This is a genomic window from Flagellimonas algicola, assembly GCF_005937185.1.
Classification (GTDB): domain Bacteria; phylum Bacteroidota; class Bacteroidia; order Flavobacteriales; family Flavobacteriaceae; genus Flagellimonas; species Flagellimonas algicola.
In genome coordinates, this window is the sequence record NZ_VCNI01000003.1 from 230,685 (window position 1) to 288,355 (window position 57,671).

At 42.0% G+C, this 57,671-nt stretch carries 43 protein-coding genes and 2 tRNA genes (2 of these 45 cut by a window edge); 23 read left to right on the forward strand and 22 right to left on the reverse strand.

Annotation, left to right across the window (positions count from 1 at the left end):
- From FGG15_RS17565 to clpX, 7 genes are all read left to right on the forward strand, one after another.
- On the forward strand, positions 1-445 hold the 3' portion of the coding sequence (locus tag FGG15_RS17565; RefSeq protein ID WP_138838758.1) for a pyridoxine 5'-phosphate synthase. It extends 272 nt beyond the left edge of the window; the window shows 445 of its 717 coding nt (coding positions 273-717); its start codon lies beyond the left edge, outside the window; it ends in the stop codon at positions 443-445.
- Entirely contained in the window at positions 445-1,215 is a 771-nt protein-coding gene (locus tag FGG15_RS17570) for an alpha/beta fold hydrolase (RefSeq protein WP_138838760.1), read from the forward strand. Before FGG15_RS17565 ends, FGG15_RS17570 begins: the two co-directional genes overlap by 1 nt.
- A 131-nt stretch (positions 1,216-1,346) precedes the next feature.
- Positions 1,347-2,849 carry an SGNH/GDSL hydrolase family protein gene (locus tag FGG15_RS17575; protein WP_138838762.1) on the forward strand — a complete coding sequence of 501 codons (1,503 nt, stop codon included), beginning with the start codon at positions 1,347-1,349 and terminating at the stop codon, positions 2,847-2,849.
- A gap of 77 nt (positions 2,850-2,926) precedes the next feature.
- Entirely contained in the window at positions 2,927-3,271 is a 345-nt protein-coding gene (locus FGG15_RS17580) for a phage holin family protein (RefSeq protein WP_138838764.1), read from the forward strand.
- Between the two features lie 100 nt (positions 3,272-3,371).
- Positions 3,372-4,694 carry a trigger factor gene (gene tig, locus FGG15_RS17585; protein WP_138838766.1) on the forward strand — a complete coding sequence of 441 codons (1,323 nt, stop codon included), beginning with the start codon at positions 3,372-3,374 and terminating at the stop codon, positions 4,692-4,694.
- Positions 4,695-4,784: 90 nt separating this feature from the next.
- A complete protein-coding gene (clpP, locus tag FGG15_RS17590) occupies positions 4,785-5,465 on the forward strand; it encodes an ATP-dependent Clp endopeptidase proteolytic subunit ClpP (protein ID WP_138838768.1) in 681 nt (226 codons plus the stop codon).
- Between the two features lie 92 nt (positions 5,466-5,557).
- Entirely contained in the window at positions 5,558-6,793 is a 1,236-nt protein-coding gene (gene clpX, locus FGG15_RS17595) for an ATP-dependent Clp protease ATP-binding subunit ClpX (RefSeq protein WP_138838770.1), read from the forward strand.
- Here clpX and FGG15_RS17600 read toward each other — a convergent pair.
- Together FGG15_RS17600 and FGG15_RS17605 are read right to left on the reverse strand one after the other, a co-directional pair.
- Complete coding sequence (locus FGG15_RS17600; RefSeq protein WP_138838772.1) at positions 6,790-7,329, reverse strand: hypothetical protein; 540 nt, start codon at positions 7,327-7,329, stop codon at positions 6,790-6,792. The genes clpX and FGG15_RS17600 overlap by 4 nt on opposite strands.
- Before the next feature lie 165 nt (positions 7,330-7,494).
- Entirely contained in the window at positions 7,495-9,015 is a 1,521-nt protein-coding gene (locus FGG15_RS17605; protein WP_138838775.1) for a GH3 auxin-responsive promoter family protein, read from the reverse strand.
- Positions 9,016-9,113: 98 nt separating this feature from the next.
- Between FGG15_RS17605 and FGG15_RS17610 the strand changes: the two genes are divergently transcribed.
- From FGG15_RS17610 to FGG15_RS17620, 3 genes are all read left to right on the forward strand, one after another.
- Positions 9,114-9,908, forward strand: a complete 795-nt coding sequence (locus FGG15_RS17610; protein ID WP_138838776.1) for a DUF2797 domain-containing protein — start codon at positions 9,114-9,116, stop codon at positions 9,906-9,908.
- Positions 9,909-9,978: 70 nt separating this feature from the next.
- Positions 9,979-10,206 carry a hypothetical protein gene (locus tag FGG15_RS17615; protein WP_138838778.1) on the forward strand — a complete coding sequence of 76 codons (228 nt, stop codon included), beginning with the start codon at positions 9,979-9,981 and terminating at the stop codon, positions 10,204-10,206.
- 38 nt (positions 10,207-10,244) lie between these two features.
- On the forward strand, positions 10,245-11,069 hold the full coding sequence (locus FGG15_RS17620; RefSeq protein WP_138838780.1) for an endonuclease/exonuclease/phosphatase family protein: 825 nt from the start codon (positions 10,245-10,247) through the stop codon (positions 11,067-11,069).
- Here FGG15_RS17620 and FGG15_RS17625 read toward each other — a convergent pair.
- Genes FGG15_RS17625 through sppA form a run of 3 tightly spaced genes read right to left on the reverse strand, consistent with a single transcriptional unit; the run spans position 11,066 to position 16,254 of the window.
- On the reverse strand, positions 11,066-13,744 hold the full coding sequence (locus tag FGG15_RS17625) for an AsmA-like C-terminal region-containing protein (protein ID WP_138838782.1): 2,679 nt from the start codon (positions 13,742-13,744) through the stop codon (positions 11,066-11,068). The two genes, FGG15_RS17620 and FGG15_RS17625, sit on opposite strands and share 4 nt — an antisense overlap.
- 39 nt (positions 13,745-13,783) lie before the next feature.
- Positions 13,784-14,491 (reverse strand): queuosine precursor transporter, encoded by a 708-nt coding sequence (locus FGG15_RS17630; protein ID WP_138838784.1) that lies wholly within the window; start codon positions 14,489-14,491, stop codon positions 13,784-13,786.
- A 2-nt stretch (positions 14,492-14,493) separates the two neighbouring features.
- On the reverse strand, positions 14,494-16,254 hold the full coding sequence (gene sppA / locus FGG15_RS17635) for a signal peptide peptidase SppA (protein WP_138838786.1): 1,761 nt from the start codon (positions 16,252-16,254) through the stop codon (positions 14,494-14,496).
- A gap of 67 nt (positions 16,255-16,321) precedes the next feature.
- Between sppA and folK the strand changes: the two genes are divergently transcribed.
- Positions 16,322-17,467, forward strand: coding sequence for a 2-amino-4-hydroxy-6-hydroxymethyldihydropteridine diphosphokinase (gene folK / locus FGG15_RS17640; protein WP_138838873.1), 1,146 nt, complete (start codon positions 16,322-16,324; stop codon positions 17,465-17,467).
- Between the two features lie 104 nt (positions 17,468-17,571).
- On the opposite strand, the gene FGG15_RS17645 is transcribed toward folK, so the two are convergent.
- On the reverse strand, positions 17,572-18,123 hold the full coding sequence (locus FGG15_RS17645; protein ID WP_138838788.1) for an RNA methyltransferase: 552 nt from the start codon (positions 18,121-18,123) through the stop codon (positions 17,572-17,574).
- Positions 18,124-18,266: 143 nt separating this feature from the next.
- Here FGG15_RS17645 and mutS point away from each other — a divergent pair, with 143 nt between their 5' ends.
- From mutS to FGG15_RS17660, 3 genes are all read left to right on the forward strand, one after another.
- A complete protein-coding gene (mutS, locus tag FGG15_RS17650) occupies positions 18,267-20,849 on the forward strand; it encodes a DNA mismatch repair protein MutS (protein WP_138838875.1) in 2,583 nt (860 codons plus the stop codon).
- A 114-nt stretch (positions 20,850-20,963) separates the two neighbouring features.
- Positions 20,964-21,036 (forward strand) — tRNA-Gly (locus tag FGG15_RS17655).
- A 72-nt stretch (positions 21,037-21,108) separates the two neighbouring features.
- A tRNA-Leu gene (locus tag FGG15_RS17660) sits at positions 21,109-21,193 on the forward strand.
- 197 nt (positions 21,194-21,390) lie between these two features.
- On the opposite strand, the gene FGG15_RS17665 is transcribed toward FGG15_RS17660, so the two are convergent.
- The 5 genes from FGG15_RS17665 to FGG15_RS17685 all read right to left on the reverse strand — a co-directional run bounded on the left by FGG15_RS17665 (position 21,391) and on the right by FGG15_RS17685 (position 29,486).
- Positions 21,391-21,729: an SdrD B-like domain-containing protein gene (locus FGG15_RS17665; RefSeq protein WP_138838790.1), complete on the reverse strand. Its 339-nt coding sequence runs from the start codon at positions 21,727-21,729 to the stop codon at positions 21,391-21,393.
- A 107-nt stretch (positions 21,730-21,836) separates the two neighbouring features.
- Entirely contained in the window at positions 21,837-23,834 is a 1,998-nt protein-coding gene (locus FGG15_RS17670; RefSeq protein ID WP_138838792.1) for a SusD/RagB family nutrient-binding outer membrane lipoprotein, read from the reverse strand.
- A gap of 11 nt (positions 23,835-23,845) precedes the next feature.
- Positions 23,846-27,424, reverse strand: coding sequence for a SusC/RagA family TonB-linked outer membrane protein (locus FGG15_RS17675; protein ID WP_161991987.1), 3,579 nt, complete (start codon positions 27,422-27,424; stop codon positions 23,846-23,848).
- Positions 27,425-27,610: 186 nt separating this feature from the next.
- Positions 27,611-28,756, reverse strand: a complete 1,146-nt coding sequence (locus tag FGG15_RS17680; protein ID WP_138838796.1) for a FecR family protein — start codon at positions 28,754-28,756, stop codon at positions 27,611-27,613.
- Between the two features lie 139 nt (positions 28,757-28,895).
- Positions 28,896-29,486 carry an RNA polymerase sigma-70 factor gene (locus tag FGG15_RS17685; protein ID WP_138838798.1) on the reverse strand — a complete coding sequence of 197 codons (591 nt, stop codon included), beginning with the start codon at positions 29,484-29,486 and terminating at the stop codon, positions 28,896-28,898.
- 425 nt (positions 29,487-29,911) lie between these two features.
- Between FGG15_RS17685 and iolG the strand changes: the two genes are divergently transcribed.
- Complete coding sequence (gene iolG / locus FGG15_RS17690) at positions 29,912-30,913, forward strand: inositol 2-dehydrogenase (protein WP_138838800.1); 1,002 nt, start codon at positions 29,912-29,914, stop codon at positions 30,911-30,913.
- Positions 30,914-30,928: 15 nt separating this feature from the next.
- Here iolG and FGG15_RS17695 read toward each other — a convergent pair whose 3' ends face one another.
- Genes FGG15_RS17695 through FGG15_RS17715 form a run of 5 tightly spaced genes read right to left on the reverse strand, consistent with a single transcriptional unit; the run spans position 30,929 to position 38,777 of the window.
- Positions 30,929-32,320, reverse strand: coding sequence for a c-type cytochrome domain-containing protein (locus tag FGG15_RS17695; protein WP_138838802.1), 1,392 nt, complete (start codon positions 32,318-32,320; stop codon positions 30,929-30,931).
- 9 nt (positions 32,321-32,329) lie between these two features.
- Positions 32,330-33,253, reverse strand: a complete 924-nt coding sequence (locus FGG15_RS17700; RefSeq protein WP_138838804.1) for a beta-propeller domain-containing protein — start codon at positions 33,251-33,253, stop codon at positions 32,330-32,332.
- Between the two features lie 11 nt (positions 33,254-33,264).
- Positions 33,265-34,716 (reverse strand): DUF1501 domain-containing protein, encoded by a 1,452-nt coding sequence (locus FGG15_RS17705; protein WP_237561864.1) that lies wholly within the window; start codon positions 34,714-34,716, stop codon positions 33,265-33,267.
- On the reverse strand, positions 34,716-37,718 hold the full coding sequence (locus tag FGG15_RS17710) for a PSD1 and planctomycete cytochrome C domain-containing protein (RefSeq protein WP_237561865.1): 3,003 nt from the start codon (positions 37,716-37,718) through the stop codon (positions 34,716-34,718). The genes FGG15_RS17705 and FGG15_RS17710 overlap by 1 nt, the downstream gene beginning before the upstream one ends.
- Positions 37,719-37,772: 54 nt before the next feature.
- A complete protein-coding gene (locus FGG15_RS17715) occupies positions 37,773-38,777 on the reverse strand; it encodes a LacI family DNA-binding transcriptional regulator (protein ID WP_138838806.1) in 1,005 nt (334 codons plus the stop codon).
- A gap of 408 nt (positions 38,778-39,185) precedes the next feature.
- On the opposite strand from FGG15_RS17715, the gene FGG15_RS17720 reads away from it, so the two are divergent.
- The 8 genes from FGG15_RS17720 to FGG15_RS17755 all read left to right on the forward strand — a co-directional run bounded on the left by FGG15_RS17720 (position 39,186) and on the right by FGG15_RS17755 (position 48,021).
- Entirely contained in the window at positions 39,186-40,052 is an 867-nt protein-coding gene (locus tag FGG15_RS17720) for an AraC family transcriptional regulator (protein WP_138838808.1), read from the forward strand.
- A gap of 93 nt (positions 40,053-40,145) precedes the next feature.
- A complete protein-coding gene (locus FGG15_RS17725) occupies positions 40,146-41,477 on the forward strand; it encodes an L-fuconate dehydratase (protein ID WP_138838810.1) in 1,332 nt (443 codons plus the stop codon).
- 113 nt (positions 41,478-41,590) lie between these two features.
- Entirely contained in the window at positions 41,591-42,445 is an 855-nt protein-coding gene (locus FGG15_RS17730; RefSeq protein ID WP_138838812.1) for a fumarylacetoacetate hydrolase family protein, read from the forward strand.
- A 35-nt stretch (positions 42,446-42,480) separates the two neighbouring features.
- A complete protein-coding gene (locus FGG15_RS17735; RefSeq protein WP_138838814.1) occupies positions 42,481-43,644 on the forward strand; it encodes an alpha-hydroxy acid oxidase in 1,164 nt (387 codons plus the stop codon).
- A gap of 21 nt (positions 43,645-43,665) precedes the next feature.
- Positions 43,666-45,900, forward strand: a complete 2,235-nt coding sequence (locus FGG15_RS17740) for an alpha-L-fucosidase (RefSeq protein ID WP_138838816.1) — start codon at positions 43,666-43,668, stop codon at positions 45,898-45,900.
- Positions 45,901-46,009: 109 nt separating this feature from the next.
- The gene (locus FGG15_RS17745) at positions 46,010-46,885 is read left to right on the forward strand and encodes a DMT family transporter (RefSeq protein WP_138838818.1); all 876 of its coding nucleotides are present in this window, start codon (positions 46,010-46,012) and stop codon (positions 46,883-46,885) included.
- Between the two features lie 80 nt (positions 46,886-46,965).
- A complete protein-coding gene (locus FGG15_RS17750) occupies positions 46,966-47,517 on the forward strand; it encodes a Crp/Fnr family transcriptional regulator (RefSeq protein WP_138838820.1) in 552 nt (183 codons plus the stop codon).
- A 66-nt stretch (positions 47,518-47,583) separates the two neighbouring features.
- Positions 47,584-48,021 carry a DoxX family membrane protein gene (locus tag FGG15_RS17755; protein ID WP_138838822.1) on the forward strand — a complete coding sequence of 146 codons (438 nt, stop codon included), beginning with the start codon at positions 47,584-47,586 and terminating at the stop codon, positions 48,019-48,021.
- A gap of 104 nt (positions 48,022-48,125) precedes the next feature.
- On the opposite strand, the gene FGG15_RS17760 is transcribed toward FGG15_RS17755, so the two are convergent.
- The 6 genes from FGG15_RS17760 to FGG15_RS17785 form a co-directional block, all read right to left on the reverse strand.
- Positions 48,126-49,334: a hypothetical protein gene (locus tag FGG15_RS17760; RefSeq protein WP_138838824.1), complete on the reverse strand. Its 1,209-nt coding sequence runs from the start codon at positions 49,332-49,334 to the stop codon at positions 48,126-48,128.
- A 139-nt stretch (positions 49,335-49,473) separates the two neighbouring features.
- The gene (locus FGG15_RS17765; protein WP_138838826.1) at positions 49,474-50,256 is read right to left on the reverse strand and encodes an outer membrane lipoprotein-sorting protein; all 783 of its coding nucleotides are present in this window, start codon (positions 50,254-50,256) and stop codon (positions 49,474-49,476) included.
- 28 nt (positions 50,257-50,284) lie between these two features.
- Complete coding sequence (locus FGG15_RS17770; protein ID WP_138838828.1) at positions 50,285-52,669, reverse strand: efflux RND transporter permease subunit; 2,385 nt, start codon at positions 52,667-52,669, stop codon at positions 50,285-50,287.
- 194 nt (positions 52,670-52,863) lie between these two features.
- Complete coding sequence (locus FGG15_RS17775; RefSeq protein WP_138838830.1) at positions 52,864-53,463, reverse strand: TetR/AcrR family transcriptional regulator; 600 nt, start codon at positions 53,461-53,463, stop codon at positions 52,864-52,866.
- A gap of 63 nt (positions 53,464-53,526) precedes the next feature.
- Entirely contained in the window at positions 53,527-54,579 is a 1,053-nt protein-coding gene (locus tag FGG15_RS17780) for an alpha/beta hydrolase (RefSeq protein WP_138838832.1), read from the reverse strand.
- Between the two features lie 58 nt (positions 54,580-54,637).
- On the reverse strand, positions 54,638-57,671 hold the 3' portion of the coding sequence (locus FGG15_RS17785; RefSeq protein WP_237561866.1) for a VCBS repeat-containing protein. It continues 179 nt past the right edge of the window; the window shows 3,034 of its 3,213 coding nt (coding positions 180-3,213); its start codon lies beyond the right edge, outside the window — the gene reads right to left on this strand; it ends in the stop codon at positions 54,638-54,640.

Genomic DNA, 57,671 nt, shown 5'->3' on the forward strand with positions numbered 1-57,671 from the left:
GGTTCCTGATGCTGTTGATGCATTAACTTCCAATGCCGGCTGGGATACCATCAAACACAAGGACTTCCTTGTGGATGTGATCAAAACCTTTAAAGACCACGGAATTCGTACTTCAATCTTTGTTGATCCAAATGAGGAGATGGTAAAAGGTGCGGCGGAAACAGGTACGGATAGAATAGAATTGTACACGGAAAGTTTTGCGCAGACATTTTCACAAGGTAAAAAAGATGAAAGCATTGCGAAATTTGTTCAAACTGCACTTGTTGCCAACGACTTGGGCCTAGGAATAAATGCAGGCCACGATTTAAGTTTGGACAATATCCAATTTTTCCAGGAAAATATTCCCAACCTTTTGGAGGTGTCCATTGGCCATGCGCTGATTTGTGAATCCATCTACCTTGGACTTGAAAACGTGGTCAATATGTATTTACACCGATTGAAATAATGGAAATACTTCATTCAAAAATTATTGGAGAAGGAAAACCACTGGTCATTTTGCATGGTTTTTTGGGCATGTCAGACAACTGGAAAACATTGGGAAACCAGTATGCCCAGAATGGATTTCAAGTGCATTTGGTAGATCAACGCAACCATGGCCGGAGTTTTCATTCAGATGAGTTTGACTACGAGGTGATGAGTCAGGATGTATTTCGCTACTTGGACCAATACCAAATTGAAAAAACCAGCATCATCGGTCACTCCATGGGAGGTAAAACCGCTATGCAAGTGGCTACTGAGCATCCCCAGCAAATTGAAAAATTGCTGGTAGCCGATATTTCCCCAAAATATTACCCCCCGCATCATCAAGCCATCGTGGATGCCTTGGTACAGTTGGATTTTGATTATATCAAATCTAGAAAAGAAGCGGATGAATCATTGGCCCAACACCTGGACGATGTAGGAATTCGTCTGTTTTTGCTAAAAAATCTACACTGGGTAGAACCCGACAAACTTGGTCTCCGGTTCAATCTGGACATCCTTAAGGATAAAATGGACGAAATAGGAGAAAACTTAGCGTCTTCCGCTGTTTTTAACGGGCCCACATTATTCCTCAGGGGTGACCGTTCGGAGTACATCCTTCCCAATGACTTTCCGGGCATTCATAGGCATTTTCCCAATGCCAACATACAAACTGTTGAAAAAGCCGGACATTGGCTCCATGCCGAGAATCCCAAACAGTTTTTTGAAAAGTCACTACATTTTTTGAATTCATAAAATTTACCGCATTTTATTATGCATGCATAATTTTTTTGCCCATTTTATTGTCTGGATAACAATTTTGATCTAGATTTGGTACTATTGGATTAACCCCTTGTTAACATAAACTAACTCTAACAGATAATAAGATGAAAAAGTTTTATGCCCTAATGCTCCCTCTTCTAGGGTTAATGATTGCATGTGAAGATGATGAGGCACCAGTTGCCATGGATCCAGACCCAACACCGATAGAATACACATCCGGTTCTGCAGATTTTAGCAACTATGTGGCCGTGGGTAATTCCCTTACTGCTGGTTTTTCAGATAATGCGCTCTTTGAATCAGGGCAGGCAGCCTCTTTCCCCAATATGTTGGCCACCCAATTTGCTCTGGCCGGAGGAGGTAACTTCAATATTCCATTTATGGCAGATGATTTAGGCGGAGCTACTTTAGGCGGAAATCCTATACTTGGCAACCGATTAATTCTTTTGTTTACTCCAGATGGTCCTGCTCCAACTGAAAAGAGTGGAACGGGAACTACAGAAATTTCCACCAAACTTTCAGGTTCATTCAACAATATGGGTGTGCCCGGTTCCAAGAGTTATGAACTGTTGGCCCCAGGATATGGAAGTGTAACCGGTGTGGCCTTAGGAACAGCCAATCCCTATTTCGCACGTTTTTCCTCTGCAGAAGATGCCACGGTGATTGGAGATGCTGCGGCCCAAGCTGCTACTTTTTTCTCAGTATGGACAGGAGCCAATGATATTCTATTGTATGCCACCAATGGCGGGTCAGGAACTGACCAAACCGGTAATTTCGACCCAACTAGTTATGAAAGAAATGATATCACTGACCCCAATGTATTTGCAAATGCATTAAATGGTATTTTAACTACCATGACGGCTGGTGGAGCGGATGGGGTTATTGCCAATATTCCAGATGTCAGGGATTTGCCTTACTTCACCACAGTTCCACATAATCCAGTACCCTTGGATGAAGCCACAGCGGCACTCTTAAATGGAGCTTACGCAGCATATAATGGTGGGCTATTGCTCGCACAAAGTTTTAACTTGATTACCGCCGATGAAGTTGCTAAAAGAACAATCTCCTTTGCAGCGGGAGATACGAATGCAGTTGTTCTAATTGACGAAGACCTAACTGATTTAACTATGACGGTGGATCCTGCCTTAATCAACATGAGGCAAGCAACCGCTGAGGATTTGCTGATTTTACCCTCAAGTTCTTTTATTGGGACTTTGGCAAACGAAGTGGATCCAACCTCCATCAATGGGGTTGCCATCCCTTTGGCGGACAATTGGGTACTAACCCCTGAAGAACAAGCCGCTGTTGAAACCGCACTGGCTGCCTATAACGCCACTATTGCCGCTTTGGCCACCCAGTATGACTTGGGACTTGTAGATATGAACGCCAAATTGACTGAATTAAGAGAAACCGGTTTTCCACAATCGGATGGTAGCGTGGTGACCAATGTTTTTGCCACGGGCGGTGGTTTCTCTCTAGATGGAGTGCATCCGGCTCCTAGAGGTTACGCCATTGTTGCCAACGCCTTTTTGGAAGTCATCAATGCCAAATTTGGTTCAGACCTTCCACCTGTGGAGCCTCTAAATTTTACAGGACTCTATATTGACTAATTGAACAACACTTAATTTCATTATATTAAGGGCACCGTTTTATACGGTGCTTTTTTTATGTTCAAAATCCAATCTTCATGAAACTGATTATAAGACTTCTTTTGAACGCCTTGGCAGTAATAATTCTTAGTTATGTGCTACCAGGGGTGGACGTGGATACCTATCAAACTGCCATAATTGTGGCCCTCGTGATTAGTGTTCTCAATATATTGGTCAAACCCATTTTAATCATTCTCACCCTACCAATAACCATTTTGACATTAGGTCTCTTTCTGCTGGTCATCAATGCCATCATCATTTTGACGGCCGCACATTTTATTTCAGGTTTTCAAGTTTCAGGTGTTTTATGGGCCATTATTTTCAGCCTTTTGCTTTCCTTTTTGCAGTCCATTCTACATTCCGTATTAAAGGAAGACAAATAGAAAAGATTTCGTTTGAAATTCAACACTTTAAAAAGTTGTTCCACTGATTAAAATGCCTTACTTTTGCCACCCATTTTTGAATAGCAAATTAAGGTAGGAGATGAATATCACAAAAGAGCAGATCGATGAGCTAAACGCGGTGGTCAAAGTTGCTATCAGCAAGGATGATTACCAACCAAAGGTTGATGAAATCCTCAAGGACTACAGAAAACAAGCTAATATCCCTGGTTTTCGAAAAGGGCAGGTTCCCATGGGCCTTATCAAAAAACAATACGGTAAAGCGGTCTTAGTTGATGAGGTGAATAAATTGCTTCAGGACAACCTCAATAAATATCTCACAGAAGAAAAATTAGATGTGTTGGGGAATCCCCTACCCAAGCAACAAGATGATTTTGATTGGGACAATGAAAATCTTGACTTTGAATTTGAATTGGGTCTTGCCCCAAGTTTCGAAGTAAAGGTGAAAACCAAAAAAGCCATAACTCAATACAAAATTGTCGCTGACAAGAAAATGATCGATGAACAAGTAGATCGTATTCAAAAGCAATATGGAAAATTGGTTTCCAAAACAGAAGTTGGTAAAAAGGATGAGATCATTGGTACTTTTGTAAACGAAGCCGAGGAAATTGAACACAAGACTACCATTGAGCTTGATAAAATAAAAAGTAAAAAGGCTGTTGATGCCCTTGTTGGACAGAAGGTTGGCGAAAGCACTGCGCTTAAGACCAAAGGATTGTTCAAGGAAGACTACTTGCTATCAAGTGCCTTGGGAATTGACCGTGAAAAGGCCGAAAAACTGAACATCGAGGTTACGTTCACTATTGAGGAAATCAATGAACGTGAGCCTGCTGTGCTGGACCAAGAGTTGTTTGATAAATTGTTCGGCAAGGACAATGTAAAATCTGAAAAAGAACTTCGTGAGCGTATCAAAGAAGATTCTGAAAAGCAATTTGAGCAGCAGTCCGATCAAAAATTATTGAACGACGTCACAGAAAAGCTGATTGAGGACACCAAATTTGAACTTCCTTCAGAATTCCTTAAAAAGTGGATTCAGGTAAGTGGCGAAAACCCATTGACAGATGATGAAGCCAGTGAGGAATTTGAAAAGTCTGAAAAAGGTCTTCGTTATCAATTGATCGAAGGAAAGATCATTAAGGAAAATGATCTTCAAGTACAGTTTGATGAGTTGAAGGAGTTTGCCAAAGGATTCATCAAATCCCAAATGGCTCAATACGGTCATTTGGATCCACAAGAAGAGGAATTGGAAAATGTGGCCAACAGGGTTATGAGCAATCAGGATGAGGTAAAAAGGCTCTCCGAACAGTTGATGAGCCAAAAACTTTTGAATCTCTTTAAGGAAAAAGCTAACCTTAAGGTTAAAGAAGTTACCTATGAGGACTTTGTCAAGGAAGCCTATAGCTAGGATTCGGCTAAAAGAAAAATAAGTATCTTTACGGTGCCGGAAAGTTAATTTTTCGGCACCTTTTTTTTAAGCAAAATCGAAAGAAATCCTATGGATTACGGAAAAGAATTCAAAAAATACGCCACCCAACACCACGGGATAAACAGCATGTACTATGACAAGATCATGAGCAGCATGTATCCAGTGAACATGACCCCCAATATCATCGAAGAAAGACAATTGAATGCCATTGCAATGGACGTTTTCTCTCGTTTGATGATGGATCGCATTATCTTTTTGGGTACAGGAATCAATGATCAGGTGGCCAATATAGTCCAAGCGCAGTTGCTCTTTTTGGAAAGCGCAGATGCCGTCAAGGACATTCAAATTTATATCAACTCGCCTGGCGGTAGTGTTTATGCCGGTTTGGGCATCTACGATACCATGCAGTTCATCAAACCCGATGTGGCCACTATTTGCACCGGGATTGCCGCTTCCATGGCCGCTGTATTGCTATGTGCTGGACACGAAGGCAAGCGTAGCGGATTGACCCACTCTCGCGTTATGATCCACCAACCCATGGGTGGAGCCCAAGGACAGGCCAGCGATATTGAAATTACTGCAAGGGAAATATTAAAGCTAAAAGAAGAGCTATATCATGTCATTGCCAAACACTCCGGCCAAAAATTTGATAAAGTAAGCGAAGACAGTGATCGAGATTACTGGATGAAGGCAGAGGAGGCCAAAAAATATGGTATGATTGATGAAATTTTAGTAAGGGATAAGTCCTAAAACCGAACAAAACGGTTAAAAACAGGCGTTTGGCACAAACCAAATCGAGTTTTTTTCCGTTATTGTGGTTGAACTTTATGAGTTAGTCTTATATGGCAAAGGAAAATTTGGAATGTTCATTTTGTGGGAGAAAGAAGCCGGAGACCAATCTTTTGATCGCCGGGCTGGATGCACATATATGTGATAGATGTATTGAACAGGCCCATAGTATTGTAGCGGAAGAGTCCAAACAATCCAAGAATCAAGACCTATCTTCAGAATTGGTTTTGAAAAAACCTATGGAAATCCGTGATTTTCTAGACACTTTTGTGATAGGGCAAGAACGCACCAAAAAAGTGATGTCCGTTGCCGTTTACAACCATTATAAAAGATTGCTGCAGCCCAAGGGCAAAGAAGAAGATGTAGAGATCCAAAAGAGTAATATCGTTATGGTAGGGCAAACCGGAACTGGTAAAACCCTGATTGCCAAAACCATTGCAAGAATGCTCAATGTTCCATTGGCCATTGTTGATGCTACCGTCCTTACCGAAGCAGGGTATGTTGGAGAAGATGTGGAGAGTATACTCACCCGTTTGCTTCAAGCCGCCGATTATAATTTGGAGAAAGCTGAGAGAGGGATCGTCTTCATTGATGAAATTGACAAAATAGCACGTAAAAGCGACAATCCATCCATAACCCGTGATGTTTCCGGAGAAGGCGTGCAACAAGGACTTTTGAAATTATTGGAAGGTACCGTAGTCAACGTTCCACCAAAGGGTGGGCGTAAGCACCCGGACCAAAAGTTCATTGAAGTAAATACTGAAAACATCCTTTTTGTGGCCGGTGGGGCCTTTGACGGCATTGAAAGAATCATTACCAAACGTTTGAACATGCAGGCCGTTGGGTATAGTGCTTCCAAAGCAGAAGATCGATTGGATAACGAAAACATATTGCAATACATCATTCCAAAGGACTTAAAGGAATTTGGTTTGATTCCAGAAATCATTGGTAGACTCCCTGTATTGACTCATATGAATCCGTTGGATTCCAAAACATTGCGAGCAATTCTTACCGAACCCAAGAATGCAATCATAAAACAATATGAGAAGCTTTTTTCCATGGATGGAATCACATTCAGCATCACCGAACAAGCACTTTCTTATATAGTAGAAAAGGCAGTGGAATACAAATTGGGTGCGCGTGGACTTCGTTCCTTATGTGAGGCCGTGTTTACCGATGCCATGTTTGAAATGCCAAGTACCGAAGAAAAGGAATTCAAGGTCACCAAGGCTTATGCCGAGGAAAAATTGTCCCACGAAACCATCAAAAAGTTAAAGGCAGTTTCTTAGATTGCTTTTTTGGTCACTTTTTCCAAAAGATCCAAACAAACTTCAGAAATTATTTTTTCGTCAGAATAAAGTTGATGCCCAAAACTTGGGACTACGTTCAAATCAACCTTAACTTGTTTGGCCCATTTCATGCCCGGTTTGAATTTGTCACATTCCCCAAAAATAAGGTTCATAGGCACATTAGGGCTTTGCTCTTCGTATCGGATACGGGTTGGCGAAATGGCCGTCAAAGATTTCATGGGAAGTCCTTTAAGGGCAGCTTTCCATGCAACGGTTCCCCCCGTGCTAAACGCTAAGTAATGACAAGGTTCCGATTCCTTTCTTAATAAATGGGCAACAGCGGCATCAATACCGCCTTCAACAAAAGCTTTATGGATGTTTTCCTCGGTAGATACGGGAACGTCTATATCTGCCAATTGCTGACAGTCATAAAATTTAATATTGTAGTATTGCTGCAGGTACCCAAAGTACGAAGTTATCCAGAGTCCTTTTTTTACCCCCCACATATCGGAGATAACAACTAGTTTTTCAGCCATGCCAGTTATAATTTAGTTTAGTATTAAGATGAGGGAACTTTGTTTGTTCTTCCAAACTTCAAGCTTAAACGCTAAAAAACCACATTTATTTGTCCAAAAGGAAGGATTGTTCGACGAATGGGGAAGTTTTACGAAAACGTTTTCGTAAATCCATTTTTCTCAAATTTACTTGCGCTCTAAGTTCATTTCCAACAATTCATCCACATAACAACGCTCATTGGATAATCTGGGAATCTTATGTTGCCCGCCCAATTTGTTCTTGGATTTCAGCCAATCATGGAAGAGGTTTTGGCGGGCCATATGTACCTTGGGCATTTTGAGGGTAGTATTGTTATAACGCTTGGCTTCGTAGTCCGAATTCAGTGATTTTAGGGCATTGTCTAAAAATTCGGTGAAGTAATCCACGTCTTTTGGTGGCTTTCGAAACTCAATGATCCATTCATGTCCCCCCTTCTCCTGCCCGTTCATGAAAATAGGTGCAGCGGTGTAATCCATGATTTCCGCATCGGTCTTTTGACAGATCTGCTTCAAGGCTTCCTCTGCATTTTCAATGATCAACTCTTCCCCAAAGGCATTGATATGGTGCTTTGTTCTGCCAGTTATGCGTATTCGATACGGATCTATGGAAGTAAAACGTACCGTATCCCCAATTTTGTAGCGCCACAATCCGGCATTGGTGGTGATAACCATGGCATAGTTCACTCCTATTTTCACATCCCAGAGCGGAACTGCCTTTTCCTCCTTTTCATAAGTGTCCATGGGGATAAACTCGTAAAAAATGCCATAATCCAACATCAACAGTAAATCATCTGCATTATTTCTATCCTGGATTCCAAAGAAACCTTCTGAAGCATTATAGGTTTCATAGAAATTGAAGCTCTTTCTGGGCAACAACTTTTTATATTGATCTCGATAGGGAGCAAAGCTCACCCCGCCATGGAAATACACTTCAAGATTTTCCCAAATTTCAAATAGGTGTCTTTTACCAGTTTTCTGCAAGACATTGTTTAACAATACCAACATCCACGAGGGGACTCCGGCCAAACTGGTTACATTTTCCTGAATACTCTCTTCAATAATGGCCTCCAACTTGGATTCCCACTCACTCATCAGGGAGACCCTGCTACTGGGCGTACTGCTATATTCCGCCCACAGCGGCATATTGTCAATTAAAATGGCAGAGAGATCCCCAAAAAAGGTTCCGTTATCCTCATAAAGTTCCTTACTTCCCCCCAACCTTAGACTTTTTCCAGTAAAAAGCTGCGAATTCTCGTTGTTGTTCAAATAAAGGCATAAAAGATCCTTACTGGATTTATAGTGACAGTCCTCCAAGGCCTCTGTGCTTACCGGAATAAATTTGCTCTTGGCGTTGGTTGTGCCACTACTTTTGGCAAACCATTTGATTGAGGTGGGCCAAAAAAGATTCTGTTCTCCCCTTCTTGACCGTTCAATCATCTCCGCTACACCCTCATAATTTCGAATGGGTACCCTTTCTGCAAATTCCTCATATTGGTTGATGTCTCCAAACCCGTACTTTTTGCCCATTTGGGTATCCTTGGAAAAGTCCACTAAATGGAACAAAACCTCCTTTTGCACATCCAAAGGATACTTCAAAAAAAGCTCTATTTGATGATAGCGCTTTTTAAGCAACCAGGATGCTATGGAATTGAATAAAGGTATTGGCATTTTTGGGTATCTTTAACCGAGTTTGGGGTTAGGTCTATTAGCTAAAATAGGGTATCTAACCCTTATTTTCAAATACGCTTAAAAACAGCCATTTTACCATGCTTTATCAAGGAGTGCTCAGAAAAATGAGAACCGAAAATGGGAATCCCATCCAGTATTTTTTGGTTTTTGAGAACGATTTTATCAATATCAACCAGCTTTTGGACAAGGAAATCCAAATCGATTTTATTAAATACCAGTGCCTGAACTGTGGCAGGGAACGTCCTATATATAGACAAGGATTTTGCAGATCCTGTTTTTTTGAAAGCCCGGCAGCTGGGGATTGGATCATGAAACCTGAACTGAGTACTGCCCATTTGGACAAGGAGGATCGGGATTTGGAATATGAAAAAAAGGCCCAATTGCAGCCCCATATTGTGTATTTGGCTAATTCTAGCAATGTTAAAGTTGGTGTCACTCGAAAAAATCAGGTACCTACCAGATGGATAGACCAAGGTGCCCATGAGGCCATAGAAATTGTGGAAGTCCCAAACCGATATTTGGCAGGAATTACGGAAGTGGCATTAAAAGCACATGTTAGTGATAAGACCAGCTGGCAAAAAATGCTCAAAAACGATATTGAGGACGTGAATCTGGTGGAATGGCGGGATAAACTCAAAACCTATGTCCCGGAAGAAGTCGCAGATTACTTTATCGATTCCAATGCGGAGACCCATTTGGAATTTCCCGTATTGCAATACCCGGAAAAGGTAAAAAGCCTCAATTTGGACAAAACCCCAAGTTATTCTGGCATTTTAAAAGGAGTTAAGGGCCAATATCTCATATTTGAAGACCAAACTGTTTTTAACGTCAGGGCCAACGAGGGTTACTATGTGGGCATAGGAATTATGTAAATGTGACAATGATCAAATTTGAAAATGAATTCTCAAAGAATTAATAACTTACTAACCATAAATTCAACAAATGCTAAAAGAAGTATTACAAACGCTAAAAATGCTCCGGCGTATTGATAGCCCATCTCAAGAGGTTAAGGATTCAGTGGACTTTTTAGAGCAGTCCTTAAAAACCAAAACAAAAGAAAGTCTGTTAGACCTAATGTCCATTGGCGACGTAATGGGTTATGATGAATTACAGGCAAGTTTAAAGGAAATGGACAAGTTTTTGGAAAATCTGAAGAACCAATCCAAATAAATTATTCTTTCTGTCATTCAACAATATTGAAGAGTTCAATGAAACAGATTACGCTTGTTTGTCTTTGTTTGGTATTTGCTTTGGGCGCTAACGCCCAGCAGTCTATTATGACTTTTAATATTAGGTACAACAATCCCAAGGACGGTGAAAATTGGTGGGAAAAAAGGAAAGAGGATGTTGGGGCCTTGGTCAATTTCTATCGACCAGATGTTATGGGCATTCAAGAAGGCTTGCATGACCAGGTAGTTTTTTTGGATGATTTTCTACCCCAATATAGCTACGTAGGTGTTGGCAGGGACGATGGTAAGGAGAAAGGGGAATATGCGGCCATCTTTTATAACAAATCGTCGCTTGAGGTTCTCGATACCAAAACCTATTGGCTCTCTGAAACCCCTGACAAGGTTTCTGTGGGGTGGGATGCCTCCATGGAACGCATAGTCACTTATGCAAAATTCAAGGATAAAGACAACCAAAAAATCTTGCATGTTTTCAATTGCCATTATGATCATATAGGCCCCTTGGCTCGAGAAAATTCCTCCAAAGTGGTTCTTGATTTAATTAAAAAAATGGGAATCGGCAACGAACGTATTGCTGTTATTGGCGATTTGAACAGCCTTCCAGAGAGCAAACCCATTCAGGTACTAACCCAAGAACTCAAAGATGCTTTTGAAACCAGTGAAAAATCACCTTATGGCCCTGTTGGCACTTTCAACAGCTTTAAATCCATGGACAATCTTGAGGGTAGAATAGATTACATCCTGGTCAAGAACTTAAAAGTGAAAAGTTATGTTACCATTGATGACAAAAGAAAAAATGGCTTTTTTGTTTCAGACCATTTGCCGGTTATGGTTGCGGTGGACTAATTATTATTCACCGTATCCTTTTTCTTTTTGCCCAACAAACCTCCCAAAATCGATTTAGCGGCATTCTCCACTGGGTCTTCCTTGGTCTCCGTGGAATCTGTGCTTTCCTCTTTGTTACCCAGTAAATCCCCTAAAGTTTCCGTAACCCCTTTAGATTCGGTAGCTGTGGAGTCGTTTTCATCCGATTTGAACACATCGGCAATCAAGTCTTTGGCTTTGTCCTTGCCTTGGTTCACCAACTTTTGCTTTTGGATTTCCACCAATTGATTGGTCAATTTGGTCACTCCGGAACTTAAATCCGTACTAACCGATGGACTGGTATAATTACCCCCAATGCTTGCCACCACCGGAATGGTCAGGTTTTCCAAATCCGAATCGTCAATTTTAGCGATTAAATTGTTCACCTCAGACCCCAAGTACTTGGCCGGTACATCCAAGGTGGCATTATAGTTCAGCTGTTGATCAAAAGTGTGGTTACCATCTACGTTCACCGCAATGTCCTTGTATTTTAAACTAAAGGGTTTCACTTTAACGGTGCCATTATCAAAGCTCAAAGCGGTTTTTAAATCGCTTAAATCCAAATCTTCGGTATTTAAAAAACTTAGCTGCCCGTTTAAGGATGAAAGCAAGGGCGCTTTTTGGGCATCCACTTTAGTGGACAATAGTTCTGCCAACAGGTTTCCAGAAATAGTTGACAGATTCGGCGTAAAATCTTCTTTCAGATTTCCTGAAATCTTTACGTCAGAATTCAATTTACCTTGCAGCGCACTGGCCAAAGGGGCCAACACCTTAAACAGTTCCAGCGAAGCAAATGAGTCGCCAATATTGAAATTGTTCAACCCCAAATCCATATCAAATGTGGATACCTCCTCCTTGGTCGATACTGAACCATTGAGCCCCAGAGTGCCCCCGAACAAATCGGATTGCAAGCCTTGGACTGTCGCCGTTTCATCCTTGATGATCAATTTCCCCTTTACGTTCTTCAAATTCAAATTATCGTACAAGACCGTATTAGCTGTGGCATCTATGGTACAATCCAAAAAGGATGGGATTTTGATTCGTTCCTCAACAGTTCCCGTACTTTCTTCAGATTCCTCCCCGGATTCCTCCACCATAAAATCGTTTAACGCAAAGGTGTTGGAAGTCAAAGTGAAGTTCCCTTCCACATTCTCCTTATTGAACATAAAGCCCAATAAATTGTTGAGGGTTCCCTGTGCATTAAAATCCGTACTTCCTGTTTTTCCCCTAAAATTGCTCAGCGTAACTCTTTCTGGGGTGAAGTTGACCGCTGCGGAATTAATATGCACTGGGTTTTTAAGTTCATCCGACGCATACTCAAAACCTTCCAAGGCCAAATCCCCCTGGGTTTGGGTGTTGGCGTACTGCTTATTATCCAAGGAAACCATGTCAAATGCTGTGGTCACATCTGCAGTTAAAATGCCTTTAAGCCCATAATCCTCGGACACTGGGTAAGCCTGGGAAATATTCGCCAGATTGATTTTACCGTCCATTTGGGCATTCACCTTGGTATTGCCCATCAAATCACGAATCTTGGCGTTTAGGTCAAATTTATCCTGGTCAATGGTAAAAGATAGCTTGCTGATGTCCACATAGGTATCTTCCGTAATCCCCGTTTGGTTATGAATCTCTGTATCAATATGGACGTTGCGTACCGATTTGGGTAAATCTGGATATTTGAAAGATGCATTTTCTGAATTTACGCTGATATGAAATGTTGGTATGTGTTCCTCATCCACAATTCCCTTAAACTGACCGGCTACCTCAAAATTCCCGGTAGTACTAACATCTTCAATGTTTTTTGAATACACCTCTGGAATCACGGCCAAAAAGTTCTTGAAATCCGAAGAAGGGGTTTTAAAACTAATATCCACTTCCTGGTTTTCTTCATTCACCTGTACAAAGCCATCAAAAACCAAGGACAATTGGTTTACCATAGCCTTGTTTTCCAAAAAGGAATACTTGTTTTCCTTTAAATCGATACCTATCAGGGCATCCAGATAGATCTTATTATTGTTCAGGTATTTGGTGCTGTCCATTTCAAAAGACACCAAAGCATCCGTCAATGTTTTTAGTTGTGATTGCTCCAAGGATAGATCTCCAGAACCGGAATGATTCATTTCGGATAGGGCTAAGCGCATCCCACTGGATAAATCGTGATAAACGATTTCAGAATTCGTAATGGCATAGGAATCCATGGAAAGGGTAAAACTGTCTGAAGTTGCTTCGGAGCTTGTGGCTTCTCCCCCCTCTTCCTTACCAATATCATAATTGGCATTCTCATTTTCATCCACTACAATGCGCAGCTGAGCTGCCTCTATATCCAAGCTTTTGATACCAATAGGTTGCTCAGCTGATTTAAAAAGCTCGGAAATTCCCATCTTAAGGGCTATACCATCTGATGCAAACAAGGTATCCCCTTCAAATGGGGCCTTATTGATCAAGGAAATATTGCGAAGTTCCACATGGGCATTGGGAAAACTCTTGAGCAAGCTTAAGTTGGCCTCCTCAAAATCCAAGGTGGCATTTAAATTTTGGTTTACCTTGTTTTTAATGATTTCGGCAACCTTCCCCTCCAAGAGCAAGGGCAAGGAAATGACCAAGGCGATAAGTACAAGCAGGCCAATACCTACAATTTTTAGCAGCTTTCGTTTCATAATTTGGGATTTAATTACCACAAAATAAGGAAGAACTGCTCAATCCAGACTAATCTCTTCCCCTATTTTTAAGTTAAATCTTTTTCTAAAGAGATATACGAAAAGATAGAGCAAAGGGGTGTCCAACAGGGCAATAAAAACTTTAAAGAGGAATCCACTGACGACCAAACCGTAGAAAAGTTCCCATGGAATCTCCCCAAAAACACAGAGCAAAAGCACTACCGTAAAGGTGTCAATAAACTGGGATGAAAAGGTGGAAAAGTTGTTTCGCAACCAGAGGTACTTGCCCTTTGTGACCCTTTTCCAAAAGTGATAGAGTTGGATGTCGATAAACTGGGCCAAAAGGTACGCCATCATGGAAGCAAAAACGGCCACAATGGTATTTCCAAATACGGATTTAAACATTTCGTTGTTCACGGGTGACCAATCCGTGGCAGGGGAAATATTGGCCACGGTGACAATCAATAAAGAAAAAAAGGAAGCGAAAATCCCAGCTATAACCACCTGATTGGCCTTCTTCTTCCCAAAAATCTCCGAGATTAAATCGGTGATCAAAAAGGTAATGGGATAGGGTAAAATCCCCACGGAAATTTCAAATAAGGGAGCCCCAAAAACTTCAATTTCTCCAAAGGGATTCCAATAAAAGAATTTTTGAAAAATAAGATTGGAGACCACCAAGGAGGTGATAAACAAGGCACCCAAATAAAGGTAAATCGAAAAAGCTTTTTTCTTATCCCCTTGGGTCATTCCTATTTAATATTTAAGCTGAACGGCATTCTGGCCTGGATTCCTTTTTGTTCGGTAATATTTTTAAACTCCTTTAAAATACGATATGCTTCCCCTCCAATTTCCTCTTGGATAAGAACCTCTCCCATTTTGGACTTTGCCCCAGCCATATCATCCATAAACCGCTGGAAATCGGATTTATACTTGGGGTACTTCCGAATGCCATACTCCCCCAAGTCGGCCATTTCTGCAGCGGCTTCAATGGCATCGTCCAAACTTCCCAGTGCATCCACCAACCCATTTTCCACAGCATCCACCCCACTCCAAACCCGTCCTTGAGCCAAGGCATCCACGGCTTCCAAACTCATATTTCTTCCTGCTGCCACCCGGGCCAAAAAAGTCTCGTAGGTGTCTTCTATGCCCTCTTGAACCACATCCCGGAATTCCTTGCTCATAGGCTCGAACAAGGAATAGTCCACCGAGTTTTTGTTGGTACCCACCTGTTCTGCGTTTATTCCAATAGTACCTGCGAGTTCATGTGCATTGGGTATAGTACCAAAAACGCCAATGGAACCTGTAATTGTTGTCGGTTCTGCAAAAATTTTGTCCGCGGCCACCCCAATATAATAGCCTCCAGAGGCCGCTACGTTTCCAAAGGATACCACCACCGGTTTTTCTTTCTTGGCCAATTCCACTTCGCGCCAAATGATATCGGATACCAAGGCGCTTCCACCTGGTGAGTTTACGCGCAGCACAATAGCCTTTACTCCTTCGTTTTCCACGGCTTTCTTTAAAGCCCGTGTTATCAGACCTTGGCCTATGAATTCCTTGCCGCCTTCTCCGTAATAGATTTCCCCCTCTGCATAGATGACTGCAATTTTATCCTTTCCGCTTCTTAATCTTTTGGATCCGGATACTTGTAAATAATCTTCAAACTTTACATAATTAAGGGATTCCGTTGTCTCCAAGCCCAATTGATCCTTCAGCAGGGTTTCGTATTCATCAAAATAGATTTCTCCATCTATCAACCCAGATTGTACCGCAAATTCTGGCGTTCTACCACCCAAGGTATCCGCAATAATATTCAGGCGGTCCGTGCCCATGTCACGGGACGCTCCTATATCTTCCAACATTTGTCCCCAGATAGAACCGATCAATTCCCCTATCTGTTCCCTGTTTTCCTCGCTCATGGTATTGGACAAATAAGGTTCCACAGCACTTTTGTACTTGCCGTGGCGAATTACTTCCATTTTAACTCCAGCTTTCTCTTGAAGATTCTTAAAATAGAGTACTTCCGTAGCCAAGCCTTTAAAATCCATTGCCCCCACTGGATTTAGGTAGAGTTCATCAGCCACACTGGCCAAGTAATAATCCTTTTGGGTAAAGAAATCGGAATGGGCATAAATGAATTTGCCGGTCGACTTAAAATCAGATAGTGCCTTACGTATTTCTTGGGCTTGGGCCAGACCAGCTTGCAAGAAACTGGTGGTCAAACTTATACCCTTAATGTTGTCATCCGTAGCGGCTACGTTAATTCCGTGAATAATATCGTCCAATCCAACCTCATTACTCCAAAGCCCTGCAAAGGGGTCTGTGTCGTCCCGCCCCACATAATCCCGGATTGGTTCGGTAAAACTCAATTCCAAAATCGAGTTTTGTTTCACCACAACGCCCTGATCTGCACTTCCAATCAAGGTCAGGAAAATCATAAACATGGCCATCAGGATTCCAAACGCCATCAAACACCCCAAAATAGCGGCCAATAGATTTCTCAAAAACTTCATGCAACAAATTTTATTCAAGGCCAAAGATAACCATTGTGGATTGTTTTGTTATTTTGCCCTTCTGATTATGGCACTAAGACAGCAGGCATATTTATCCCTTGGGAGCAATTTGGGCGAACGCGCACTAAACTTGCAAAAGGCCGTGTTGGAAATTGCCAAGGAAGTAGGGGATGTTACTGCTGTTTCCGCAGTTTATGAAAATGCTGCCGTGGGATTTGAAGGAGGCGATTTCCTCAATGCGTGTATTGGTGTCCAAACCGAACTTTCCCCCTCCCAATTGCTCCAACAACTTTTGCAGTTGGAAATAGATTTTGGGCGGGAGAGAAAAAGTCAAATGGGATACCAATCCCGTACTTTGGATATCGACATCTTGTTATACGGTACAGAGATTGTTGAAGACACCACTTTAAGCATCCCGCATCCAAGTATGCCGGAACGTAATTTTGTGTTGAAACCCCTAGCTGATATTGCTCCCCAGTTCTATCATCCTGTTTTAAACAAGGATATTCGTAATCTGCTGCAGGAATGTAAGGACCGTAATCAACTTGAAAAAACCAAGCATAAACTCTATAATAGCCGCTTGGATTTATTTTCGCAATTGCAATTCATAGCTATTGAGGGGAATATTGGAGCGGGAAAGACCACGCTTTGCAAAATGATTGCGGAAGAATTCAATGCCAAACTGGTTTTGGAACGTTTTGCCGACAACCCCTTTTTACCAAAATTTTATAAGGACCAGGCCCGATATGCCTTCCCTTTGGAAATGTCCTTTTTGGCAGACCGCTACCAGCAGTTTACGGATGACACTTCCCAATTTGATCTCTTTAAAAGTTTTATGGTCAGTGATTATGATATTTTCAAATCGCTGATTTTTGCCAAGATTACCTTGCAAGCAGAGGAATTTAAGTTATACCGTAAGGTTTTTAACTTCATGTACCGCGAGGTCAAAAAACCAGATATTTATCTATATCTCTACCAAAATACAGAGCGATTATTGTCCAATATCAAAAAAAGAGGGAGGGATTACGAGCAAAGTATACCTCCGGATTATCTCGCTAAAATAAACCAAGGGTATCTGGATTTTATAAAGGGGCACCCAGATCAAAATAGTATGATTCTGGATATGAGTGATTTGGATTTTGTAAACGATTCTTCGGATTACCAGAAGGTTTTGCAAGTCCTTGAGAACCAGATTTTAAGCTCTAATTTTTAGGAGAATTTTTGTAAAATGTTTGCATATAACGAATGGTTTTATTTTATTAGACCTCTCTAACCGAGAAACTAACTAACTCAAACTATATGTTTAGCCCTGATTTTTCAGGGCTTTTTTGTTTTTTGGGCATTCATTTTGTTCCACACATCCCACACTACTACCCCAGCGCTAACGGAAATGTTCAAGGAATGCTTGGTCCCAAATTGTGGAATCTCCAAAACAGCATCACATGCCGAAACCACCTCTTGGGAAACTCCTTTGACCTCGTGTCCAAAAATTAAGGCTAAAGGCGCATCTTGCAGAGGTGCAAAGTCATTCAACAGTATGGCATCTTCCACTTGCTCCACAGCTATGGTCTTAACTCCTAAAACCTTGAGTTCCTCAACCAATTCCAAGGTTTCCTTTCGGTATTCCCATGCCACACTCTCGGTGGCTCCCAGAGCCGTCTTTCGGATGTCTTTATGCGGCGGGGTTGCTGTAATTCCACACAAATAGATTTTTTGTACCAAAAAGGCATCTGCCGTCCTGAAGACGGAACCAATATTGTTCAGACTGCGGATGTTGTCCAGAATAAGTATGATCGGGGATTTTTCAGCAGATTTAAATCCATCGAGGTCCAATCTGTCCAGTTCCCGGTTTTCCAATTTCCGACTCATATTTTTCAACTATTGTGGCAAAAATATCAACAATTATTTTGGGGAATGCCTGAAAAAGCTACATTCGTTTCAACCTCTTCATTTTTAACCAAAATAACAGCGCTTTGGCAGCTTCTTCAAAATCGAAAAAGGTAACTCCTTTAATGCAGCAGTACAATACCATCAAGACCAAACATCCTGATGCGTTGTTGCTTTTTAGGGTAGGTGACTTTTACGAGACTTTCGGGGAGGACGCGATTAAGGCTTCCAAAATTTTGGGCATTATCCTTACCCATAGGAATAATGGGGGGGATAAAACCGAATTGGCCGGTTTCCCACATCATTCCTTAAATACCTATTTGCCCAAACTGGTAAAGGCGGGACAGCGTGTTGCCATTTGTGATCAGCTGGAGGATCCCAAAATGACGAAGAGCATTGTAAAGCGGGGAGTCACCGAATTGGTTACACCCGGGGTGGCCCTCAACGACGATATTCTATCCGCTAAAAACAATAATTTTCTTTGTGCGGTTCACTTTGGAAGGCAAAAACTTGGGGTATCTTTCTTGGATATTTCCACAGGCGAATTTTTAACTTCCGAGGGTTCTGCAGAGCAAGTGGACAAACTCTTGCAAAACTTTTCCCCAAATGAGGTATTGGTTTCAAAAAATCACAAAAAGGATTTTTTGGAGCTATTTGGCAGCCAATTGCACAGTTTTTTTCTGGAAGATTGGATTTTTCAGGACGACTATGCCCTAGAGAGCCTCAACTCCCATTTTAAGACCAAAACCCTTCAAGGATTTGGTATTGATCATTTGGCCCATGGAATTGTGGCTTCAGGGGCAGTACTCCATTATTTGTCCGAAACCCAGCACAAGCAACTTCAACATATCAACAAAATCCATCGCATAGCGGAAGAGGAATACGTTTGGATGGATCGCTTTACCATTCGCAATCTGGAACTTTATCATTCCACCAACCTGAATGCTGTAACACTGCTGGACATCATTGACAAAACCCTTTCGCCCATGGGTGGACGGCTATTGAAAAGGTGGTTGGCGCTTCCCCTAAAAAATCAGGATAAAATCCAACGAAGGCATCAGGTGGTTTCCCATCTGAAAGCGGAGGAACCCCAATTGGAAAAGCTGCAGCATTGGATCAAGCAAATGGGAGATTTGGAACGCTTAATTTCTAAATTGGCCACAGGAAAAATCAACCCAAAAGAGGTAATCCAATTAAAAAATTCTTTGGAAGCTTTGGTCCCCATCAAGCAATTGGCAGAACAAAGCCCTAATCCCTCATTGAAACAAATTGGGGAGGACATGGATGCGTGTGAAGCACTTCGGACCAAAATAAAAGAAGTGGTGCACGAAGAGGCCCCGGTAAATCTTGCCAAAGGGAACACCATCGCTGAAGGCTATTCCACAGAGTTGGATGAACTGCGCAATCTTGCATTTTCCAGTAAGGACTATTTGGATAAAATGCTGGAACGGGAGACCGAACAAACGGGCATTACTTCCCTTAAAATTGCCTCCAATAACGTCTTTGGATATTACATTGAGGTTAGAAACACCCATAAAGACAAGGTTCCCGAAAGTTGGATCCGCAAACAGACCTTGGTTAATGCGGAGCGCTACATTACCGAGGAACTAAAGGAATATGAGGCCAAAATCCTTGGGGCTGAAGAACGAATCTACCATTTGGAGCAACAATTGTTTGAGCAACTGTTGGTCTGGATGCAGGAATACATCACACCCGTACAGCAAAATGCATACTTGGTGGCCCAGCTCGATTGCCTTTGCGGTTTTGCGCAATTGGCCCGTGAAAACGATTATGTGGAGCCAACGGTTTCCGATTCCACCACATTGGAAATTAAAGACGGTAGGCACCCGGTTATTGAAAAGCAATTGCCCTTGGGTGAAAGTTATGTCACCAATGATGTGCTATTGAATCGGGAAGCGCAACAAATTATTATGATCACGGGGCCCAATATGAGTGGTAAATCGGCTATTTTGAGGCAAACCGCGCTGATCGTACTCTTGGCCCAAATGGGCAGCTTTGTTCCCGCTTCTGAAGCCCATATTGGTTTGGTGGACAAGATTTTTACCCGGGTGGGGGCCAGTGACAATATTTCCATGGGCGAGTCTACTTTTATGGTAGAGATGAACGAAACGGCCTCAATCTTGAATAATTTATCAGAAAGGAGTTTGGTGCTCTTGGATGAGATTGGACGTGGTACAAGCACCTATGATGGCATCTCCATTGCTTGGGCCATTACGGAGTATTTGCACGAGCATCCAGCCAAGGCCAAAACGCTCTTTGCCACGCATTACCACGAGCTTAATGAAATGACCACCACCTTTAAGCGTATCAAAAATTTCAACGTTTCGGTAAAGGAGTTGAAAGACAATGTGCTTTTTCTAAGAAAACTGGTACCTGGGGGTAGTGAGCACAGCTTTGGAATCCATGTGGCCAAAATGGCGGGCATGCCACAGCAGGTCATCCAAAAAGCCAATAAAATCTTGAAAAAACTGGAAAAATCCCATTCCAGTGAGGAAATCACGGATAAGCTACAGGCCACTCAAAATGAAATGCAATTGAGTTTCTTCAATCTGGATGACCCTCTTTTGGAGGAAATCAAGGAAGAAATCCTGCATTTGGACATTGACACCCTGACCCCTGTGGAGGCTTTGATGAAGTTAAATGAAATTAAGCGCTTGTTAAGTAAAAAGAAGACGGCCAGTTCGTAGAACATTTTTCTTGAATTCTTGCTGTCTCTTTTGCTTAAAAATTCTTTCGGATTTGAAGAAATATATTAAATTTGCATCCGCACCAGCGAAAAGGGGTGCGTAGTTCTTTAAAATGCGAAAATAGCTCAGTTGGTAGAGCATCACCTTGCCAAGGTGGAGGTCGCGGGTTCGAATCCCGTTTTTCGCTCGACTTCAACTCCGCTCATTGCTTACGGGTGGAGTTTTTTTTTGGAGTCCAATGCCATGCCTTGGCAGGCAAGCTCGAGTGGTGGAATTGGTAGACACGTTGGACTTAAAATCCAATGGCCATTGTGGCCGTGCGGGTTCAAGTCCCGCCTCGAGTACTAAAGCCCTTACTATGTAAGGGTTTTTTTATGGAATGTTATTTTCTTTTTAATTCAAAAAACTACCAATTTCCTAAGTATTACATAAAAAGAAAGCCGGCCATAAATGGCCGGCAATCCAACTAACATAACTCAAACAATATACGTTGCGAACTCTGTTTCAATAACTGCTAGTTTTTTAAAACAAAGTAAGCCCGCTATTTCTGGTTCAAGGTAAGTACAACTTCCTTTGCAACTTCTCCACCTACATACACAATTTGGGGAGTATTACCTGTATCCCAAACAACATCACCAACAGTAATGGTAGCACCTACATAATAATTGGCCGCATCTAAGCCCGTAAAGTTGAAGTTACCTTCTGCATCTGTTGTTGTTTGTTGGAGCAAGGCTGTATTCTCGGAATACAGCTTTACGGTGATACCGGATAGTATGTTGCCATTATCTCCACTTGCATTTCCGAATATAGACCCTTCATCATCTTTGGTACAAGAAACTACCAAAACCAATGTAAGGATGACATAAAAAACTCTCTTCATTTGTTTATTTTATTTATTGACCGTGACTAGAAGCTAAAATTTTACTTACAACAGGAACTGTTCTAATCATTTTGGCTTCGTGATATCTATTCGATCATGTTTAGATTTTATTCAAGTACATTTTTCCATTTGGTATTCCGTCCGGTAAACCAAACTGGAATATCAGGATCGTCTGTTTGGCTAATGATTGCCCAAGCCGCTGGATCTGTAGCCTGAATATTTGGATTGTACAAAAAGCGCTCCTTCCATCGAAATGTTTCATAAGGTGATCCAGGGTTATCTCCTAGATAGCTTATCAAACGTCTGGCAGATGTCCATGGCACCTCAAAATTGAATAATCCGTAGTGCAACTGCAATTGATTGAAGATGGCTTGAACCTTCTCTTGATCTGTCATCGTATCGAATTGCTGGGCGGCGTATTCAGCAAAAGCAGCAGCATCATATTCTTTTGAAGGTCTATCCCTTTCAATTCTGGAAGGATCCATATTGCTTGGGAATGCAGGCACCGTTTGCTGGCTATAGGTGTTGTCATTATTAATGTCATACCAATAATCACAAGACAATTTAATGGCATTTGCATAATGTTCACGAGCGGATCCAGCATTTCCAAAACCACGTACTGCAGCCTCGGCCAGTGAAAGCTCAGTTTCCACAGCATGCAACGTGGGGTATCTAATGTCAAAATTATACAAAGGGCGCACGTTGAATTCTGCAATCATGTTATTGTCAGTACCAATTTGAAAATTAGTATCACTAGAACTTGTAAGGTACCCACGGAAAGCATCTAGCAAAAAGGCCTCTCGACCTACCAAGGTACCCTCCAAATCTGCGCTTAGCGCAATAGTTTGCTCGTCCCCATCTTCGGAACCAAAAGAAACTTCAGTAACATTTACATCCGTCATAATGGGATCGTTAATATAATAGGTCCGAATTATTTTGTTCAAATAACTATTGGGGTCGCTACCATTATCCCAGCTGGTCTCGGCACCGATATATCGCCCTAAAATATCCGAAGAGAAAACGTACTTGATTCTAGGATCCACTGTACCGTTCTCAAGTCCTTCAGCGGCATTATCACCACTAAAATAGTACAAGGTTTCTCCTTCCACTACCACACTTTCTTCCGTTGGGATACAAAACATAGCATCTTCCAAATAACGTTTTGGAGCACGACATTCATCTGCTCTTTCCCGAAAAGCCCTAGTTATTCCCAATTCACGCTGCAAGCGGGAGGGATCAACAATAGCAATATCCGCTAATCCAGCCACATCATTGGCTTCATCAAAAAGTGGTTTTCCGGCCAATTCATTGATAGTTGCCGTGGTAAGGTCTGGAAGTCTTTCGCTAACCGTCATGGCCCATCTTAATCTTAGGGAATTAATGTACTTCCGCCATTGCATAATGCTACCATTAAAAATAACATCCTGATTTTGGAAAACACTTAGCTCGCTAGCATCCAATTCCAAAGTGGATAAATATTCCTCAATTTCACCCAGTTCAGCAATTATAATAGGGTACACTTCCTCTTGACCCAACCATTCAGCTCTTTCCCCATCCAAGGCTCCAGCAGACCCGGTCTGAAAATATGGAACATTGTCATACCCGTCAATTCCTCGTTGATAGGCATATCCCTTCAAGGCATGTAGTAATCGCATAAAAAGGACATCCAACTTGGAACGATCCGCTTCTGCAATGTTATTGAACTCCTTTTGAGCCCAAAGGATACCCTTAACCCAATTACTGTTCAATTGATTAAAAACTGATCGGTTAAACCCATTGGATCCCCAATCGTTTTCAACATCCCGTAAGGTGTATGAAACACCAAATGCTTCAGGTGCCATATAATACAATTGCACCCCGGTTCCCATTACACGAGATCCACTTCGCATCTGATGATATTGGGCACCATAATCACCCCTTAGATAAAATCCTTGGGTCAACTGGGAGGTAAAGTATCCGGCAATAATACTTACGCCGGCCGCATCTGCTTGGGATTTGGAAAAACCGTCTGGATCTTGGTACAGCTCCTCTAGCTGATCTTGACAACTATAGGATGTGGCCAAAACCAGAACACATAAAGTCAATTTAGTTAATACATTTTTCATAATACGCAATTTTATAGTTTAACTCTTAAGGACAATCCTAATGATCTCTGCAAGGGTAATGCAGTGGTAGAAAAAGCACCAGCCGACCAACCAGTTCCATTGCTAGCTTCGGGAATAGAATTGGGTGCAGCTTTATACAGATAAGCAACATTATTGGCGAAAACAGAGATTACTGCTTCCGACAACCCCATTTTCTGGGCAATAAGGGGAAGCCTATAATCCAACGACACATTACGTAAGGCTATATAATCACTCTTAAAAATTCGATCTTCCGGGAAGAAGCCATTGGAAAAGTAAGATGATCCATAATAATCCTCAGCGGATACAACCTGGGTATTTGGGGTCCCATCGGTACGTACACCATCCAATATAACTCCGTCGTTAAAGGTTGCCCCTGTTCCTGGGTTTGTTCCGGCTACTCTGGTACCTTCATCATTTATATAATAGGCTTGACCTCCTGTAGCGGCATCCCTAAAGGGCAAACTTTCACGCAAGACTCCTGCGGCCAACATGTATGTTTCAGCTTCACTTACGAAAGTCGCTCCAAAAGAATAATCTATATTGGCCACTAAAGTGAAGTTCTTATAGCTAAATCTATTGAACGCACCCCCTGTAACATCGGGAAGCAATTTTCCAACCTTTCTGTTGCTGCTCCTGCTATATGCATAGCGGGCCCCACCATTTTCAACAATGCGAGCGCCATTATTGGGATCGTTGTCATCGGATGGGTTTATGTAGTTCCGGAATCCTTGTTGTTGGATGATCGTCCCGTATTCTCCCCCAACTTCGGCAACATAGTTAAGGCCGTTTCTCTCGAACAACAATTGGGAAGTAAGATCATCTGTTAGACCATTTACTTTGGTCTGGGCCGACGCAAAGGTCATATCCAATCCCCATTGGAAATTCTTGTTGAAGATAGGCTTGGTCCTAAGTCCCAATTCCCATCCGGTGTTTTGTACATCGGCTGCATTTACCCTAACGGTGTTTACCCCAAGTCCTGGTGGAGCAGTAATCGCCATAATTTGATCATAGGTATTTGCTCTGTATATGGAGAAGTCAATACCTATTCTTTGGTTTTCAAATAAGAAGGCTTCGAGACCTGCTTCAAACTCACGTTTTCTTTCCGGCTTCAGGTTTTGTACAAACTGGGCATCGATTGGAGGTAGGGAACTTGGAGGACTTAGAATGAATCCATTCCCAGATTGGGATACTCCAAGGTTTACATTACCAAAATATAATGGCCCCGGCCTTCCTACATCTGCCCAAGAAGTCCTCAGTTTTAAAAACTTAACAAATGAAGGAAGATTCAAGGAGTTGGAAGCGATCCAAGTGGTACTTAAACCTGGGTAAAAATAGCTGTTGTTGTTTGGAGGTAGGATAGAGGACCAGTCCTGACGAGCTTGCGCCTCAATAAAAATTTGATCCTTCCAATCTACCTGAACAGATCCCAAAACCCCATAAAGTACATCATGTCCATTATCATTAATGTAGTTGGGTTGTTGACCGGAAGGCAGATTGGTAAAAGAGAAAAAGTTAGGGATTACAAATCCACCAATACGTTCAGCTCCTTTAGTCTGAAAGCGATTATCCCTATGTATGGCACCAACAAGACCGGAAATTCCCCAATCATTGAAGGTAGTGTCAAAATTAAGTGTTCCTTGAATATAGGACCTTCTAATCTCACGATTTTGATCCCTGAACACTGAGCCACTATTTGGCCCTATTAAGCTGGGGTCTTCCAACTTACCTCTATAAATACTTCTTTCATCCGTATTATCTATCCCAGCAAGGATTTGTGCACTAAAGACCTTGCTCAAGGTTACGTCCAAGGTCAAAGACTGTATACCATGAATACGTCTAAATTCACTTTCATTCTGGGTCCAATCCCAAAGGGAGCCTACCACAGTTTGTCTCCCTGTGGAGATAAATTCCCTTTGCTGATCTTCGCCTCGGAAAAAGTTAAATCCATTTTCCGTAACCAGGAACCTCCTCAAAAGATCTACGTCAACATCACGGGTATACCCCCCCAAATTAGAGGTGGAACCTTGTGAGTCAGCAGACCCCTCAAAAGATGCATTTAGGTTATCGGTCACAAAATAATTACCCACATATTTAAGTGAAATGGCATCATTAAGCTTATAAGAAGCATTCACGCTAAAGGTGTTTCGGTCGTAATCTCCACCTCTCGTAATAGGCTTGTAATCCATGTTGGTGTATGCAAAACGAACAGAACCCTTTTCTCCACCTGAACTTACAGCAACATTGAGAAGTCTTTGACTCCCTGTTCTAAAAAGTTGTTCAAAAACATCCTTTCTTGTAGGTTGCCAAGGACGAAGAGAACCATCCCACCAGCGAAGTTGTACACTGGGATCATACCTAGGGCCGAAGCCAGGGCCATTAACATCAAGCGCCCTTTCGCCCACTTCATTGATATAAAAGCCTTGGTCATCGTTTGCATCTATACTTGCGCTACGTCCCGTTCCGTACTGATCTTGAAGGACTGGTGTGAACGCACTTTGTTCGATGGTCGTGGTCATGGAAGCGCTAATACCAAGGCCCCTACTTCTGGATCCGGATTTAGTTGTAATCAATATTACCCCATTGGCTCCTTCACTACCATAAAGCACAGAGGCTTTTGCCCCTTTAAGGATTTCCATGGACTCAATGTCCTCCGCATTAATATCATTTATTCCCGTTCCATTGTCCCTTCCCGTTCTTGCATTTCGAGTAATCCCAGTGTCTTGATCATAAATTGGGATCCCGTCTACAACTATCAAAGGCCGTGTGGTAGAATTCTGGTCAAAGGATACGGCATTACGAATGTTGATTTTAAAACCACCAGTAGGTCCGCTAGCCGTACTGGCTACTTGCACACCAGAAGCGGTTCCATAAAGTGATTGCAAAGCATTAACAGGAGATCCACTGGCAAGAACTCGCTCGGAATCCACCTTGGAAACCGCATAACCCAGTGCCTTAGCGTCTTTTCTAATACCCAATGCAGTTACCACTACTTCATCCAACTGACTTGCGTCTTCTTTCATGGTCACATTGATTGTGGTCTGATTCTCAACAGGAACTTCTACAGTGACAAAACCTACATAGGAAAACACCAAGGTGGCGGAATCACTGGACACGTTAATGGTATAATTACCATCAAAATCAGTGGAGGTACCATTGCCTGTTCCTTTTTCAATAACATTTACACCCGGAAGCGGTTGCCCGTCAGCGTCTACCGTGGTTCCGGATATGGATCTCTGGACAACTGGATTGTTGCCATCAGTTTGCATCAGTGTGTTCCTTTTTAGCACGATCTGTTTGCCCAATATCGAATAAACGACATTGCCATCAGTGAAAATTCTATCCAAGATTGTTTTAATCCTTTCATTTTTCGCTTTGATGGAAACAATTCTTCCCAGATTGACTTCCTGGGTATCTGCCAAGAACTTAAAATCGGTATTTCGTTCTATCTCGTCCAAAACCTTTTCTACCCTCACCTGCGTTAGGTCCAACGAAATTTTTGTGGTTTGAGAGTATGTACTGGCCTGAATTTGGAAAAACGAAACAATTACCAAAATTGTTGTCAGTTTCATTTTGAGGTCAAATTTCGGGATGCCCCATAAAGGCACACCCGAATTAGTTGTTTTTTTCATACTTTTAATAGCGTTATTGTGGTTTAACATTAGGTTGAATCACGTTTGACTATCGGAGGATGTTGGCCCATCCTCCGATTTTGTGATTTTTTGGTTCGTTAGTTTTTGGTCATGTAAATGTTAGTTTTAATTAATAATTATCTGGTTGTTTGATATATCATAGTCAATAGCATAATTCTCTTTAAAAGCTTCCATTACCTCCTCAATGGTCTCAATGTCAAATGAAGCGTTATAGTATTTTTCCTCCAGAGAGCTGTTATTGTTGATAATTGAAACATTGTATCGTCTTTCCAGCTTTTTTCGGATATTCTTAAATGGACAGTTTTTAAAGACAATCCTGCCGTTGATCCAGGAGGTATAGATATCCGTATCTACTTCCGTCACGGTCATTTGAGCTGTTCTTTTGTTCAAGGATGCTTTTTGATTTGGCTTAATAACTAGGGAACCCCGAATTTCATCCGTATTCCTGGCCGATAATTTCACCGAGCCCTCTACCAACACTGTGCTGATATCCTCATCTTCAGGATAGGATGACACATTGAACTTGGTCCCCAACACCTCCACCTGAATATTATTGGCATTGACCAAAAATGGACGGTTTACATCTTTGGTAACATCGAAATAAGCCTCGCCCCATACTTCGACTTCCCTAGGGTTGCCATCAATAAATTGGACAGGGTATTTTATGGTACTTCCCGCATTGACCTTTACCGTGGTTCCATCTGACAATACCAAATCAAACCTTTTACCTAAAGGCACTTTCAATTCATTGTAAACCAATTCTTTAGGGCTTAATTTTTGTTCGTAAGCTATGGTATTTCCCTTTTGATAACCCACCACGTTGCCCTTGGAATCAGTAATTTTTTTTTGGTCGTTTTCGGAAATCACATCCATACTGCCATTGTCCAATTTCAGCACTATGGCATCTGAATTGTCAGTATTGGAAATAGTGGAGAATCCCGTTTCCTTAAAATGCTGGATAATATAGAGTGTCCCTAAAACAACCGCCACGCTAGCTGCATATTTCAGCCACATTTTTGGTCTAAATGTTTTCACCTTAATGTTCCTTTTGGATTTTTGTGCAATCCCCTCGGTCAAACGATTCAACATCCTATCTTTCAACTCCTGTCGATTTCCCAATTCCTTGGGCCAGCTATCAGAGTCATCCTCCTGAAAACTATTGAAATAGTTAAGCAAAAATCTTTCTTCTTCCTTAGTGGTTTTTCCCTCTAGATGTTTTTCCAATAAGGTTAAAAAGCTCTTTTTATCCATACGAATCAATTCGCCTCTAATGGGCCTTTACTGTATAGTGTCAATTATGGAAGGTATCCCCTATTTAAAAATGAATTTTTTTCAGTTTTTTTATCAAAGGGCTAAATCCAAAGGGAAATATTGGATGCGGAAAGAGGAATTAAAAGAGATGAAAACTGATAAGAATCAGAAAATTGCCCACAGTATTTCTCAATATTTTAAGGGCTTTGGTCATATGGTTTTCAACGGTTTTCGTTGAAATGTCCAAGCGGCTTGAAATTTCTGCATGTGTCAATTGTTCGTGCCGGCTCAGCTTGTACACTTCCCGGCACTTCTTTGGCAATTGTTCCACGCTGCTGTTCACTTGGGCAACCAACTCCTGGTATAAATATTCGGATTCTGGGCACCCATAATGCACCCGTGGCTCAAGGTTTTCGAATACCTCAACCCGAACATTTTTGCTCTTTTTACGTATCTGCGCAAAAACTTGATAGCGCACACAGGAAAAAAAATAACTCTTGAACGTTGTGGTAATCTTTATTTTTTGGCGGCGGTTCCATATATCCAGAAATACATCCTGAACAATGTCTTCGCAAAGTTTCTTATCCTTCAAGATGTTGTAAGCAGCCAAAAATGCCGCATCCCAATACCTATCATAAAAAGCCGTAAGGGCACTTTCATCGTTATTTTGCAAACGATTTAAAAGGGCCTCATCAGTGTGTAGGAGGAACGTTTTTGTTTGTTTGGTCATTGCGGAAATGCTACATAAAAATCATCAGCAAAAAAATCCTAAAGCCAAAGTAATAGAAAAAACCAAACATGGGCTTTACCATTTTTTGGCATTTTTATGTACTTTTTTTGCATTTAACACATTTTGTTTACCAAAATTTAAAAAATTAACATTACTAAGATCACATTGACTTTGTCAATTTTTTTTTAGGTGGTGTTGAAGGAATCCGTGACTTATCCCACTTCGTTTTCGCCCTAATTCATCTAGATTTTATCCCATCTTATATAGATGATTTTTCTTTTTCCAAATCCAACTCACCTGCTATATGTTCTTAATAACAAAAATTGGCTCAAGCCCTCAATATCAAAGGGAATTTCCTTGTTTTCACAACAAAATTCTGTTGTATTTGTAGGCTATGAAACGTATATTTATATAAACAGTATTGCATGGTAAACATTGGAATTATCGGGGTAGGTAGAATGGGAAAAATCCACCTCGAAAATCTTTCCAGAAAGATTGACGGCGTGCATTTGGTAGCCGCGGTCAACACTGGGAAAGAGGGCCAAAAATTCGCACACGACTTAGGAGTCCCCAACGTATCAGATGACATTGGCATCATTCTCAACAATCCAAAAATTGACGCTGTGCTTATCAGTTCCCCAAGTGATACCCACTCAACATATGCAGTCAAAGCGGCGGAAGCTGGAAAAGCGGTTTTCTGCGAAAAGCCCATTGACAAATCCTTGGACAAGGCAAAGGAAACCGTTGCCGCAATCTCCGCATTGAATGTTCCCTTAATGATCGGCTTCAACCAAAGATTTGACACCAACTTTGCCAAGGTCAAGGAAAACATATCCAAAGGTACCATTGGAGATTTGCGTAATCTGCATATTGTTAGCAGAGATCCCCAACCCCCTCCCATTTCCTATATTAAAAAATCCGGGGGTCTGTTTAAGGATATGACCATCCACGATTTTGATATGGCTCGGTTTATTATGGGCTGCGAAGTGGTTGAAGTTTATGCTTCGGGCAACTGTCTGGTAGACCCAGCCATTGGCGAAGCCGGCGATATTGATTCTGCCACAGTACTGCTTAAATTTGAAAACGGTGTGATGGCGACGATAGAAAACAGTAGGGAAACCAAATACGGGTACGATCAACGTTTGGAGGTTTTTGGATCCAAAGGGGTCATAAAAGTGGACAATCCACTAAAAAGCAATGTGAGTATTGCCACAGAATCTGGTTCTACCTTAGATCGTCAATTGAACTTTTTTATAGATCGATACGAAACATCATACCTTGAGGAGATTCGAGTTTTTGTGGATGCGCTAATCAATAAACGACCTATGCCCGTAACTGGGGAAGACGGCCTTAGGGCTATGACCATTGCAGAGGCGGCCAATCAATCCTTACAAGAAAATAGACCTGTGCGTGTAGGTAAGGTATAATTTGACTGTGGTAATTCAATCAAATTCTATTCTTAAATCTTTATGCTGCTGTAATTGATTTACCACGGTACTATCGGCCATGGTTTCCGAAATATATAGCCGTTTCAGATTTGTGAGTTTTGGTATTACTTCCAGCAATCCAACAGAAATACTCGTTTTATACAGATTTAGCGATTCCAAATTTGTCAAATTGGAGAGATAGGTCAGACCTTCATCAGAAATTTCATTTTTGCTCAGATTCAGTTTGATTATATTTTCCAATTGACCAATTTTTTGCAAGTGCCCATCTTCAATCCCGGAATTGCTCAAATTCAGCCAAATGATTTGGTCCTTGAGCAGAAGTAGGGTTTCGGAAGCTTTATCAGTGAACTCATGCTCACTCAAGCTAAAATTGGCCTCCAAAAAATGATTGTCTATCATCAATGGATTCAAGATAAAACCAAGGTTGGTCAACGAATCCACAACATTCGGATTGGGAGCTTCAACTTGTTGATTTAGTAGTTTGTTCTTATCCAATCCCAAATACTTTTCAACCAAATCCTGCATTTCCTGATCCGGGTTCAATGCCGTAAAATAACCTTCTGCCGGGGCTTGGGCGCTGATCCACCATCCTATCAGGGTCACCTCTTCCTCGGATAGTGGCGGCTTGCCCTCAGAGGGCATGAAATCATCATGGGATTCCGGTAATGTTATTCGCCTGTACAGATCGCTGGAATTGAGATCTCCAGGAATCAAAATTTCACCGCTTTCCCCTCCTGCCATCAGACTTGAAAAAGTGGTCAAATCCAAATCGCCTTTCTTTTTATCCTTGTTATGACAGCTTACACAACGGCTGTCCATTATTGGTGATATCAAATCCAAATACACATCCGCAGAATCCAGCACGGTCACTTTTTTTCGTGGAACTGCTTTGTCAGGCATTCCTGCAAGATTTCGGACAACATTGGGGGCATATTCCAATAAGTATGTGGAGCCATGGGTTAAATTTCCTCCCAAATGGCCTGTATAAAAAACCGCAAACACAACTAGTCCGATGAGCAAAGATTTACCATAGAACGGAAGCTTCAGTTGTTTTTTGGATATGTAATAGCAACCAAGGGAAAACACAAAAACCGAAACACCCACCCATTTATGCCAGAATAAGGTATTTTCACTGTAATCCCCAGACAAGGAAAGAAAATACCCCAAGACCACCGCCACCAAAGCACTTAGACTTCCCAAGGCCCACAAATAGTGGGTGAAATTTCCCAAAGGCTGGAATTTTGGTCTTTTTGCAACTACTTCCACCAATACAGCCAACAACAAAAAGCCAATAGGTAAATGAACAACCAAGGGGTGTATCCTACCAAAAAAAATGAGAATATCAGCGGGTGCTTCCCCAGCGCTGTTGAGTAAAATAGTTAGCAATCCTGTTCCTTATTTGAGTGGTGCGCCCTTTATGGGTTTACCATTGGTGGTTAATATTTGAAAATGATGGGCCCGATGGGCTTCGTAAGTCCAAACGATGTTCTTGTCTGGATCCACTTCGAACATCTTGATTCCTTTTTGGGCTCCATAACTTGCAATTACCGTGTTTCCATTGGGCAATCTTTGCGCACCGCAGGGGTCTACCAAAGGTTTTTCCGAAAACAATGAATTATCAATTTCCCAAACAATATTCCCTTCGGCGTCCAACTCAACCACCCTATTTCCATGGGTCAAGGTGACCAAGGTATTGCCATTCTTCAACCGAATCGCCGTGAACGGCCAGGTCTCTGCCGTACGTCCTCCATATTCTTTAAAATCTGTACTAAATGTATTGACCACAGTTCCATCAGGTTGATACTCCTTTACCGCAAATGCGAGTAAATGCGGTACCAGATAATTTCCATTTTTGAGCTTTCTGGCCATTCGGGTTTGCATATGTACATTGTCGGTTTCCGGTTGCAACGGAACACTTTTTACCACTTCTCCCTTTTTGTCGATTTCCACAATTCTGGGTTGTGTCCCGGATTCCGTTATCAAAGTATGTCCATTGGAAAGTCGTACAGCAGTTCCCAATTCCATATGTTCTTCGGCCCGATTATAGCTAAGGATAACTTCCTTTTTTTTATTGAATTCCTTTACCTCATCTGCCCAACAAACCAAGATATTTCCATTTTTTAGCACATAACCATCTCTTGCACCTGCTTTTTGGGAATCCCAAACCACCTCACCTGCCTCATCTATGATTCCTGTAAACTGAGGGCCTGCAATAAAAAAAGAATGGCTGATTCCCGACGTGGATTTTTGTGCAATGGCCATTACAGGTATCAAACAAAATAGGGCTACAACAATCTTTAGAATTGAATTTGTTTTCATTTTGTGTTTGTTTATGCTAAAATATCTTTGATTACATGTCCATGCACGTCGGTCAACCGCATATCACGGCCACCAAAACGGAAAGTGAGGCGCTCATGATCAATGCCCATCAAATGCATTATGGTGGCGTGCATGTCATGTATGGTAACTTCGTTTTCAATAACGCGGTAGCCGTATTCATCTGTTTTTCCGAAAATAGTTCCGCCTTTTATCCCTGCCCCCGCCATCCACATGCTAAATGCCGACGGATTATGGTCACGTCCATTCAAGCCTTGGGCAAAGGGAGTTCTTCCAAATTCACCTGTCCAAACCACTAGGGTTTCCTCAAGCATACCTCTGGATTTCAAGTCCTTTAGTAGTCCGGCAATGGGTTGATCTACGGCATGGGCATTTTTCTCATGTCCGTCTTTTAAATCCCCATGCTGATCCCAACGATCTGCACTGACCTTGGGACAGGTTAGTTCTATGAACCGAACACCCCTTTCCACTAATCTTCTGGCCAATAAACATTGGGCAGCGTATCCACGGGTATGAGGGTCATCGGAATCAAATCCGTAGAGCTTTTTTGTTGCTTCCGTTTCTTCCTTGAATTCGGTTAATTCCGGAATCGAGGACTGCATTTTATACGCCAGTTCATAGTTGGAAATAGCCGATTCAATGGCATCGGCTTCCCCAATGGCATTCAGTTGTTTTTCATCCAGCTCTTTGATGAAATCCAATTTTTGTTCTTGAAGATTGGGAATTTGTTCTTTAGGGATGATGTTGGCCACAGGTTGCGGACCGGCTCTCAGAATGGAAGCTTGGTACGATGCTGGTAAAAATCCGTTCTTAAAGTTGTCAAGCCCCCCTGGAGGAATCAATCCTCCATCCAAAACCACGTAGCCTGGAATATTCTTGTTTTCACTTCCCAACCCGTAGGTCATCCAAGAGCCCATACTAGGCCTCCCTTGCAGACCGCTTCCCGTATGCAGGAAATAATTGGCATTGGTATGCTCCGGGAATTGTGAAGTCATGGACCTGATCAAGGCAATATCATCTACACAGTTGGCTATATGCGGAAACAGCTCACTAACGGGCATACCACACTCCCCATATTGTTTAAATTCCCAAGGACTCTTTAGAATCTTGCCCACATTATCAAACTGCGTCGCATCCACTTTGAATTTTTTACGGGGATCTTGACCATTTTCTTTGGCAAGACGGGGTTTGGGATCAAAGGAATCTACTTGGGAAACCCCTCCGTCCATATATAGAAAAACAACATTCTTGGCTTTAGGTAGATAATGCGGACCCAAAAGGATATCGGAACCTGAACCTAGAGCATCATACTTGGATCGATTGCAGGAAATGGTGGAAACCCCGAACAGGCTCATAAAAGCCAAAGAACCAAATCCGCCTTTGCATATGGACAACATTTCACGACGTGAAAGTGGCTTTCGCATAAAATTGTGGTATTTGCTCATTAGATCAGGTATATAAATTCTTTTAGGTTAAAAATACTGTGACAATACTCCTTCCAAACTTCTAAATCCAAATCAGCTTTATCCAATTCCGATTTTTTCATTGCTGTTATCTTATTCATGAATCGGGAAGCATTTTCCACTTCTATTTCAGTTGGTTTTCTAGAGAAGGTGCGCATGTACAACCATGCAACTTTCTGGTCAAAGGACAGTTCTTTTTGGGCCAGTAGGTTTTGGGCCAAAATTTCTGATTGCTGAATCACAAAGGGGTCATTCATCAGAATAAGCGACTGTGCAGGAACATTGGTCACATCCCTCCTTCCAAAAGTTGTGAATGGGATGGGCCTATCAAAAGTGGTCATCATGGGTTCCAGGAAGTTCCGCCTTACTTCTTGATAGATACTTCTTCGGCCAGCGCCATCTAGCGGCCCTGATTCTTCAGGCCTACCTCTCCCTCCCATAAATTCGGTAAGGTAGGTTGGGATTGGGGGTCCAAAAAGGGTGGAATCCAAACTTTGGGAAACCGCCAAAATACCGTCTCGAATTGCCTCTGACTCCAATCGTCTGATGGGAAAGGAGGCTAAATAGAGATTGTTAGGGTCTTTTTCGGACATTTCCCCCTCTGTGATTGCACTTCTTTTAAAAGCCTCGGAAGTAACCATGTACCGAATCATTTTTTTAATGGACCAATCCTCTTTTTGAAAGGTAATGGCAAGATGATCTAACAGTTCAGGATGGGTTGGCAGCTTTCCCTGAAGTCCAAAGTTGTCAACGGTCTCCACGATACCCTTTCCAAACAGATGGTGCCATATACGATTAACCATCACCCTTGCTGTAAGCGGATTATCAGCCTGCAACATGGCTTCAGCTAGTTCCAATCTCCCACTCCCCTTTGATTGGAACGGTTCATTACCGTGCGGGAGTGCGGACAAAAATCTACGGGGTACATTTTCCTCTGAGGGTTCTTGATACCTTCCGCGAATAAATACTGGACTATTGGTGGCTGACCCATCGGAAACTCCATAAATAAAAGCGGTGTTCTCGATAGTTTTTGACAAATTCTTGGTACTGTCCAGGGCGGTAATCAACTCTGGGAAGTGCAGGTTCATTTGACCCTTTTTTAGCAAGTTATTATACCTGTTGACTTGCTTTTCCGAGAATGCAGTAGAGGATTCTGTCTGCATTGATGCGACCATTGAAGGCCAATCGCCATTAAATGAAATGGCATATTGAGCCTCTACAAAGGCCTCTGGATGGAGCTTATAATTGTGTTGCTGGTACTCTCCCGGAAGGATTTCTATGTAAGCTTTATGTCCCTTCCACGGCTCCACGTTAAAAGTATAATCTTCCCATTTGGCATTGTTGATTTCTTGGGTAAGTCCCCCATAAATAGGCCATTGTATCAATTGAAAATTGTCGACTATGATTCGAATTGTGCTCTGCTTTCCCCTAGTCCTAACCCCAATAAAATCCGTATCCAGAATGAAATCAGGGGATCTTAGTGTTCCCATTTTACCCGAACCAAATATCCTGCTGGATGCCTTTCCTTCATCCAGTTTCATTAACTTTCCAGTTGCTGGATGGATGGTGGGATTGCCTAGCGTTGTTCCACTTCCGAAGGCCACACCTGTTGTGCTCCAACCATCCAAATCGGCGCCCCTGAAATCCCCAAGGGTCTTATAATTGGAAGTTTCCAAAGGTGCCTTTTCGTTGTTTAAGCCTATTTCGGAGTATTTTTCAGCTATTTTATCAGCCACCGTTTTTTGCACGTAGGCCTCAATCCCCAGTACTTCTTTTGCCGTAATTTCCTTGGCAAGGTTTTGATCTGCATCCAAAGGGGTAAATCGAGTACTTTCCATAACTCCATATAGGGCATAATAATCCGCTGCGGTAATCGGATCAAACTTGTGATCGTGGCATTTTGCACAGGACACGGTTAACCCTTGGAAGGTTTTGGTGGTGACATCAATCATATTGTCAATCCGATTGGCTTCGTCTTGTTTAATGTCAACCGGGCTATGGGTTCCCTCTCCCATAGCGTAGAAAGCTGTGGCAATTTGTGATTCCAAAAGTCCACTTTCAGAATCATATCGTTGCTCTTCCAAAAGATCGCCAGCCAAATGTTCTTTTAAAAATTGATCATAGGGCAAATCGTTGTTGAATGCCCTAATCAAATAGTCGCGGTATTTCCAAGCCCCTGTAATGGGATAGTCAAATTCATGGCCCTTGGTCTCCGCATATCTCACCAAATCCATCCAATGCCTGGCCCACCGCTCACCGAAAGCCGGTGAATCTAAATACCGATCCACCATTTTTTCATAGGCCTGTTCCGATGAATCCAAAACAAATGCTTCAACATCCTCAGTAGCCGGCGGCAACCCGGTCAATAGATAGGCAACTCTTCTAATCAAGGTATACTTGTTGGCCAATGGCGCTTTTTGCAGCCCTTTCTGTTCTATGGCCTCGTCAATAAACTGATCAATCTTGGCTTCGTGATATTCCTCCGCTACTTTAGGTTGAATAAACGACCAGTGTGGTTTCCATTCCGCTCCCTGCTTGATCCACTTTTCCAGAAGATCTTTTTCACGTTGGGTCAATACACTATTGGTCTCTGGGGGCGGCATGATTTTGTCCTTATGCTCGTGGTTGATGCGAAACATAAGTTCACTTTTGCGCGGTTTTCCTGGAACAATGGCAAAACCACCCTCCCTTAATGCGGCGGTGGCACCTTCATAGATATCCAATCTTAATTCCGCCTTTCTGCTGCTGGGATCCGGACCATGACATAAATAACAGTTCTGAACCAGTATGGGCCGTATATGAAAATTGAAATCTACATGTTTAGGCAGGGGTTCGTAGGATGTGTCGGATGTATTGCAAGAAAAAAGAAGAACACCGAAAAAACATAGTCCTCCCAATTTTCTAATTACCCTTATTTTATATATGCGCCCAAACATCATAGTCAAGTTAAAGAATTCTTTTGATCGCGAAATTTCCTTTTTCATTATCCATTGCAATGTTACATTCTATGCTCACGTGTGCGCTTCTGTTCAAAAAATTTATGCCGACCCTCTAAATATTATTTTGGGTTCAATTATTTTCTTCTCAAAACCCATCACCTTATTGTCCATATGACCCAGCAGCAAATCAAAAGAACTGGAAACCATGGACGGTATACATTGTTGCACGGTGGTCAACTCAGGTTCGCAGGCGATTCCCATGGGATCGTTGTCAAATCCAATAACGGCTACATCTTCTGGGACCCGCATTCCAGCATTTTTTAAATACTTGATCACGCCTATTCCAATTTCATCCCTTACAGCCAAAATTCCATTTGGCTTTTCCTTTGATGCCATCAGCTGCTTCGCCAAGTTAAAACCGTCTTTCATGAAAAACCCTCCTTCGGCCACCAAATTTGGGTTATCTGGTAAACCGTGGTCTTTCAGGGCCTGTTTATATCCTGCCAATCGTTCAGCAAAAATCTGATGTTGGTAATGCGTGGAAATGTAGGCAATCCTGCTTTTTCCGGACTCCACCATGGCCGTTACGGCATCATAGGCCCCCTGGTAGTTATTGACCACAACCTGCGAAGCTCTAGATTCTTCGGGCGCACGATCAAAGAACACATACGGAATGTTCTCATCCTTTAGAGCATCAAAATGACCTTCATGGATTGTATCCTTAGTCACGGACGCCACTACCCCAGAAACCCTATAGCCTATTAAGGAATCAATTATCTCCTTTTCAACACCAGGTTTTTCACTCGATTGGAATATCATCACAGTATAACCCGCTTCTTGGGCCGTTTCCATAAAATCCGAAACAAACTTTGCAAAAAAGTAAGGCCGTATATCTGGAACGACCACGGCCAGTACATTGCTCCGCTTATTTCTGAAATCTTGGGCCAAGCGATTTGGTTTGTATCCCAGTTCATTGGCTTTCTCCTTGATCAACTCCCTAGTTTCTTTCTTTACCGAACCCGTATCACGCAATGCACGCGATACTGTCACGTGATGAATCCCAAGTTCCCGGGCCACATCCTTAATGGTAATGTTGTTTTTCATAGGGTTTTGAATACGGCTAATATAAAAAGCTCACGTGAGCTTTCCAAAAGTTGATACATATTTTAACTTTTAATCTAAGTGCCTTCTCTGACTAAAGTCGCGTCGGAAAACCAACGATTCAAAATACATCAACATCTCCAAACCGTAATTTTCAATCATTAAAAAAGGCCGATTGACTCGACCTTTTTAAACTCAACTAAATCAAACTATTAATTATTTATTTACTGCCTGACCCCTATACGTTTATTCATTGTTACTAGGGTCAAACTACAATGAAAACCGTTACAATTAAATCAAAAATCCAATGTGTTAACTATAAAAAATCCACTGAATATTGTACTTTTTTTGCAATAGATGATGTTTCCGTCTAAAAAACTCGTTATTTAGTCATACTTTTTATACAATTTTATGAAACTTCAATTCCTGGATAGAAGCAGTTTAAGGGATAACTCGTTCTCTGCAAAACATAACTATTACCCCTATTTCTTAAGATTGTGGCATTTTCATCCTGAATTGGAACTGGTTTATATTCTAAAAAGTGAAGGCACACGATTTATCGGAGATAGCATAGAAAGATTTCGAGAGGAAGAAGTTGTGCTTATTGGCGCCAATTTACCGCATATGTGGCTAAATGACGAGCAGTATTTTGGTGAAAGCTCAGATTTAATTGCCGAGGGATACTCTGTACATTTCCGTAGGGATTTTTTAGGCAATGAATTCTTAAACGCCCCAGAACTTAAGGCAATAAACAATCTTGTCGATACCGCCCAACAGGGCATTAAATTTGTTGACCTTGACATGTCCATTAGAAATGAAATAGGGCTCCTTGTGGATAAAGATCCTTTTGAAAGGATGATCAGCTTTATTAAGATTCTCAATGGTCTTGCCAAGCACGAAAAGAAGATTCTTCTGTCTAGCAAAGGGTATTTAAGCACTCTAAAAGGGCTTAAAGGGCAAGGTATGGACAAGACCTATGAATTTATATTTAAAAATTTCAACAAGTCTATTACCCTAAATGAGGTTGCCGGGGTAGCCAGTATGAACCCTTCGGCTTTTAGTAGGTTTTTTAAGAAAGTCAATAGAAAGACTTTTAAGGAATATCTAAACGAACTTCGTGTAGGCTACGCCTGTAAATTGATTTCCGAGGACAAGTATAATATTACCCGTATTTGCTTCGAGTCCGGCTACAACAACATTTCTAACTTCAACAGACAGTTCAAAAGGATAACTGGAATGTCTCCTTCCCAATACAGAAAAAAGCACATTCAGGCATAGAGCTACCAAATTGGCAAAAAAAGTACCATAAAAGGCGATAAAATGAAAAGTTGGGCATATTGCCGAGGGTATCTTTGATCTATAACTTTTGCTATGCCAACAACCAAAATAACCAACATTTCAGTCAAAGATGTACGCTTTCCCACCAGTAGGAATCTGGATGGTTCTGACGCCATGAACCCAGATCCGGACTATTCAGCTGCTTACGTGATTTTGGAAACAGATCACGCGGAAGGACTTCAAGGACATGGTTTGACTTTTACCATTGGGAGGGGGAATGAACTTTGCGTGGCGGCCATACAGTCCCTCTCCCATCTTGTTATAGGCAAGTCGTTGGATAGTTTTACCAGCAACATGGCCCAATTTTGGCGCATGATCACCGGAGATAGTCAACTTCGTTGGTTAGGTCCGGAAAAAGGGGTTATACATTTGGCCACTGGGGCTTTGGTAAATGCAGTTTGGGATCTTTATGCCAAAGTGGAACAAAAACCTTTGTGGAAACTCTTGGCCGATATGACTCCGGAAGAATTGGTTTCTTGTGTCGATTTCACCTATATCACCGATGCCATCACCCCAGAAGAAGCATTGGAATTGCTTAAAAAAAATGCTGCCACCAAACAGGAACGAATAGATTACCTTACCCAATTTGGGTATCCAGCTTATACCACCTCAGCCGGTTGGTTGGGATATTCTGATGAGAAAATGAGAACGCTATGCAGACAGGCCAGGGATGCTGGCTTTAAGCATATGAAAATGAAAGTGGGTTCGGATTTGGCGGATGACCTGCGACGTGCGGCAATTATCCGTGAAGAGATTGGAGAGGAGCTGAAGCTCATGATGGATGCCAACCAGAAATGGGATGTGGATGAAGCAATTGCCAATATGGAGCAACTTGGCAAATACAACCCATGGTGGATTGAGGAACCTACTAGTCCGGATGATGTGCTTGGTCATGCCAAAATTGCCAGAGCCATTGCACCCATTAAAGTGGCCACAGGGGAACACTGCCAAAACAGGGTTATCTTTAAACAATTAATGCAGGCCAATGCCATTGGTTTCTGTCAAATAGATAGTTGTAGAATAGGAGGTGTCAACGAAATTTTAGGGGTACTCCTTATGGCCGCCAAATTCGGTATCCCTGTGTGTCCCCATGCAGGAGGTGTTGGTCTGTGCGAATATGTTCAACACCTATCCATGATCGATTTTATTGCCATTAGCGGTTCATTGGAAGACAGAATCATTGAATATGTGGATCACCTCCACGAACATTTTTTAGATCCAGTGAAAATAAAGGATGGCTGCTATATGCCACCCCAGTTACCGGGATACAGTATTGAGATGAAAGAAGATTCTTTGATAGATCATGAATTTCCGGATGGAATTGTTTGGCAAGCTGAGGTGCTGGATCATAACAATACTATTTGAACCGGGTGGTTTCATAGCCTTATGAAATGCTTGCATTTCTTTTGGACACATGTTTGAAAAATGTACACCATAAATTATCCTGAAAAGGCAAAAGCCTACCTTAAACAAAACATATGAAATTAATACGATTTGGAGCCGAAGGGCATGAGAAACCAGGGGTTCAACTCGAAAACGGCAGCCGTTTGGACATCAGCGGATTTGGCCGGGATTATGACGAGGAATTTTTTGGAGGAGATGGATTGGAAGAACTGAAAGAATGGCTTTCCCTAAATCAAGCAAACTGCCCAGTTGTAGGAGAGGATATCCGGTTAGGACCTCCTTTGGTTCGTCCTTCCAAGATTATTTGCGTTGGCCTCAACTATGCCAAACACGCAGCGGAGAGCGGCATGGACATCCCAGAGGAACCCTTGCTGTTTTTTAAGGCAACTTCGTCCATTGTTGGCCCTAATGATGATGTGGTTATCCCCAAAAACAGTCAAAAAACAGACTGGGAGGTTGAACTGGCAGTTGTAATTGGTAAAAAAGCCTTATATGTGGATGAAGCATCGGCAATGGATCATGTGGCTGGTTACACCCTCCACAATGACTATAGTGAGCGCGAATTTCAATTGGAACGTGGTGGACAATGGGTCAAAGGCAAGAGTTGTGATTCTTTTGCTCCCGTTGGACCCTATATCGCAACCCAGGATGAAATTGAAGATCCACACAATCTTGATTTATGGCTCAAACTGAACGGAGAGGAGCTTCAGAATAGCAACACTTCGGACTTTGTTTTCAATATCCCCACTTTAGTAAGCTATATCAGTTCATTTATGACCTTGCTTCCCGGAGATATCATCTCTACAGGAACTCCTGCAGGAGTAGGACTGGGACTTAAGCCGCCAAAATACCTTAAACCAGGTGATGTGGTGGAATTGGGTATTGAAGGTCTGGGTAGTTCAAGACAACAAGCCAGAGCATTTGAGTAATATTTAAGGTTCCTACAAATAGTTTACCTTACCCTATGCGAAACCAAAAGCAAATAGCATTTAACCCAAAATATCCTTCTGTTGATTTATTGAGGGAAAAAGCACGTAAACGCATTCCGCGATTTGCCTTTGAATATTTGGATGGAGGTTGCAACGAAGAGGTAAGCATTCGAAAAAACACTCGGGAAATCAGGGATGTGGAATTGATTCCACATTATCTGGACACCTACACGCAAGCTCAACTAGAAACGGAACTTTTCGGGCATACGTATTCGGCTCCATTTGGGATTGCGCCTGTAGGGTTACAAGGCCTAATGTGGCCCAACTCGGCCGAAATTTTGGCTAAAGCTGCAGTAGAACACAATGTGCCTTTTGTTCTTAGTACGGTGAGTACCAGTAGCATTGAAAGTATAAGCGAGATAACGGAAGGTAAGGCCTGGTACCAACTCTACCATCCTGCCGATCTAGCGGTTAGGAACGACATGATTAAACGGGCGCAAGCAGCTGAATGCCCCGTAATGGTATTGCTTTGTGATACCCCAACCTTCGGATTCAGGCCTAAAGAGATCAAAAATGGCCTTTCCATGCCTCCCAGAATGTCCATACGAAACATGCTGCAAATTTTAGGTAAACCGCAATGGGCTTTCGAGACCTTACGCCATGGGCAACCGAACTTTGAAACCCTTAAACCCTATATGCCAGGTAATTTGAACCTAAAGCAACTGGGGCAATTCATGGACCAAATGTTTAGCAAGCGAATGGATATGGAAAAAATTAAGCCCATTCGTGATTTATGGAAGGGCAAACTGGTGTTAAAGGGTGTGGCCTGTGAACACGATGCCGAACTGGCGCTTCAAATGGGATTGGATGGGATTATCGTATCCAATCATGGTGGACGGCAATTAGATGCTGGAGAATCTACGATAAAGCCAATGACCCGCATTGCCAAAAACTATGGTGATAAAATTACGGTAATGATGGACAGTGGTCTCCGTTCAGGGCCAGATGTGGCTCGTTGCTTGGCCAGTGGGGCACAATTCACCTTTATGGGGCGTTCCTTTATGTACGGAGCCGCCGCTCTGGGAAAGGCTGGTGGTGATCATACCATTTCCCTCCTCAAAACACAGTTAAAGCAAGTCATGGAACAACTAGGTTGTACTAAAACCCATGAACTTCAAAATTATTTATCAGATCATTAATTGGATTAGTATAACCTTATCATGAAAAAAATCTTTCTTTTAGCCATTGTGGTTGTAGCTTTAATTTCTTGTAAACAAGAAGAAAAACTACTTATGGCCACGAGTTCCACCATTGCCATTGACGATGACGACTCTAAAGATTCCATAATTCTTAAGGCAGCACACGTAGTTCCCACTGAAAATCAGCTTCAAGCCTTAAAAAATGAGTTTATTGCCTTTATCCATTTCGGTCCGAACACTTTCACAAGAAAAGAATGGGGAAACGGATTTGAAGACCCCAAGATTTTCAATCTTCAAAATTTGGATACAGACCAGTGGTGCAAAGCTATGAAGGCAGCGGGGATGAAAATGGTGGTAATCACGGTAAAACACCATGACGGATTTGTGCTTTGGCAAAGTAGGTATACCAAACATGGCATTATGTCCACTCCCTACCAAGATGGTAAGGGTGACATTTTAAAAGAGCTCTCAGAATCTTGTCAAAAAAACGGGCTAAAATTGGGGGTTTACCTCTCCCCTGCAGACTTGTATCAAATAGAAAACGCAGAAGGCCTTTATGGGAATCTAAGTGAATACTCCGACCGTGTTATCCCAAGACCCGTTGAAGGCAGACCCTTTAAAAACCAAAAAACGTTCACCTTCAATGTGGATGATTACAATGAATATTTTCTTAACCAGTTATTTGAGCTGTTAACGGAATACGGTCCTATTCATGAGGTGTGGTTTGACGGAGCTCATCCCAAACGGAAAGGCGGGCAAAAATACAATTACCTGGCTTGGAAAGAGCTGATTTCCGAATTGGCTCCCAAAGCAGTGATCTTCGGAAAGCAAGATATAAGATGGTGCGGGAACGAGGCCGGGGCTACCCGGGATACGGAATGGAACGTAGTTCCATACGAGACCAATCCCCATGAGATGAACCGCTTTGCCGATATTATGGAAGAAGATATTGGTAGCAGGGAAAAATTGTACAATGCTAAGTATTTGCACTATCAACAAGCAGAGACCAATACCTCCATTCGGGAAGGTTGGTTTTATAGGGATGAGGACTCCCAAAAAGTGCGTAGTGCTGATGATGTTTTTGACATTTATGAAAGATCGGTAGGCGGAAATTCCACTTTCTTGTTGAACATCCCACCAAACCGCGATGGAAAGTTCTCCCCAGAAGATGTTAGGGTTTTGGAAGAGGTAGGACAACGCATTGCGGAAACCTATCAAAGCAATTTGCTTCAAGATGCAAAAGGACCCAAAGCCGTCTTGGACGGAAATACAGCAAGTTATGAGTTGTTGACTCCGACCTCCAACGAAATTATCATTAACACCAAATCACCCATCACTATTAACCGGCTAGTATTGCAGGAGGCTATACAAAGTCATGGGGAACGGATTGAAAAACACTTGGTACAAGCCAAGGTTGATGGGGATTGGGTCACCTTGGCGCAAGCTACCAATGTGGGCTATAAACGAATTCTGAGATTCCCGGAGGTCACATCGGATCAATTCAAAATCCAAATATCGGAATCGAGGGCCAATCCAGCTCTGGCAAATATCTCAGCCCATTATTACAACACCCGGCCTCCTCAACTTGAAATTTCAAGATCTAAGGAGGGATTATTAAAAATAGCGCCAAAGCAACACGATTTTGCTTGGAAACCCCATGGTGAAAACGCAGTGGAAAATTTAAATTCCAAGACCGAAACACGATATACCACTGATGGAAGCATCCCTACCAAAAACTCCAAGCTATATACCGAACCGGTTCCGGCTGCTTCAGTCGAAGTAAAGGCAGCGGCCTTCGAAAAAGAGGAAATGGGAAGCGTGGCCGCCAAAACTTTTGGACTATTAAAAAATCAATGGAAAATTGTTCGGGCAGACAGTGAAACTGAAAATCACGGCGCCGATTTGACTATTGATGAAGATCCTGGCACCTTTTGGCAATCCAATTCCGGCTCCAATCAAAAACATCATTTGGAAATTGATTTAGGCAGTGTTAAAACGCTAAGCGGTTTTGCCTATACTCCTCAAACAGCGCACGCTGACGGCATGATCGAAGTAGGTTCCGTCAGTATCAGCAGCAATGGTACCGATTGGAAAAAAGTGGAAGATTTTGAGTTTGGCAATCTTATCAACGACCCCGTCACAAGACGTCACAATTTTGAATCGCCCATAACCGCAAAATTCATCCGAATTGAATCCAAAACCATTGCCGGAGATCATACCTCAGCCGCCATTGCGGAGTTGGACTTTTTTGAATAGTCAAAACCTGAAATAGAAATATTTTATGACTTCATCTAAAAAAATTGGGTCATAAAAGGTCATTTTGGAACTTTCCTTTGCATATTCGCGGAGACTTAGCGACTAATTCATGAGAGCTATTCTTTATTTAATTATCGCCACCTCCTTATTAGGTCTTAATTTCCATTTGGCGAGGGTTGTTCTTACGGAAGTTGGCTTCATTGAAGCAGGATTTTGGCGCTTTTTGTTTGGAGCCGGAACTTTGGCACTCGTTGGAATTCGGAGCCTTCCTAGTTTACAATCCATACGAAACAATCTTAGAGGTGTTGCACTTCCAGGGTTGATTGGGCTGTTTGGCTTTAATTTTTTCTTCTTTTTGGGTCTTAAATACAGTACGGCCATTAATGCGGCATTGATCATAAGTCTGAATCCAGCCATAACTTTGCTATTGTCCCGTCAAATCCTTAAAACCAAGATTGAGAAAATCCAGTTGTTGGGTATTTCCATCGCATTTGTAGGTGCTATTTATATCATCATCAAGGGGAATATTACTGACTTGGCGAACATCCAGTTCAATAAGGGAGATATTTTGATTTTTATAGCCAATGTTTTCTTTGCCCTTCACCACGTATGGGTAAAAAAGTTTGCCGGCCATTTTTCCAGCATCAATTTCACCATGCTCACCGGGGTATGTTGCCTTATAGGGTTTGCATTCTTACTCCCATTGACGGGAATGGAAAATGTATTGAACCACAGCACCAAGTTCTGGATGGCTGTGTTGGGCATTGGATGTCTGGGTACTGCATTTGCTTACTACCTTTGGCAAAAAGGAGTACATATTGTTGGAGCAGACAAGGCCGGCATATACATGAATGTTGTCCCACTTTCTGCTGCCGTACTCACCTTTTTCTTTAATGAAAACTTGTACTTCTATCACCTTATTGGAGGGCTTTTGATCATTGCTGGACTTTTGATTACAAGAAAGAATTCTACAAAGACATCATAACATTTACCAATTGCTCTATAAGGTTTCCTATATCTTTGGGACTCCTAAGTTATTGATTTCACAAAGGCCTTTTCCCTGCTATGGATTTTCTTAAACTAGACAATTTGGTTCCCTTAGATCTTATCTCCAAGATTTTTGAACGAATGGAACTTAACAACTATGCAAAAAACCATTTGCTACATGAAAGAGGGGCTATTTGCGAACATATCTACCTTATCCAAAAAGGCTTGGCCCGAACTTTTTTCTACAAAGATGGGAAAGACATAACGGTTCATCTGGCCTCCGAAGGTGAAATCATTACCGCTGTGGATAGTATTATAAGCTTAAAAAAGAGCCGGTACAATGTGGAGTTGTTGGAGGATAGCGAGGTGTTCTCCATTTCTTATGCCGACCTTCAACATTTGCTATCGCAACATCCAGAATACGAAAAGTATGTGCGACTTGTTTTGGAACGTATGTACACCGAAGGTGCAGATCGCATTGAGGAATTCTTGTTCTTTTCCGCCAAAGAGCGTTATAACAATTTGGTCAAGACAAGGCCACAACTCATCCAACGGGTAAATTTAGGCCATATAGCTTCCTATTTGGGCATGACCCAGGAAACTTTGAGCCGGATTAGAAAAGCCCCTTAATTTTTTGACATTTATCAAAGAATGATGGCCTGATGGATCATTAATTTTGTTGAAAACATCAATCTTATGCATTCAAAATTTGTTAAGTTATTTTTAAGGTTATCCTTATCCACCGCATTTCTATCCGCAGTTGCCGACCGTCTTGGTTTTTGGCCAGAAGGGCTTTATTCCTGGGGTATTTGGGACGTTTTTGTACAAAGTACCCAAGCCATGAACCCATGGTTTCCCGAAGCAATGATTCCTGCGGTCGCATTTTTGGCCACAGCTTTGGAAGTTATTTTTGCGATCTTCCTTCTACTAGGTCTAAAAACCGAGTTGACCGCCAAACTATCAGGCTATTTGTTGTTGGGGTTTGCTTTGGCCATTACATTCTCCTCCAGCATTAAAGGATCCTTTGATTATTCCGTCTTTACGGCTTCTGCCGCTGCATTTGCCTTGGCATTGATGAAAGATAAATATCTGGAATTGGACACTATCTTGTTCCAAAGTCATAACAAGCAATAGTTTAGTTTTCCGCGAATATAAGAAGCCCCAACCTTTGGTTGGGGCTTTCTTGGATAGGAACTACCCTAGATGATTTGAGTTAGTCGACCCATCATCCAGTTCTTTTAAAAAAAACGCGAAATAGTGAAGCGTAAAAAACTGTCTTCCCTAAAATTGGATAGAATCAGCTCCGTATTGTCAATCTCGTTAAAAATTCTGGCCTCCACCTCTGCTCGCCAATTGGAACCAAAACGCCTCGAAGCCTCCAAACTAAAAATCTTGCTACTCGACTCCAAATCCGTTATTCCTCCAATCAAAATGGAAGTGTCCTGCACATCGTTAAAAGCGATTCGGCTTCCAAAGAATATATCATTCTGAAGTGCATTTAGGGACAATTCATCCCGTTCATCATACAGATATTCTCCCAAAAGTCCAATGTCAAGGCCATTGCCATCAATATTGCTGAACGTGTATTCCAGTCCGGCCACCAATGCCGTAAAATCCTGCGCATCTGCATTGCGGTAAATGGCCTCCAATTTCCATAGGAACGCATCGTGGGTAACCTGCAAATCCAACCCAGTTTGATTAATTACGGGATAAAAAGCATTGATATTTCCTTGGTTGTCAAAGACAAACAACGGTTCCCTTCCATTCCCATAAAAATGGGAAATTCCCACATCAAAAATGCCGAAGTAATGTTTCCAACGTACAGCAAAATCCTGACGCCACTCTTCCGCTCCACTTTCATAACCCAAATCGTCCTGGTCAATGACAGTTCCAAACCGCAATCGACCTTTTTCACCCGGAAAAGTTCGTTTTCTATGATAGGGCAAATAGTAAAATTCAAAAGTCCCCAGTTTGTTGGTTATGTAGCTAAACTGGGCCATGGGTTGCCCCAATTTTTCCTCCCCATCAAAGGTTTCCACAGCATCGGTCTGGTTAATGATATCCACCAAGTGATTGCTTTCTGCAACACCCCAATAGATTTTTTTGAGACCAAAGCTTAACTCCCAATTGCCTTTGGCCTTTTGGTAATAGAGTTCACGAATATCCCAATGGGTACGCTCATCATCCCTATCCAGCCTAAAAAAACCAGTGAAGTTGATACTTTCATAACCTTTATTCCATTCCAAGGAATAATCGGGTCGCAGAGCAAATGAGGGGTAATGGTTCAATTGTCCTGTAAACTGGGCATCATCCAAAAAATAACGGTATTCCGCCTCCATTTCCAACTCCAACTCATGGACGGATTTGGGTTTTTCCTTTTCCTGGGCAAAACCAACAGTGGTTGCCATCAAACCCAAGGCTACCCAAAAAAGTAACTTCTTATGCATGTTTATCTTCAAAATTCTTTGGATTTAAAATCAAAGCCAAGGTATTTACAAGCCTGTACCATCACACAACCACATTAACAAGCTTGTGGCGAACATACCTTGGCCTTGACATTCTGAATCAGACAAAAATGGAACGGGACTAGCTACCCGCTCTTTTCAATGCCACTTCCGTAAAGTCTTCATCGGCCAATTCGGCGCCAAAGTTGTACTCTCCAAACTTCAAGAGGGTTTCCTTATTACTCTGATGGTTGACCATATTGAAGGTAGCGGCTCTCCAGAATTTGTTTTTGTAGAGTTTGTAATCGCTATAGACCAAGGTTTTCAACAAGGCATTTTTACGGTCGTAAAACTCAATTTTTTCCAAGCGGTATCCTTTGCTTTGGTTATAAGTGACCACTCTTCTCGTATACCCTGATTTTGGATCGACGGGATCCTGCTCAACCACTAACAAATCTCCGTCCTCTTTTAGGAATTTGTAGCCGTATTTCTCTACCTCCTGGGAAGACAGATCTTCATAGGCAAACTCACTGCCCACAAATGGCCCTGATTTGTTGTTGGAGGAAATCCTTTTCACTCTTTTGATTGATGGAAGATATAGCCATTGATCATCCGCTCCAACTTTATGGGTAAACGTCAATGTTGCCGTTCCCTTCACATCCTTTGGGCTTTCAAATACGATCAAGGACTTATCACCGTCCTCGGTCAGTTCTAAGGTACGGGTAGTCAAAAACCGTTCGCTGGTCTGACCGTTTTTATTCTTCAAGGTCATTTTAAGCTCCACAATAGAGCTTCCAAAGCCTTCATCCGCTTTCTCAGCAGTTTTGGCAATCTGTAATCCACGTTCTTCCGCAGACTGGGCATTCATGGTTACCACGGCCAAGACCGAGGCAATTATTGGTATAAAAATTCTACTCTTCTTCATGATTAAATTCGAATTGTGTGTTTATAATTTATTTATCGAGTTGCATTTGCATCTTAGGTTCGGTCACTATTTTCTCTTCCTTTTTACTGACCAAAATCAGTAAGGATGGGAGGAGGATAAAGTCGATAACCAAGGCCGCTATAATAATGATCACTGTTATTCTCGCCATATAGCTATTCAAGGCAAAAGTGGAAGTGGACAAGACCACAAAACCAGCGAGAAGCACTATGGTAGTAGTTACCAAAGCCTTACCAACCGTTTCAAAGGCATAAATAATGGCATCCTTGGCGTTATAGCCCAGCTCTCTTCGGGCACGCAGGAACTTGCTCATAAAGTGTACGGTGTCGTCCACAATGATTCCCAAAGTCATCCCGAATACGATAACCATCCCTGTGTTGATGGTTCCTTTGAGCAAAAACCAAAGTCCAAAACCAACCAGAACTGGGGTCACGTTGGGTATGATACTTAAAAAACCAAGCTTCACATTGCGTAATGCAATCATAAGTACCAACGAAATCAATATCAAAGCGATAATATTTCCCTTGAACATACTCTCTGCCTGACGAAAACCAAGTTTGGAGAACATGAGGGTAGGACTAACAGCGAGGGAATGCATTGCTTCGGGTGCATTATCCTCAAGCCATTGCTCTGATCGTTCTGCAAAGGCGATCATCTCGGCACTGGAATTATTTTCCAGGGTGACCGTAACTCTAGACTCCGATTTGTCCACATTGATTTGGTTGTTCAAATCCAAACCAAAAGGAAGGGATAGTTCGTATAACAAGAGATACTGCGCCGCTTCCTCTCTATTCTCCGGGACTTTGTAAAAATTTTGGTCATCGCCGTGCATGGAGCGATTGACCCTTCGGGCAACCTCACTAAAGGCATTCACGTGTACTACCTCGGGTTGTTCTTCCAACCAGACCTCAAACTCGTTCAGTTTTTGAAGGTATTCGGGGTTGTTGATTCCTCCACTTTCCCCACTTCCTACGGAGAACTCCACATTGTAAAATCCTGTCAGATTCTCATTGATAAAATCACTGTCCTGTCTAAACTGTACCGTTGTATCAAAATACTCTACAAACTCATCGTTAAAGACATTTTTACTGGCCAAATAGGCAAGCATTCCAATAATCGCCAAGGAAATTATGGTCAGTCTTAAGGGTTGTTTAATCACAAACTGACCCAATCGTGCATACATGCCTTTGTGCAGCTCTTTATCTTGTTGCTTGGCTATCTTTTTGGATTTCCAAATCGGGAAAATTGCCATTAGTGCAGGAAGGGTAGTGGTAGAAAACAAGAAAGCCATTGCCATTCCGAAGGCCACGATATTGCCTAAATCCCAAAACGGTGGCACATCACCATAGTTTAGGGTAAGGAACCCGATGACTGTGGTTAAACTTGTAATGAAAACCGGCATAAAATTGAGACGCATAGACTCTACCAAGGCCGCTTTTTTATCCAATCCATCCTTGCGCACCTTCTGTAGATAGGTAACCAGAATGTGGATACTATCCGCAACGGCCAAGGTCAATATCATGGTTGGAAACACTGCTGACGGGGGCGTTAATTTGATTCCGTTCAAGCCAATAAAGCCTACTGCACTCATGATTGAAAACAATACCACTACAAGGGTGGCCAGGGTAGCAAAAAAGTTGCGGGTCAGAATCAAGGTTACGATGACCACGATCAACAACATGACCATTGTGAGCATCAGGTCTTTTTGGGACGATTCGAAAAATGCCGTATTCAATGGGACCAACCCCGTGGTATACACATCAAAATTGGGATGGCTTTCCTGAAATTTTGACATCATCTCACGGGTTGCAATGGTCACTTCTGGAATCTCGGCAGCGCTATTTTCACCTGGAAGCCGTACCGTAATATTAATTGCTGTTACACTACCCTCTTCATTGATAATTCTATGAACAAGCAGTGGTTCCTTTAGGGCTTTTTCCCTGATTTCAGCGATTTCAGCATCTGTTTTGTTTGCAGAATCATAGGACAGGTCATCCACATAAAGGTCATCGCCCTGTGCGCTGGTATGCTGAAAATTAGTCACTGCATCCACTCGTGAGGAGTAAGGCGTGTTCCAAGCTTCGGCGGTAAGTTCTTCGATGGCCACAAGGTTTTCCCTAGTAAAAATGTTACCGTCCTTAGGGGCAAGTACCACAATAATGTTGTCGTCCTTGGTGTATTTTTCTTGTAGGGCATCAAAAGCTTCCAACTCTGGATTGGATTCGCTAAAAAAAACGTGATAGTCCCCGTCGAACTCCATCTTGCCTTGGGAGGCAAGGCCCATAGCGAGTAAAATTGTCAAAATGAGAACAGGCCATTTGAACTTGATTACAAAATTGGCCCAATTCTTCGCAAATGCATTGGCTGCATTTTTTGTTTTTTGAATTGCATTCATTGATTAGGATTGATTAAGGTTTATGATGATGTTTATTTTTTGACGTTCTGACTCATGCGCTTTGGACATTTATTTTTATTTTATTTGACACTAACTGTCCGGTCAACTTTATTTTTTGTATGACTATCTATAGACGAACCATATGATAGTCAAATTAATAATTGACCAGTCATCTATAAAAAGATCAAAAAAAATTAACTGAACATGAACTTCCGCAGCATCGACATATAATTATCCACAGGATAAGCGCTTTTCATTTCTTTCATCGTTGTCATTGCTCCTTTTCCTGCGTCTTCAAAAAAGGCAACAATATCCATAGCATCTATTGCACTATTTATTTCCCCTTTTTGCTGTGCCTCCAAGACAACAGCCGCTATTTCATTTCTTATGATTTCTTCCTTGGCCGCAATAGCTGATCTAATCTTCTCACTATGTTCAGCCATTTCATTGCCCAGATTACAAGCTAAGCAGCCCATTTTGCACTCCAATTCATTTTTGATTACCGAACATCGGAACTCATAAAAGTCCAACAGTCTTTGCTTGGGTGATTTGGACAAGTCATCCAAAATCTCCTTGGCTGGCGTATAATTCAAATTGAAATAGGTGGTTATGGCTTTAACCGCAAAATCCTCCTTGCTATCAAAATAAAAATAAAAGGAACCTTTTGGGACTCCTGCTGCCTGAACTATGTCATTAACACTTGTGGCATTATACCCTTTGGACCAAAGAACCTCCATCCCTTTTTCCAAAAGCTCGTTACATTTTAATTCGCCCTTAAGTGTTTTTGTCTCCATAGCGAGCACAAATATATGACCAGTCGTCTAGTAACCAAAAGATCTTTAAAAATTTTAACAATTCTATGGTGTTATTTCCTCGGAGACCATTTCAGTAATAGTGTCTAAAACCTTAACCTTTTCAAGCCCTAACACCTCCTCCAAAAAATTTTGGGTTTCTTTCTGTACCGATTCCAAATCCTTTGAGGTAATATGACTGGTCATTACATGATCACCCACCTTGTCGAAAGCAACTCTTCGTTTTAGCTTGGCGGTTGTTCCCAGCTGATTAAACATGGTTTGCATAGCAGGGACCGAAACCACATTGTCCTGAATGGAATCGTTTTTATAGAAATAACCCAAAAATACAGGCTGGTTAACCTTGGCAAAAGTCTCAGGAACCATGGTATTGTCCACCAAGGATTGTAGATGGGTCAGCGCTTCCAATCTGTACTTGGTGGTCCAATATTTCATTTTGTCCTCTTTGGCCTCAAATTCGTGATAATCGCTCTTCTTGACCGCCTTTGCCAATTGCAATCCCCAGGGCCCAGAAAGTAGTTTGGCATTGGGGTCATAAATCTCAACATTAGGGGAATATAAAAGCATTGCTGCAACATCCGGGTCTCCGCCGGCCAAATGCAATGCAAGTGTGCCCCCTGTCGAAGTAGCCATAATAATCACTTTATCTCCTAATTCTTTTGCCACGGCAATAGCTTCCTTTGCTGATTCCAATACTTGATTGGCAGTAAGATTTAGCATGGCCTCTTTTTCTTGCAATCCGTGTCCGTCCAATCTGGGTAGGTACAAATTGCATCCATAGGTTTTGGCTGTGTTTATGTGGATGGGGTTCCCTTCTTCCCTACTCGCCGACCACCCGTGAAGGTAAACAATGCTATACGGTGTTTTACTGGGAATGCTATCAAACCACACGATACGGGCATCGTTATCAGGTTTTATATTGGGAATTGCTTTTTCTGCTTGTTTAATTTCCTGCTCTAATGCCAATAAATTAGAGTTTACCTCGGGCAATGTAGTGTCCAAATCTGGCTTTTCCACTTTTGGCCCCAGAAAGAAAATCACAAGCAGCACGGCCAATAGTATGAGTAGGCCTTTGAGAATTCTAAAAACTATTTTCATTCAGGTATTTGCAATGATTTCGGATTTGTTCCCACAATTAGCCCTTGTAAAATGTCATCTAGGGTACCGACTGCAGCAACTGAATATAGTCCGAATTTTTTACCACTACAATATATTCTTTTTCATCCATTTGGAGGGATTGCATGTCCTTGACATCCCCAGGCACATAAAAACCACTGATATGGCCTTCAATTGGAGTGAAGCCACCTGCACCATCACCTTTTAAGAGGAGCCCGTTCCCAGCGTCGTTTCTTGGGGTTTCTACCTCTGAGCTGTGCAGGTTCCCCGCAATAAGTACATCCAAATGACCATCATGGGTATAATCTTTCACAAGAATTTGGTTGATGGAGGACAACTGTGCCAACTTGGGCAGCTCATGACTTATAAATTTGCCATTCTTATTTTCCAAATAAACACTTGCAAAGGATTTTACCTGATAATGCAAGGATTCTTCCAGACTTCTTTCGGTATAGACATCCGTTAAGGTTGCTTGGGAAAAGGATTCATAATCTTTGAATTTATCCTTGATTCCCGGCATTTGTTGAGAGGAGCACTCCCTTCCTCGTAAGGGAAACTTTTCACCCTCATTGAAATAACTCAGAACAATATCGTTGGTACTATTATTGTCAAAATCATTGAAGTAAATATCAAAAGTCTCGTCCTTGCTCGCCTTGTATTTGTAATTTAATCCCAAATTCCCCACGATGTAATCCTTATCACCATCCTGGTCAAAATCTCCTTTTTCTATACTAAACCACCAGCTTCTGGAATCCTCCAGTCCATGGGTCTGGGTAACATCAGAAAAATAGCCTTGATCATTTTTAAGCAGGGTTATAGGCATCCACTCACCCACAACAATCAAATCCGTCCACCCATCGCCATCAAAATCTGACCAAACAGCATCGGTAACCATTCCTAATTTTTCCAACATGGGAGCTACTTTTGCAGTAGCATCCACAAATTTGGGTATTCCTTGCTCACTTACATTTTCCAAAATATAGCTGTTGGCGGGTAAAGGGTAATTTGCTGGCACCAATCGGCCGCCGACAAACAAATCCAAATCCCCGTCCTTATCATAATCAAGACTATGCACCCTAGATCCACTACTGCCCATCTGTGGTAATGCAGAATTCGATTTTTCAAAATTTCCTGAACCATCATTCACATAGAGTCTATCCTGAAGTAAATGGGAATCGGATGGAAATTCATTGCCCCCACTTACCATATAAATGTCATTATCGCCATCATGGTCCGCATCAAAGATGTGAATCCCCATATCTTCATGAGCGCTATCTTCATTTAAAACAGCCATTTCCTTTTTCTGAAATCCTTCTGAATTTTGATAAAAAATAGCTGCGGGACTTTGTGCTGCACCCCCAACAACGAAATCATCCAATTGGTCACCATTGAGGTCACCCACAGCTACATTGGGACCTAACATGGACATTTGGTGCGGCAGTAAAATTTCCTTGTCAAAATCATTATAGCGATTTTCCATGTGACGGTGATTAACCACCATCGATAGGTCCACCTTCTGAAACAGCTGAGTAGGATTGGATGGTTTTTGGCCTTCTTCCAAGGCAACCGCCATACCGTAATCCACCATTAGCGAAGAATTAACTTCAGGTCCCCTCACCAGCTGCACCTTATTATCTGGCCAAACAATCTTAATGGAATCTATTCTTTGTGTATTTCCTAGACCAAAGTGCAGCTGTGGGGCCACTGAGGACTGAAAGCCCCTGGTCAGTGTCATTTCTTGGTATTGATGGCTACCATTGGCATATAAAGTAGCCTTTGTTCCTATTCCAAACGGGTTTTTGCTCGTACCCTTAAATTTTAGGGTCAGATGGTTATTCTTTTCTGAACTTTTATTTTCAAACACCGTGGCCACATCATCAATGTTATTAGTGACAATTTCAAGATCTCCATCATTGTCCAAATCCACATATACTGAGCCGTTTGCAAAACCTAAATGTTCAATGCCCCATTCCTTGTTTTTCCGTTCAAAAGTCAAGTCCCCGTTATTTTTAAAGACGAAGTTGTCTATTTTTTCGGATGGAATTGCAAGGCTCTTGATCAACGTGCTATCTTCGGAAACCCCGGTTTGCTCTATCTTTTTGAAAAAATCCCTGTTGTTTATTTCACGTCTTGTACCGTTGGAAATGAAGATATCCTTCCATCCGTCATTATCTAAATCTGCAAACAATGGCCCCCAGCTCCAGTCAGTGGAGGAAATCCCGGCCAAACGGGACACATTGCTAAAATCAGGTAGGGAATCCAATAGATTTCCATTGTTCATTTGAAGGCTATTCTGCATGTACTGATAGTGAAAGCCAGAATTTACCGTGCTCCAGAACAAATCTGGATTCATACTGGCCATATTGGCCTTGGCCCTACGGTTTATGTTGGCTGTCATATCCACTTGAAGTACATCTAGCAGTAAATCGTTGTTGAAATCAGCAATATCCACTCCCATTCCATAAAATGAGGTGTTCTTGGTCACCGCTTTTACTTGCTCCGAAAAGGTTCCATTTTTATTGTTGATGAACAGATAATCTGGGCTACTAAAATCGTTAGACACATAAAGGTCGGGCCAACCGTCCTGATTTAAATCGCCCACGGTTGCACTCAACGATAGCCCGAATGTTTTTAAGCCCGCTTGTTCCGTTACATCTACGAAAGTTCCATCTTCATTTTTGAAGAGTTTATCAGTTTCCAACGGCTTTGGAAATTTTTGTTTGAATGCATAGTGAAAGTTAGGGGCATTAAATCGAGTAGGGGGATAATTGGCCACATATAAATCCAAATCCCCATCTAAATCATAATCAAAAAAAGTGCTTTGAACACTATTGCCAGGGTCATCAATCCCAAATTCTTTGGCTTTTTCCGTAAATGTGTTATCGCCATTGTTTATAAATAATTGATTTTCCTTGGGTCCAAATTTTCCACCAACCGAGCAGTAAATATCCAGAAATCCATCGTTATTCACATCGGACATGGTGGTACCAGTATACCAACGGTCATCTCCTGAAACTCCCGCAGATTCGGAAATGTCTTCAAATTTCAGATTTCCCTTGTTCAAGTATAATTTG

Bases quoted from the DNA above. Each gene is read 5' to 3' on its own strand.
- folK (WP_138838873.1), top strand. From the start codon at position 16,322: ATGGCACTAAGACAGCAGGCATATTTATCCCTTGGGAGCAATTTGGGC.
- FGG15_RS17575 (WP_138838762.1), top strand. From the start codon at position 1,347: ATGAAAAAGTTTTATGCCCTAATGCTCCCTCTTCTAGGGTTAATGATT.
- clpP (WP_138838768.1), top strand. From the start codon at position 4,785: ATGGATTACGGAAAAGAATTCAAAAAATACGCCACCCAACACCACGGG.
- FGG15_RS17685 (WP_138838798.1), bottom strand. From the start codon at position 29,486: ATGACCAAACAAACAAAAACGTTCCTCCTACACACTGATGAGGCCCTT.
- FGG15_RS17615 (WP_138838778.1), top strand. From the start codon at position 9,979: ATGCTAAAAGAAGTATTACAAACGCTAAAAATGCTCCGGCGTATTGAT.
- FGG15_RS17760 (WP_138838824.1), bottom strand. From the start codon at position 49,334: ATGCATAAGAAGTTACTTTTTTGGGTAGCCTTGGGTTTGATGGCAACC.
- FGG15_RS17680 (WP_138838796.1), bottom strand. From the start codon at position 28,756: ATGGATAAAAAGAGCTTTTTAACCTTATTGGAAAAACATCTAGAGGGA.
- FGG15_RS17580 (WP_138838764.1), top strand. From the start codon at position 2,927: ATGAAACTGATTATAAGACTTCTTTTGAACGCCTTGGCAGTAATAATT.
- FGG15_RS17750 (WP_138838820.1), top strand. From the start codon at position 46,966: ATGGATTTTCTTAAACTAGACAATTTGGTTCCCTTAGATCTTATCTCC.
- FGG15_RS17620 (WP_138838780.1), top strand. From the start codon at position 10,245: ATGAAACAGATTACGCTTGTTTGTCTTTGTTTGGTATTTGCTTTGGGC.
- FGG15_RS17775 (WP_138838830.1), bottom strand. From the start codon at position 53,463: ATGGAGACAAAAACACTTAAGGGCGAATTAAAATGTAACGAGCTTTTG.
- mutS (WP_138838875.1), top strand. From the start codon at position 18,267: ATGCAGCAGTACAATACCATCAAGACCAAACATCCTGATGCGTTGTTG.
- FGG15_RS17780 (WP_138838832.1), bottom strand. From the start codon at position 54,579: ATGAAAATAGTTTTTAGAATTCTCAAAGGCCTACTCATACTATTGGCC.
- FGG15_RS17705 (WP_237561864.1), bottom strand. From the start codon at position 34,716: ATGAGCAAATACCACAATTTTATGCGAAAGCCACTTTCACGTCGTGAA.
- FGG15_RS17630 (WP_138838784.1), bottom strand. From the start codon at position 14,491: ATGACCCAAGGGGATAAGAAAAAAGCTTTTTCGATTTACCTTTATTTG.
- FGG15_RS17770 (WP_138838828.1), bottom strand. From the start codon at position 52,669: ATGAATGCAATTCAAAAAACAAAAAATGCAGCCAATGCATTTGCGAAG.
- FGG15_RS17710 (WP_237561865.1), bottom strand. From the start codon at position 37,718: ATGAAAAAGGAAATTTCGCGATCAAAAGAATTCTTTAACTTGACTATG.
- clpX (WP_138838770.1), top strand. From the start codon at position 5,558: ATGGCAAAGGAAAATTTGGAATGTTCATTTTGTGGGAGAAAGAAGCCG.
- FGG15_RS17605 (WP_138838775.1), bottom strand. From the start codon at position 9,015: ATGCCAATACCTTTATTCAATTCCATAGCATCCTGGTTGCTTAAAAAG.
- FGG15_RS17740 (WP_138838816.1), top strand. From the start codon at position 43,666: ATGAAAAAAATCTTTCTTTTAGCCATTGTGGTTGTAGCTTTAATTTCT.
- FGG15_RS17670 (WP_138838792.1), bottom strand. From the start codon at position 23,834: ATGAAAAATGTATTAACTAAATTGACTTTATGTGTTCTGGTTTTGGCC.
- FGG15_RS17675 (WP_161991987.1), bottom strand. From the start codon at position 27,424: ATGAAACTGACAACAATTTTGGTAATTGTTTCGTTTTTCCAAATTCAG.
- FGG15_RS17765 (WP_138838826.1), bottom strand. From the start codon at position 50,256: ATGAAGAAGAGTAGAATTTTTATACCAATAATTGCCTCGGTCTTGGCC.
- sppA (WP_138838786.1), bottom strand. From the start codon at position 16,254: ATGAAGTTTTTGAGAAATCTATTGGCCGCTATTTTGGGGTGTTTGATG.
- FGG15_RS17720 (WP_138838808.1), top strand. From the start codon at position 39,186: ATGAAACTTCAATTCCTGGATAGAAGCAGTTTAAGGGATAACTCGTTC.
- FGG15_RS17700 (WP_138838804.1), bottom strand. From the start codon at position 33,253: ATGAAAACAAATTCAATTCTAAAGATTGTTGTAGCCCTATTTTGTTTG.
- FGG15_RS17610 (WP_138838776.1), top strand. From the start codon at position 9,114: ATGCTTTATCAAGGAGTGCTCAGAAAAATGAGAACCGAAAATGGGAAT.
- FGG15_RS17735 (WP_138838814.1), top strand. From the start codon at position 42,481: ATGCGAAACCAAAAGCAAATAGCATTTAACCCAAAATATCCTTCTGTT.
- FGG15_RS17745 (WP_138838818.1), top strand. From the start codon at position 46,010: ATGAGAGCTATTCTTTATTTAATTATCGCCACCTCCTTATTAGGTCTT.
- iolG (WP_138838800.1), top strand. From the start codon at position 29,912: ATGGTAAACATTGGAATTATCGGGGTAGGTAGAATGGGAAAAATCCAC.
- FGG15_RS17755 (WP_138838822.1), top strand. From the start codon at position 47,584: ATGCATTCAAAATTTGTTAAGTTATTTTTAAGGTTATCCTTATCCACC.
- FGG15_RS17715 (WP_138838806.1), bottom strand. From the start codon at position 38,777: ATGAAAAACAACATTACCATTAAGGATGTGGCCCGGGAACTTGGGATT.
- FGG15_RS17665 (WP_138838790.1), bottom strand. From the start codon at position 21,729: ATGAAGAGAGTTTTTTATGTCATCCTTACATTGGTTTTGGTAGTTTCT.
- FGG15_RS17725 (WP_138838810.1), top strand. From the start codon at position 40,146: ATGCCAACAACCAAAATAACCAACATTTCAGTCAAAGATGTACGCTTT.
- tig (WP_138838766.1), top strand. From the start codon at position 3,372: ATGAATATCACAAAAGAGCAGATCGATGAGCTAAACGCGGTGGTCAAA.
- FGG15_RS17600 (WP_138838772.1), bottom strand. From the start codon at position 7,329: ATGGCTGAAAAACTAGTTGTTATCTCCGATATGTGGGGGGTAAAAAAA.
- FGG15_RS17625 (WP_138838782.1), bottom strand. From the start codon at position 13,744: ATGAAACGAAAGCTGCTAAAAATTGTAGGTATTGGCCTGCTTGTACTT.
- FGG15_RS17645 (WP_138838788.1), bottom strand. From the start codon at position 18,123: ATGAGTCGGAAATTGGAAAACCGGGAACTGGACAGATTGGACCTCGAT.
- FGG15_RS17730 (WP_138838812.1), top strand. From the start codon at position 41,591: ATGAAATTAATACGATTTGGAGCCGAAGGGCATGAGAAACCAGGGGTT.
- FGG15_RS17570 (WP_138838760.1), top strand. From the start codon at position 445: ATGGAAATACTTCATTCAAAAATTATTGGAGAAGGAAAACCACTGGTC.